Source organism: Oxalicibacterium flavum (assembly GCF_014635065.1).
Classification (GTDB): domain Bacteria; phylum Pseudomonadota; class Gammaproteobacteria; order Burkholderiales; family Burkholderiaceae_D; genus Oxalicibacterium; species Oxalicibacterium flavum.
This window is the reverse complement of record NZ_BMCG01000005.1, coordinates 114,076-170,289: the sequence shown is the minus strand read 5'-3', so window position 1 is coordinate 170,289 and position 56,214 is coordinate 114,076. Positions and strand designations below refer to the sequence as shown.

Here is a 56,214-nt window from a genome sequence, read left to right as displayed (position 1 = left end):
TGAGCCTGGCGGTCTGCATTCCCGTCAGCGGCTGGATGGCCGACCGCTTTGGCACGCGGCGCGTGTTCGGCGCGGCGGTCGGGCTGTTCACCTTCTCGTGCATCCTGTGCGGGCTCGCGTGGAACGTGCCGATGCTGGTGGCGGCGCGCATCCTGCAGGGCGTGGGCGCGGCCATGATGCTGCCGGTCGGGCGCCTCGCCATCGTGCGCACCTTTCCCAAGTCGGAACTGCTGGCGGCGATGAACTTCGTCATCATCCCGGCGCTGATCGGCCCGCTGCTGGGGCCGACCGTCGGCGGCCTGATCGTGCACTGGCTGCCGTGGCAGACCGTGTTCCTCGTGAACGTGCCGGTCGGGCTCGCGGCGCTGTGGATGATCCGGCGCCACATGCCCGACTATCGCGTGGACAATCCAAAGCCGCTGGACGTGGTCGGCCTCGCCCTGTTCGGCAGCGGCATCGCGCTGCTGTCGTGGGTGCTGGAAATCTTTGGCGAGCACTATCTCGACGCGACCTCGATCGGCATCCTGCTCGCGCTGTCGTTGTGCCTGCTGGCCGCCTATGGCTGGCACGCGCGCCATCATCTGTATCCGCTGCTGCAGCTGGCGCTGTTCCGCACGCGCACCTTCCGCGTCGCCGTCGCGGGCGGCTTCGTCACGCGCCTGGGCCTGGGCGGCCTTCCGTTCCTGCTGCCGCTGTTCTACCAGCTCGGTCTGGGCTTTCCGGCCTGGCAATCGGGCCTGCTGATGATGCCGGCGGCGGCCGCCGCGATGTTCATGAAGATCATCTCGATCCGCGTACTGCGGCAGTTCGGCTACCGCACGGTACTGATCGTCAACACCGTCATGATCGGCCTGACCATCAGCCTGTTCGCGACGGTCGATGCGGACACGGCCATCGGCTGGATCGTCGCCATCGGACTGGCGCAGGGCTTCTTCAACTCGCTGCAGTTCTCGAGCATGAATTCGATGGCATACGCCGATGTCGGCGTCGATGAAGCGAGCATGGCCAGCACCATCGCCAGTTCGATGCAGCAGTTGTCGGTCAGCTTCGGCCTCGCGTTCGCCTCCATCGTCGCCGCCTGGTACCTGGGCGACCTGCCGCAATCGGATCGCGCTGCCGTGACCGTGGCGCTGCACCATGCCTTCCTGACGCTGGGCGGCCTGACGATTTTGTCGTCGCTGTCGTTCTGGTCACTACGTCAGCATGATGGCGACAACGTCAGTCGCGGCACCACCGCAGTCTGAAAACCTCCTGACACGCGCCTTCGCTTTCACTCGAAGAACTTCTCGCTTTGCAGAAACAATTTGTAACGCCGCTTACCGGATGACACTGGACGTCATCAGCAGCGAGGAGTGTAATGCGTTCCAGTCTCGCAATTTCTTGCAGCATGACGACAGGCAATTGTGAATGCACTACCTTCAAGGAGAAGAAAATGAAGAACAGGACAGTGATCGCATCTTTTCTGGCATTGAGCGTTGCGCTCAGCGGCACATCCTTTGCACAGCCGCGGCCCGACACTCACAACGACAATCATCGGAAATCGAAGCAGGAACAGCGCCACGACAAGCGTCATGACAGTCGCAATGAACATAGAAACGATCGCCAACAACAGAACCGCAAGCCTCATGTGCAAAAAAAGCAGAACCGTGGTGCAGGCCCGCATCACGAATTTCATCGCGGCGGACACCTGCCACACGAATATCGTCACCACCAGTACGTCGTCAACGACTGGCGCAACCATCACCTGAGCGCTCCTCCGCGCGGCTATCACTGGGTACAGACCGGCACCGACTATGTGCTGATCGCCATTGCGACCGGCATCATCGCGCAAGTCGTGCTGGGCAACTGATCTGCGAGACCTTGTCGCCGCCAATATTCATGTACAAAAAGCCTTCTGACATTGCGTTCAGAAGGCTTTTTTCTGGAAGTGACTGACTGGATTGTTTGCGCTGCTTCCTGCTCAGGCCTTTCCGAACTCGTCGCCCAATTCCCTTCCCCTTGCTGCCGCAGCCTTCATTGCCTTGACGATCGCTTCCCTGACGCCGCTTTCCTCCATGCTGGTCAGCGCGGCGTAAGTGGTACCACCCTTGGATGTCACGCGCTCGCGCAGCACGGACACCGGATCGCTCGACTGTGCCGCCAGTTGCGCTGCACCGGTGAAGGTCGCGATCGCCAGCGCATTGCCCTGTTCGGCCGACAACCCCATTTCCTGCGCGGCCTGCTGCATCGCTTCGAGAAAATAGAACACGTAGGCCGGACCGCTGCCGGACACGGCGGTGACCGGATCGATCAGTGCTTCGTCGTCCAGCCATACCGTCTCGCCGACCGCATGCAGGATCGCATCGGCAACCGCGCGCTGCGCCTGGCTGACGCCGGCCGTCGCCACCATGCCGGTCACGCCCTTGCCGATCAGCGCCGGCGTATTGGGCATGGTGCGCACGATGGCCTGATGGCCGCCGAGCCAGCGCGACAGGTCGGCCGCGCGGATGCCGGCGGCAATCGACAGCACCAGCTGCGAACCGACATGCGGCGCCAGTTGCGCAGCCACTTCCTTCATCTGCTGCGGCTTGACCGCCAGCACGATCACGTCGCTGCCGGCCACCGCCGCATCGATGGCCTGTGCCGTCGACACGCCGAACTTCTGCTGCAGGCGCTGCAGCGTCTCGGCATGCAGATCGACGACGTGAATGTTGGCGCCCGCCGTCAGCTTGCCGGCGAGGCCGCCAATGAGCGCGGCCGCCATGTTGCCGCCGCCGATGAAACCGATCTTCAGATTATTGTTTTGCATAGTCTCTTGCTCCAAAAATGGCCGAGCCGATCCGGACGATGGTCGCGCCTTCCGCCACCGCCGCTTCCAGATCGCCCGACATGCCCATCGACAGGGTATCGAGCCGCAGGCCCTGTTCGTTCAGGCGATCGAACAACGCGCGCAACTGCCGGAACGGCGCGCGCTGCAAAGCGGGATCGTCCTGCGGTTCCGGGATCGCCATCAGCCCGCGCAGGCGGATGCGCGGCAGCGCGGCGATGCGCGGTGCGGCATCCAGTGCCTCGTCGGGCGTCATGCCGCTCTTGCTCTGCTCGCCGCTAATGTTGACCTGCAGGCAGATGTCGAGCGGCGGCAGCTGCGCGGGCCGCTGGTCGGACAGGCGCTGCGCGATCTTTTCGCGGTCGACCGAATGCACCCAGTCGAAATGCTCGGCGATGGGCCGCGTCTTGTTGCTCTGGATCGGTCCGATGAAATGCCAGGCAAGCGCCAGGTCGGGACGCGCCGCCTGCACCTCCGTCATCTTCGCCAGCGCTTCCTGCAGATAGTTCTCGCCGAAGGCACGCTGCCCGGTGTCGGCCGCCGCCAGCACCTCCTGCGCGCCGAAGGTCTTGGACACGGCCAGCAGCGTCACCTCGTCCGCACGCCGTTGCGCTTTGTCTGCAACCGCCGCGATTTGTTGGCGCACGGCTTGCAAGTTCTGGGAAATTACGGACATAATCAAAGTTCTTTACGGCAACATTTTTCCGATTTTGCAATTCGGCCGCCCTGCTTCATCACGGCGCCTCGTGGGTATTTTTCTCATTCAGGCAGGCTCAGGGATTATAAATGGACATTTCCGAATTACTCGCCTTCTCGGTCAAGAACAAGGCATCCGATCTGCACCTGTCCGCCGGCCTGCCGCCGATGATCCGCGTCAATGGCGATGTACGCCGCATCAATCTGCCGCCGATGGAGCACAAGGACGTGCACGGCATGATCTACGACATCATGAACGACGGTCAGCGCAAGGCGTACGAGGAGCGCCTCGAGGTTGACTTCTCCTTCTCCATTCCCGGCCTTGCCCGCTTCCGTGTCAATGCCTTCAATCAGGATCGCGGCGCCGCCGCCGTATTGCGCACCATCCCGTCCCGCATTCTCAGCCTCGAAGAACTGAACGCGCCCAAGATATTTGCGGAACTGGCGCTCAAGCCGCGCGGACTGGTGCTGGTGACCGGCCCGACCGGTTCCGGCAAGTCGACCACGCTGGCGGCAATGGTCAATCACGTCAATGACAACGAGTACGCGCACATTCTGACGATCGAGGACCCGATCGAATTCGTGCACGATTCCAAGAAATGCCTGATCAATCAGCGCGAGGTCGGCCCGCACACGCACTCGTTCGAGAACGCTCTGCGCTCGGCGCTGCGCGAAGATCCGGACGTGGTGCTGGTCGGCGAACTGCGCGATCTCGAAACCATCCGCCTCGCGCTGTCGGCGGCGGAAACCGGCCATCTCGTGTTCGGCACGCTGCACACCTCGTCGGCCGCCAAGACCATCGACCGTATCATCGATGTCTTTCCCGGCGATGAAAAGGAAATGGTGCGCGCCATGCTGTCGGAATCGCTGCAGGCCGTCATCTCGCAAACCCTGCTCAAGACCAAGGACGGCAGCGGCCGCGTCGCCGCGCACGAGATCATGCTCGGCACACCGGCTATCCGCAACCTGATTCGCGAAGCAAAGATCGCGCAGATGTATTCGGCGATCCAGACCGGCGCCAACGTTGGCATGCAGACGCTAGACAGCAACCTGACCGACCTGGTGCGCCGCAACGTGATTTCGAGTGCGACCGCGCGCTCGGCGGCAAAGACGCCGGAAAATTTCCCAGGATAATTTCTGCCGTAGTCACTCCGAAAGAGGAACAGCATGGAACGCGACCAGGCCACCAAATTCATGTACGACCTGCTGCGCCTCATGCTCAGCAAGAACGGCTCCGATCTTTTCATCACGGCCGACTTCCCGCCTGCCTTCAAGATCGACGGCAAGATGACGCAGGTGTCGAACCAGCCGCTGACCGCGCAGCACACGATCGAGCTTGCGCGCGCCATCATGAGCGACAAGCAGGCCGCCGAATTCGAAGCCACGCGCGAATGCAACTTCGCGATCAACCCCGGCAATATCGGCCGCTTCCGCGTCTCCGCCTTCGTGCAGCAGGGCAAGGTCGGCATGGTGCTGCGGACCATCACGACCACGATTCCCAAACTCGAAGACCTCGGCGTACCCGAGACGCTGAAGGACATCGTGATGACCAAGCGCGGCCTCGTCATCATGGTCGGCGCCACCGGTTCCGGCAAATCGACGACCCTGGCCGGCATGCTCGGCTACCGCAACGAAAACAGCTACGGCCACATCATCACGATCGAGGACCCGGTCGAGTACGTGCATCCGCACAAGAACTGCGTCATTACCCAGCGCGAGATCGGCGTCGATACCGAAGACTGGGGCATCGCACTGAAGAACACGCTGCGCCAGGCGCCTGACGTGATCTTCATCGGTGAAATCCGCGACCGCGAGACGATGGACTTCGCCATTGCCTTCGCCGAGACCGGCCATCTGTGCCTGGCGACCATGCACGCCAACAGTTCCAACCAGGCGCTGGACCGTATCGTCAACTTCTTCCCCGAGGAACGCCGCCAGCAACTGCTGATGGATCTGTCGCTGAACCTGAAAGCCATGATCTCTCAGCGCCTGATTCCGCTCAAGGACACCAAGGGCCGCTGCGTCGCCGTGGAGATCATGCTGAACTCGCCGCTGATCTCGGACCTGATCTTCAAGGGCGACGTGCACGAGATCAAGGAGATCATGAAGAAGTCGCGCGAGCTCGGCATGCAGACCTTCGACCAGGCGCTGTTCGACCTCTACGAGGCCGGCAAGATCAGCTACGAGGATGCGCTGCGCAATGCCGATTCGGTCAACGACCTGCGGCTTTCCATCAAGCTGCATGGCAAGGATGCGCAATCGCGCGACCTGACCAAGGGCACCGAACATCTGGGGATCGTGTGAGCGCGCTGTATGACTTTACCGCCACCGCGCTGACCGGCGCACCGGTGCCGCTGTCGCAGTATCGCGGCAAGGTTCTGCTGATCGTCAATACCGCCAGCGAATGCGGCTTCACGCCGCAATACCGGCAACTGCAGGAACTGCATCAGCAATTCCAAGCTCGGGGCTTTGAAGTACTCGGCTTTCCGTGCAACCAGTTCGGCCGGCAGGAGCCGGGCGATGCCGACGCCATCGGCACCTTTTGCGAACGCAATTACGGCGTGACGTTCCCGCTGTTCGCCAAGATCGAGGTCAACGGCAAGGACGCCGATCCCCTGTTCAAATGGCTCAAGCACGAAGCACCGGGCTTGCTTGGCAGCGAAGGAATCAAGTGGAACTTCACCAAGTTCCTCGTGGATCGAGAAGGAAAGGTCGTGAAGCGCTATGCGCCGCAGACCACGCCGCAAAGTTTGCTAGGCGATATAGAAAAATTGTTCTAATGGCTATCGCGTTGTTCTTTTACTGCGCGATTGTCGGCATTCATCTCGATGGATTATGAGCATTTCTCTCATACTTTGCCGCGTCAAACATGGACCAGAGATGGACAATCCATCCCAAGAGAAGAGTCCATGAAACCAAGGCCAATCCAATATGCCACATGGCCGTACTATTTCGCCGTTGAAGCCATTGACCGAGGCCAGGAACAAACAGGCTGCATATGGCCCGTGTAAGCACTTCGGAGTCTCCTTTAGGCTGAGCAAGCCGATGTGCGATATACATATCATCCTTAATTGAGGCGACAAGAAGCTGCAGATAGACGGCCTTCGCCTTGTCCTCATTCCCACCAGCCTCAATTACCGCCTTTCCCATAAGGCCATTCCTAACTGCGCCAGTACGAAACTCTTCTAAAGCGATTTCATGTGCTGCTTCATCAATCTTGCGCTCGAAGACCGCACGATCCTTCAAGATTTTTGTTGGGTCAACCATATCTCTTTTTTGATTGCCTATTACCATTAAACGCTGCGATGGGACTGGCTTCCTTTAACCATAGAAATAGCGTCTTCCTTGCTGCGCGCTTCTAAAGTTCTCTTTAGCTGATATCCGTTTTTCAGTAGCCGCTTTCGCTTCCATGCATTTCCAAATGCGCCAAATATTATGCGTACCGATAGTGCTGCAAGCGCCACTAGCCCGCCTATGATCCGTGTTGTCTGCGCATAGCTTCCAGACGCATCTTGCTGAACTCTCTCTGTAGCAGACATGAGCATCTGCAAAATAATCTCGACAGGCAGTAGCAGTAAACCGACAAGCCATAGCTGCATGCAAAGAGCCCAAACTGATCCAAAGAAAAATCCTGGCCAGGACCAGCCGTTCTTGATGACCCTGAATTGACTATCGCTTCCTTCATATACATTGAAAGACGTCACTCACATCTCCAATTTTCGCTATGGTTGCCCGCGGATTGCGGCCCGGCTCATTTTCTAGTAATTGGATCGGCAGTTCACGTAGATGCCATTCTGAATACATCTGGTCTGATATCCACCAGGAGGTGTAATCGGCGTGACTTGTGGCGCGGTATATTGCGGCACCTGTTGGATTTGCTGTCCAACCCGCTGCCAAGCTTCCCCCGTTTGCTGAAGCTGCTGGTTAAGTTGCTGCATCTGAATTTGCTGATTCTGGACATGCATTTGATACATCTGCAATTCCTCATACGTCATTGCATCTCTGTATCCAGTTTCCACTCCCTTCTTGTCCATACACATGACTCTCCGGTACGAAAGAGATCGAACGCGCACGCAACTGGAATCTCCAGCCATATAGTAGTGGCCATTAAAAAAATTCGGCGCAGCAGTGGTGGCACAGCCGGTAAGCAGCAGTACGCATACCAACGTGACGATATATTTCATTACTCCCCTCTTGCGTTCATGGACACCTATGACCAGCCATACTCCGCACCATTGGAATCTCCAATGTTCCCAGGCTGTTTGGACCGAAGAGTTCCTCAACAAACAATCACCCAGGAATTGCAACAACGAAACAATACTACGATATACGTAGTATCTGTACAAGACAAAAATTACGATTCTCGTAGCTCCATGTTTCGGAGCATATATGAGCAATCCAAATGCCATTCTGGCAAAGAGGTTGAAAGAAGCGAGACTTTCTGTGGGACTTTCCCAAAAACAGCTAGGAATTCAGGCCGGTCTGGACGAGTTCGTGGCAAGCACCAGGATCAATCGCTACGAACTCGGTGTGCACAAGGCGGATTACACAATTGCACAAAAACTGGCGCGTGTTCTGCAGGTTCCAACAAGCTTTTTTTACGAAGAGAATGACCAGATTGCCGAAATCGCGGTCATTGCCTATCGCCTGTCATCAAGACAGCAAAAAGATTTGCTCAAGGAGCTAAAAACCAAATTTGCAAAATAGAAGAATGGCATTCCTGGTGTTCCTGATGGCCGAACGTCATCAAATCCAGCGCCGCGTCCTGTCCTTGTATGCCACGTACGCGTCGCCGAATTTCTCGGCAAGCACGCGCTCCTCGGGAAGGATCTGGAAACGGGTCACGTAGGCCACGAAGGCGATCGGCCCAATCCAGACCGCGAACGAATCGAGCCTGATTGCATAGGCGACCAGCAGCAGGAGCAGGCTCAGATACATCGGATTGCGCGACCAGCGGAAGATGCCGCTGGTGACCAGCTGCGAAGCGCGGCGCGGATCGAGCGGATTGATGGTGGTACGCGCATGCCAGAAGCAGGCCATCGCCACCAGTGCAATCACGCCACTGATCTGAGCCAGGCCGACGCCGATCTGCATCCGGGTCGGCGTAGGGTCGATCAGGATGCTGGCCGAATACGCGTACCACTTCGTCAGTATGCCGATGATGAGGGCGACTACCGGCGCAGGGATTTTCGTATCAAGAGTTCTCATGTTCTTGAGGTTGGAGTTAATGTGGGATCCACCTGCCCTGAGTAAGTCAGACCGACGGCTTGGCAGAAGCATAACGCATCAGGCCCGCAAGATCGACTGTCATTGCTGTCGGCATGGCACAACCTTCGCCTCCGGCGCGCTGTTCAGCAAGGCAAACCCCAGGTCCTGCGCCCGCTGCAAGTCGCCGGCGTCGATCTCGGCGATGGCGATGCGTCCGTCTCCCGCGCCGCACATCGCCACACGCATCAGGCCATCCACGCCACAGGAAGCATCGATCACGCGGATGCCTGCATCCTTCAGTCCGCGCAAGGCAGACGCGAGATCGACATCGGCAGCGCTGCATTGGGTCGTTCCGAAGGACTGGAATACACGCACGACAGACTGCACGTCGGTTTTCTGTGGCACACCGCATGCACTCAGGCAGACGGCGGATGCAAACACGGCCAGGCTATTTTTCATGGCGTTCATTCGAATAGAGGAGGAAGGATTAAAAGGAACACATCGTCAGGTGCCAACACGAGACGACGGCCATGGATGAATGCGATGCGGTCATGGTCGCTGGTACCAGGCTTCCAGCCCCGGACTGTCATTACCGCCCTGGACCGTCCTGCAGCTCACACGATAATAGTTGCCGCCATCGGCCCCCAGGCTGCATGCCATGCGGATCACGGGTTCGGCATCGTAGCGGACGACGAGCGTCCTGATCCTGTCGACGCCGCAACTCTCCATCCACGCTTCTCCATGCACGGTCCTGCCTTGCACGGTGCGCGCGAGCGTATAGACTTCCCTGCCATGATCGAGGGCGAGCGTGCCGGTGTAAGCATGACCGGTGCGCACATCCCTGCCAACGATGTCGTAGCTGCCGTTCAGTCCCGCCGGAAATTCCGGGTCCATCGGCATGCGTTCACAGAAGCCCGCCGCATGCGCGCCCAACGAGTGACCGACAAGGCTCATCGCCAACAGCCATCCTGTCGCCGTCACCATACCTGCATGTCTCTGCATGCGTTCACTCCGGGATGTTTGGTTCGACGAGGTTGGCCAGCTGCACCAGAGACTCCTGCCAGCCCAGACAGCACATCTCGGCGGGAATGACCTCCGGAATTCCGCTCTGTTCGATATGCAGTTCCGTGCCGCACGATACCGCCGTCAACACCACCGTCACGTGCATTTCTCCCAGCAAGTTCGGGTCTTCGAATCTGTCCGTATAACGGATGCGCTCGTTGGCGACCAGTTCGAGATACTCGCCGCCGAAGGCATGCGCATTCCCGCTATTGAAATTGGAAAACGACATGCGGAAGGTGCCGCCGACCTTCGCCTCAAGATGATGCACCTTGCAGGTGAAACCATATGGCGGCAGCCATTTCGCCATCGCATCGGCATCCAGAAACGCTCGATACACGCGTTCCGGCGGCGCACGCAGCACCCGATGAAAACGCACAGTGCCAGCAGACATGAGTCATCCCCTCAATATGAACACGTGATGATGAAGCGGGCGCCACGCCAACTCGTGCGGCACCTGCCTGTGGGAAGGACATCATCATAGGGCGATGAAATTGTGCGCGTCAACGAAACCGCACCGTGTATCCGGGGAGCAAGAATCCAGGCTGCGCATGGAACGCAGCGCGCCTGGATGCGGAGGATGTTGAATGGAACGGTCAGCTCATCGAGCTGATCCGCTGTCATTGATGGCCGTCAGCCATCAATGCGCTAGAGGATTCAATGCACGGCCATCAGCGCATCGTCGATCAGCTCGATCCAGTGCCGCACCGGCTTTTGCGTGCCGGCCTGCAAATGCGTGAGGCAGCCGATGTTGGCCGAGACGATGGTGTCGGCACCCGTCGCTTCGAGATTGGCGATCTTGCGGTCGCGCAACTGGTGCGACAGTTCGGGCTGCAGCACCGAGTAGGTACCGGCCGAGCCGCAGCACAGGTGGCTGTCCTGACACAGCTGTACATCGACGCCGACCGCGCGCAATACACCTTCGACCTTGCCGCGAATCTGCTGGCCGTGCTGCAGCGTGCACGGCGGATGCCATGCGACGCGCTGGTCGATTTTTCCGGCCAGCCGCGCGGCGAGTTCCTGCTCGAACTCCGGCAGGATTTCGCTGAGGTCCTTGGTCAGTTCCGAGACGCGCTGCGCCTTCTCCGCGTAGGCAGGATCGTGCGCGAGCAGGTAACCGTAATCCTTGACCATGGCACCGCAACCGGAGGCGGTCATGACGATGGCTTCCGCCCCCGCCTCGATCGCTGGCCACCAGGCATCGATGTTGCGACGCATGTCGTCGAGCGCGCCATCGTGGTCGTTCAGGTGATGGCGGATCGCGCCGCAGCAACCGGCCTTCTGCGCCACCAGCAGCTGCACTTCCAGCGCATCGAACACGCGCGCGGTGGCGGCATTGATGTTGGGCGCCATTGCCGGCTGCACGCAGCCGTCGAGCAGCAGCATGGTGCGCGCATGCGTGCGCTGCGGCCATATGCCGGACTTCTGGCGCGGCGGCACTTTTTCGCGCAGCGCAGCCGGCAGCAGCGGCCGCACCAGTTGCCCGGCCTTCAGCGCCGGCGTGAACACGTGCTTGCGCGGCAGCAGCTCGCGCAGCGCGGCACGTTTGAGTTTCTGCGCCGGCGTATAGGCAACGCGGTCGGACACTACCTTGCGGCCGATGTCGATCAGGCGGCCGTACTGCACGCCGGATGGACAGGTGGTTTCGCAATTGCGGCAGGTCAGGCAACGGTCCAGGTGCTGCTGCGTCTTGGCGGTCGGCTCCTTGCCTTCCAGCACCTGCTTGATCAGATAAATGCGGCCGCGCGGACCATCGAGTTCGTCGCCGAGCAGTTGATAGGTCGGACAGGTCGCCGTGCAGAATCCGCAGTGCACGCAAGTGCGCAGGATGGCATCGGCCTCCTTGCCTTCGCGCGTGTCCCGGATGAAATCGGCCAGATTGGTTTGCATTGTTCTCTATTGATTTCCGTGAGCAATCAGAAGCCGTCGTACATGCGGCCGGGATTGAAGATACCGGCCGGGTCGAAGCTTTGCTTGAGATTACGGTGTATACGCTCGACGGCAGGCGCCAGCGGATGGAACACCTGTCCCGTGCGGTCGCCGCCACGGAACAGCGTGGCGTGGCCGCCGACGGCGCTGGCGACACTGCGGATTTCCTGCGCCGCTTCTGCCGACGCATCATGTGTGCGCAGCCAGCGCTGCGCGCCGCCCCATTCGATCAACTGCTCGCCGGCCAAGGCCAGCGGCGGCGTGGTCGACGGCACGGACAGGCGCCACAACACCGGCGCCTGCGCGAAGAAATCGTTGCTCTGCTCGCGCATGGCGATCCAGAAGGTGTCGGCATCGTGCATCTCGTCGCCGCCGATGAAGTCGCGCGCGGCCGCGATCGCCGCCTGCGCGCCCGACAGGCGCACTGCCAGCACGCCATCGCACCAGGCGCTGGCGGAAATCGGCAAGGGTTGGCCGCCCCACTCGTTGAGACGGCGAATTGCCTCCGCCTCGTTCAATGCGAGCCGCACGCTGGTTTCGGCATATGGCCTGGGCAAGACCTTGAGCGACACGTCGAGCAGCAGGCCCAGCGTGCCGAGTGAACCCGCCAGCATGCGCGAGACGTCGTAGCCGGCCACGTTCTTCATGACCTGGCCGCCGAAGTGCAGCACCTCGCCCCTGCCATTCATGAGGCTGGCGCCGAGCACGAAGTCGCGTACCGCGCCGACCGCCGCGCGGCGCGGACCGGCCAGGCCGGTTGCGACCATGCCGCCGACGGTGGCGCCCGCGCCGAAATGCGGTGGCTCGAAGGCCAGTGTCTGGTTGCGTTGCGCAAGCACCGCTTCGACTTCGGTCAGCGGCGTGCCACTGCAGACGGTGATGACCAGCTCGGTCGGATCGTAGCTGACGATGCCGCTGCAGCCGCGCGTGTCGAGCACATCACCGACCGGCTCGCGGCCGTACCAGTCCTTGCTGCCGCCGCCGCGTATGCACAACGCCTGCCCTTGGGCGGAGGCGTCGAGGATGCGCTCGCGGAACAGATCGAGTTGCTTTTCCATGTCTCTCCTCAGAAGCGCGGCAGATCGGCGAATTTGAGCGCGCCGCGCTTGACGTGCATGCGGCCGTACTCGGCGCAGCGCTGCAGCGTCGGAATCGCCTTGGTCGGATTGAGCAGCATGGGCGGATCGAAGGCCGCCTTGACGCCAAGGAAGGCATCCATCTCCTCGCGCGAGAACTGCACGCACATCTGGTTGATCTTCTCTAGGCCCACGCCGTGCTCGCCGGTGATGCTGCCGCCGAATTCCACGCACATCTCGAGAATCTCGGCGCCGAATGCCTCGGCGCGATGGAATTCGCCTTCCTGGTTCGCATCGAACAGGATCAGCGGATGCAGATTGCCGTCGCCGGCGTGGAACACGTTGGCGCAGCGCAGCCCGTACTTCTGCTCCATGTTCTGGATGCCGAGCAGCACATCGGCCAGCGCGCGGCGCGGGATGGTGCCATCGATGCAGTAATAGTCGGGCGAGATGCGGCCCGCCGCCGGAAACGCATTCTTGCGGCCGGACCAGAAGCGCAGGCGTTCGGCCTCGTCGCGCGACACCGCAATCGCGGTCGCGCCCGACTGTTCGAGCACTGCCGTCATGCGCGCGATTTCCTCATCGACCTCTTCCGGAATGCCGTCGGATTCGCACAGCAGGATCGCTTCGGCGTCGATGTCGTAGCCGGCCTTGACGAAGGGCTCGACCATGCGCGAAGACGTCTTGTCCATCATCTCGAGTCCGGCCGGAATGATGCCGGCCGCGATCACGCCGGCCACCGCGTTGCCGCCCTTGACCACGTCGTCGAACGACGCCAGGATCACGCGCGCCTGGCGCGGCTTGGGAATCAGGCGCACAGTGACTTCGGTGACCACACCGAGCATGCCTTCGGAACCGACGAACACCGCCAGCAGATCGAGTCCCGGCGCATCGAGCGCATTGCTGCCGAGCTCGACCACGTCGCCCTCGATGGTCACCATGCGCACGCGCATCACGTTGTGCACGGTCAGGCCGTATTTCAGACAGTGCACGCCGCCCGAATTCTCGGCGACGTTGCCGCCGATGCTGCAGGCGATCTGGGACGAAGGATCCGGCGCGTAGTAGAGGCCGTGCGGCGCGGCCGCTTCGGAAATCGCGAGATTGCGCACGCCCGGCTGCACCACGGCGGTCCGCGCGTAGGGATCGACGTTGACGATGCGGCTCATGCGCGCGGTGGAAAGCACCACGCCATCGGCGATCGGCAGCGCGCCGCCCGACAGGCCGGTGCCGGCACCGCGCGGCACGATGCGTACCTTGAGCGCGTTGCAGATCTTCAGGACCGCGACCACCTGCTCCTCGCTGTCCGGCAGCACCACCACCATCGGCAGCTGCGCGAATGCCGACAGGCCGTCGCATTCATAGGGACGCGTATCTTCCGCGTCGAACAGCACGGCACGTTCCGGCAACACCGCGCGCAAGGCGTTGACGACCATGCGCTGATGCTCCGCTGTATAGGCGACCGCTGTCTCCTCCACGTGACAATCTCCGATGATGAAAATGAACGGCTCGCGTTTGTCGCGAGCAAAGGGGAAGTGTAACGAAATGGCCGCGGCATCGCGAGACCGCAAGGCCGGATTTCACTGAAAGCTTTGCCATTGCCGGGTGAAAATTATTCAATCCCCGGCAATGGCTTGCTGCATCAACGTTTCAGGACAGGCGCTACTTATTGAAGCGCGCCATCATCCAGTTGAGCATGGCATCCACTTCGGGCCGGTCGCGCACGCCGCGCTCATAGACAAGATAGTAGGCATGTTGCGGCGTTGCCAGTGCGATATCGAACAGTTGCACGATATCGCCGCGGGCGATCATCTCGCTGGCGAAATGACGGCGCGTCAACGCCACGCCGTAACCGTGGCGCACCGCTTCCAGCAGCAGGCCGAGGTCGTCGATGCGCAAACCCTGCGACGGTTCGGGCCAGTCGAGACCGGCCGCCTCGAACCACGGCTGCCACGGTTCGAGCGCCGAGCGCAGCAACTGCGCCTTCTTCATGTCGGCCGGCGTGTCGATGCCGCCGATGCTGGCGAGGTAGGCCGGACTCACCACCGGAAACACCGGCTCCTCGAACAGCTTCTCGGTCACCAGGTCCGGATACTTGCCGACGCCGAAGCGCACCTCGATATCGGTCTCCGACAGGCTCATGTCGTACAGCGGCACCGACAGGAAGGTTTCGATCGTCACGTCCGGATGCTGCGACGTGAACTCGGTGATGTTCGGCAGGAACAAGTAGCGCGCAAAGGTCGGCGGCACCGTGATCTTGATGCGCGGCTGCGCCGGGTTGTGGCGATGCGGCAGCGGAAAGTCCGCCAACGAGCGCAGGGCGTCGCGCACCACGTCCAGATAACGGCGACCGAATTCGGTCAGGCTCACGCTGCGGCCGTCGCGCAGGAACAGGCGCTCGCCGACGAATTCCTCGAGCAGGCGGATGCGGTGCGAAAAGGCGGAAGGCGTGATGCACAGCTCTTCCGCAGCGACGGCAAACGAACCGTGACGCGCGGCCGCCTCGAAGGCGGAAAGCGCATGCACGGGTGGAAGTCGGATGGCCATGTACGTTATTGGAATGCGGCTGGTAGGGAATGGAGCATTCTACCGTTTTGCCGCCTTCCCTGCCGCCTTCCGCGCCCGTCCGCGACGCAAATGAGAGGTCTTCGCATCCGCCGCGGCGCTTTTGCCGTATGCTCGTGCCTTTCCACCGTTTTCGAGGACATTTTCGATGGGCAACCGGCTTTCCAAGATCGCCACCCGCACCGGCGACCAGGGCACCACCGGCCTCGGCGACGGCAGCCGCGTCGGCAAGGATGCGCTGCGCATCCACGCCATGGGCGAAGTCGATGAACTCAATTCGCATCTCGGCCTGCTGCTGTGCGAACCGCTGCCCGATGCCCTGCGCGAGGAACTCGTGACGGTCCAGCACGACCTGTTCGACCTCGGCGGCGAACTCTGCATTCCGGGCTACACGCTGATCGCCGAAGCGCACGTGCTGCGGCTGGACGAACTGCTCGGCAAATACAACGCCGAACTGCCGCCGCTCAAGGAATTCATCCTCCCCGCCGGCTCGCGCGCCGCCGCCCAGGCGCACATCTGCCGCACCGTGTGCCGCCGCGCCGAACGCAGCATCGTCGCGCTTGGCAAAGCGGAAACGATCAATGACGCGCCGCGGCAGTACATGAACCGGCTGTCGGATCTGCTGTTCGTGCTGGCGCGGGTGTTGAACCGGTTTGCGGGTGGCGGGGATGTGTTATGGGAACGGGATCGCAGCAGGAATTGAGCTGTGCGCTGTCATTTCCACGTAAAGCCAAGCGACTCTCTTCTACCTCTCCTCTTACCGCGCCCCTCCGTCATTCCCGCACAGGCGGGAATCCAGAGCGGCCCGCCGACGACTGCCAAGGCCATAAAAACGAAGGTTTGCCTTGATACTCCGTATGGATTCCCGCCTGCGCGGGAATGACGGTGAAAAAGCGTACGAATTCAGCAAAGCGTCTGCATCAATGAAAAATGCCGCTCATCGAGCGGCATTTTCTTTTTAAAGGCAAACGCCACTTACTCCGCCCGCTTGTCCTTCTCGATCAACGCATACGCCGAGTGATTGTGAATCGACTCGAAGTTCTCCGCCTCGAGCGTATAGGCCACCACTGCCGGCTCATTGTTGAGCATGACGGCCACGTCGCGCACCAGGTCTTCGACGAACTTCGGATTCTCGTAGGCGCGTTCGGTCACGTATTTCTCGTCCGGGCGCTTGAGCAGGCCCCACAGTTCGCATGATGCCTGCGCCTCGATTTTCGCGATCAGGTCGTCCACCACGACATCGCCGTCCATCACCGCCTGCACCGTGATGTGCGAGCGCTGGTTGTGCGCGCCGTAGGCGGAAATCTTCTTCGAGCACGGGCACAGACTGGTGACCGGCACCAGCACCTTCAGCGTGATCTCGGTCTTGCCGTTGCGGTGATCGGCGATCAGGCCGACCTCGTAATCCATCAGGCTCTGCACGCCGGAGACCGGCGCGGTCTTGTTGATGAAGTACGGAAAGCTGACCTCGATGCGGCCGGCATCGGCCTCGAGCAGCGCCAGCATGCGGCGCATCAGATCGCTGAACACGGCGACGTCGAACGGCGCATGGCTATCCTCGAGCAGCGCGATGAAGCGCGACATGTGCGTGCCCTTTTCCTGCTCGTTCAGATGCACGTACATGTTCCAGGTGCCGACCGAGGGCTGCGTGCCCGTAGCGGTCCTGACCGTGATCGGATAGCGCACGCCCTTGACGCCGACGCGCTGGATGGAAATGCGGCGGGTGTCCGGCGTGCTTTGCACGTCGGGAAGAGCGTTGATGCCGGGGTCGCGAGTATTCATCACTAAACCTGTAAAGTAGGCGACCCACCCTGCGGCATGTCGCGCGAACTGCTATTGCTTGTTGTTGACCACCAGACGTGGTTCACCCTTGTCGAAACGCTGACGGATGGACGCTTCGATGCCCTTGGCATCGAGACCGCACATGGCCAGCAGCTGCGCGGCGTCGCCATGATCGATAAATTGGTCCGGCAAGCCCAGATTCAACAGCGGCTTGACGATGCCTTCGGCGGCCAGCGCCTCGGCCACCGCTGCGCCGGCACCGCCCATCAGGCAGCCTTCCTCGACCGTGACCAGCGCATCGTGCGTTTCTGCCAACTTGCGCACGAGCTCCATGTCGAGCGGCTTGATGAAGCGCATGTTGACCACCGTCGCATCCAGCGCCTCGCCGGCCGCGACGCTCGGCGCCACCATGGTGCCGAACGCGAGGATCGCGACGCCCTTGCCTTCGCGGCGGACCTCGCCGGTGCCGAGCGCAATGGTGTCGAGATCGTTGCCGACCTTGGCGCCCACGCCGCCGCCGCGCGGATAACGCACCGCAGCAGGCCCATTGTATTGGAAACCGGTCGAGAGCATGCGCCGGCACTCGTTTTCGTCCGATGCGGCCATGACGATCATGTTCGGAATGCAACGCAGGAAGGCGATGTCGTAGTTGCCGGCGTGTGTGGCGCCGTCGGCGCCGACCAGGCCCGAACGGTCGAGCGCGAAGGTCACGTCGAGATTCTGCAGGGCAACGTCGTGGATCAGTTGATCGTAGGCACGCTGCAGGAAGGTCGAGTAGATCGCGACCACGGGCTTGAGTCCTTCGCAGGCCATGCCGCCGGCGAAGGTCACGGCATGCTGTTCGGCAATGCCGACGTCGTGGTAGCGGTCCGGGAAGCGGCGTTCGAACTCGACCATGCCCGAGCCTTCGCGCATGGCGGGCGTAATGCCGATCAGGCGCTGGTCGGCCGCCGCCATGTCGCACAACCAGTCGCCGAAGACGCTGGTGTAGGTGACCTTTTTCGCGGCAGCCGGCTTGATGCCTTCGGCCGGATCGAACTTGCCGGGGCCGTGGTAGAGCACGGGATCGGCTTCGGCCAGCTTGTAGCCCTGGCCCTTGCGCGTGACCACATGCAGGAATTGCGGGCCTTTCAGGTGCTTGATGTTTTCCAGCGTGGGAATCAGCGAATCGAGATCGTGGCCGTCGATCGGGCCGATGTAGTTGAAGCCGAATTCCTCGAACATGGTGGCCGGCACGATCATGCCCTTCGCATGTTCCTCGAAGCGCCGCGCGAGTTCGCGCACCGGCGCCGGCAGCACGCTCTTGCCGACGTTCTTGGCAGCCGCGTAGAACTGACCCGACATCAGACGCGCCAGGTAGCGGTTCAATGCACCGACCGGCGGCGAGATCGACATGTCGTTGTCGTTGAGCACCACCAGCAGATTGCAGTCATCGTGGATGCCGGCGTTGTTCATCGCCTCGAACGCCATGCCGGCCGTCATCGCACCGTCGCCGATCACGGCGATCGCGTGGCGGTCCTCGCCCTTGGCCTTGGCGGCAAGCGCCATGCCGAGCGCGGCCGAGATCGAGGTTGACGAGTGCGCGGTGCCGAAGGTGTCATAAATGCTTTCGGCGCGGCGCGGAAAACCCGAGATGCCGTCGAGCTGGCGCAGCGTGTGCATCTGGTCGCGGCGGCCCGTCAGGATCTTGTGCGGATAGGTCTGGTGGCCGACGTCCCACACGATGCGGTCTTCCGGCGTATTGAACACGCAGTGCAGCGCGATCGTCAGTTCCACCGTGCCGAGGTTGGACGACAGGTGACCGCCGGTCTGCGCCACGGATTCCAGCACGAAGGCGCGCAGCTCGTCGGCCAGCTGCTTGAGCTGGGCGCGCGAGAGCTGACGAATGTCGGCCGGATCGTTGATTGTCTGAAGCAAATCCATACTTATGCCTTCCGCTGCACGATCAGGTCCGCGAGTTCACGCAAGCGCCGTGCCTTGTCTCCGAATTGTTCCAGCGCGCGATGCGCGTCGCTGCGCAAGGTCTCCGCCAGCGCCTTCGACTGCTCGAGTCCGAGTATCGAAACGTAGGTCGGCTTGTTGTCTGCCGCATCCTTGCCGGCGGTCTTGCCGAGCGTGGCGGAATCCGCGGTCGCGTCGAGCACGTCGTCAACCACCTGGAACGCAAGGCCGACGGCCGCTGCATACGCATCGAGCGCGGCCAGTTCGTCCTCGCTCAGTTCCTTGCCCGCCATCGCGCCCAGCAGCACCGATGCGCGCAGCAATGCGCCGGTCTTCAGGCGATGCATCTGCTCGAGCTGTTCGAGCGACAGCGCAATGCCCACGCTCGCCAGGTCGATCGCCTGCCCGCCGCACATGCCGCGCGAGCCCGATGCCTGCGCCAGCAGGCGCACCATCGCCAGTTGCCGCTGCGGCGCCAGTGCGCCGTCGGCCAGAATCTCGAATGCCTGCGACTGCAGCGCATCGCCGACCAGCAGCGCGGTGGCTTCGTCGTATTTCACGTGCACGGTCGGCTTGCCGCGGCGCAAGGCGTCGTCGTCCATGCAGGGCATGTCGTCGTGCACCAGCGAATACGCGTGAATCATTTCGACCGCGGCGGCAGCGCGCGCCAGTTCCGCCGCATCGGCATCGAACAGCGCGCCGGCCGCATGCACCAGCAAGGGGCGCACGCGCTTGCCGCCGTCGAGCACCGCGTAATGCATGGCATCGTGCAGACCTGCCGGCAACGCATCGGCAGCCGGCAGATGCCGCAGCAGCGCCTGCTCCATCCGCGCCTGGATCGCTTTCGTCCAATCCGTGAACGACAGGGCAGCCATCATTGTTCTTCCCCGCGTGCTGCATCTGCCGCATCGCCCTCGAACGGCTTGAGCAGATCGCCTTCCAGCACCTTGACCTGGTTTTCCACTTTTTCGAGTTGGGCAGCGCAGAACTTCACGAGTTCGGAGCCGCGCTTGTAGGCGGCGACCGAAGCCTCCAGCGGCAGCTCGCCTGCTTCCATGCGCGCCACCAGTTGTTCGAGTTCTGCCATGGCTTCCTCGAAGGACGCAGGCAGTGCAACCGCGGGTAGTTTCTTGGACATAACGATGGGGAAAAGGTTTAGCCCGCTATTTTAGTGCATCCCCCCGCCCGCATGCAGCGCAAACGCAGACCGGCACAACGCCACCCGCGATTTTTGATGAAAAACGGCTTGAAAAACCCATCCCGGGCGGCACTTGCGGAACAGCGCCGTGCAAAAACCGGCGCCACGGCATTTCCTTTTTGCAAAGCCCTCGAATTTCAAGCTGCGCAAGGGTTTCCGGGCTGGTCCGCATGGAACTCTGGGTTATAATTGCCAGTTCTGTCCAAAATTGCCTCATCATTTCGTTTGATTCAAGGTTTTTGCGGATTCTTTCTCTCTTAGGTTGGTGAAAATTAATTTGGGGGTAGGGGATGTCCGATCTGGCTAATCTCGCCAAACTCGTGCGCTCGAACGCGCAGCTTCCGGTCAATGTCTATTTCGACAACGCACTGCTGAAGCAGGAAATCCAGCAGCTTTTCCGCAAGGGTCCGCAATACGCGGGCCACGAACTCATGGTGCCGAACGTTGGCGACTATGCCACGCTGGCCTGGGAGAACGACGGCCGCATGCTGGTGCGCAACGCGCAGGGCATCGAACTGCTGTCCAACGTCTGCCGCCATCGCCAGGCCAAGATGTTCATGGGCCGCGGCAATGCCAACACGCTGGTGTGCCCGCTGCACCGCTGGACCTACGATCTGAAGGGTGAACTGATCGGCGCGCCGCACTTCGGCGAAACGCCGTGCCTGAACCTGTCCAAGACCGCGCTGCAGAACTGGAACGGCCTGCTGTTCGAGCAGAACGGCGTGGATGTCGCCGGCATCCTGAACAAGCTCAGCGTGACCAAAGACCTCGACTTCAGCGGCTACATGCTCGACCACGTCGAAGTGCACGACTGCGACTACAACTGGAAGACCTTCATCGAGGTCTATCTCGAGGATTACCACGTCGAGCCCTTCCATCCGGGCCTCGGCAGCTTCGTCACCTGCGACGACCTGCGCTGGGAATTCGGCGAGCACTACAGCGTGCAGACGGTCGGCGTGAATCACGCACTGGCCAAGTACGGCACGCCCAAGTACCGCAAGTGGCAAGAACAGATCCTCAAGTTCCGCAACGGCGAGCAGCCGGAGTTCGGCGCGATCTGGCTGACCATCTATCCCAACATCATGGTCGAGTGGTATCCGCACGTGCTGGTCGTCTCGACACTGTGGCCGGACGGTCCGCAAAAGACGAAGAACGTGGTGGAGTTCTACTATCCCGAAGAGATCGTGCTGTTCGAGCGCGAGTTCGTGGACGCCGAGCGCGCCGCCTACATGGAAACCTGCGATGAGGACGACGAGATCGCACTGCGCATGGACGCTGGCCGCAAGATCCTGCTCGACCGCGGCGTCAACGAAGTCGGTCCGTACCAGTCGCCGATGGAAGACGGCATGCAGCACTTCCACGAGTGGTACCGACGCCACATCGAGGTTTGATGCATAATCGCCAGACCGGCCGGATGACCTCCGGCCGGTTTTGTTTTTGCCGTCCCGTTTGTTTTTTCTTCCCCTCTTCTTTCCTGTCTCGCCATGCAATCGCTCTGGATGCTGTTCGCCACCCTCATGTTTTCCATCATGGGCGTGTGCGTCAAGCTCGCATCCGACACCTACTCGGTGGCCGAGATCATCATGTACCGCGGCTTCATCGGCGTGCTCTTCATCTACGTGCTGATCCTGCAGCAGGGCGGCACGCTCAAGACCGCGTTCTTCTGGGCGCACCTGTGGCGCTGCGCGGTCGGCGTGACGGCGCTGTGGCTGTGGTTCATCGCGATCGGCCTGCTGCCGCTCGCCACCGCGATGACGCTCAACTACATGGCGCCGATCTGGATTTCCGGCATCCTGTTCCTCGCCGCATGGCGCAGCGGCAAGCGGCGCTTCGAATGGGGACTGGTCAGTGCCATCGTCGCCAGCTTCGTCGGCGTGACGCTGCTGCTGCGCCCGTCCATTCACCAGGATCAGTTGCTGGGCGGACTGATCGGCGTCGGCTCCGGTTTCCTGTCGGCGCTCGCCTATCTGCAGGTGCGTTCCCTGGGCCAGCGCGGGGAACCCGAGTCGCGCGTCGTGTTCTACTTTTCACTGACGGGATTTCTGGCGGGCGTCGCGGGCTGCCTGTTCGGGTCCGGCCTGCACGGCGAGCCGATTGCGCTGCTGCGGTCGCATTCGGCCTACGGCCTGTCGCTGCTGCTCGGCATCGGCGTGCTGGCCGCGGTGGCGCAGATCGCGATGACGCGCGCGTATCGCCTCGGCAACACGCTGGTGACGGCCAATCTGCAATACACGGGCATCGTGTTTTCGAGCCTGTGGGGCATCCTGATCTGGAGCGACGTGCTGGGTCTGCTCGGCTGGTCCGGCATTGCGATCATCCTCGTCAGCGGGCTGGTGGCGACGTTCTACAATATCCGCAACACGCGGCCGGGCAAGACCGTGCCGCCGGCCGATCCGATCGCCACCGAAATCTGATCCATCCATCCGATCCGCGCGTTCCATGCGAACGCGCAAGCAAAGGAGCGCCATGACTTTCAGTACACTGGTTTCCGCAGACACGCTGTCGCAACACCTCGACGATCCGAACTGGGTCGTTATCGATTGCCGCCACGACCTCGCCAATCCCGATGCCGGCCGTGCCGCCTACGACGAGGCACACATTCCGCGCGCGCGCTTCGCGCATCTCGATCACGACCTGGCCGGCCCGACCGTGGGCGAGGACGGCGCCTTCCGCGGGCGCCATCCGCTGCCCGCACAGGAAGGCTTCATCGACACGCTGCGCGGCTGGGGTATCCACGACGACACGCAGGTGGTGGTCTATGACGCGCACGGCGGCATGTTCGCCGCGCGCCTGTGGTGGATGCTGCGCTGGGTCGGTCACAAGGCGGTCGCAACGCTGGACGGCGGCTGGCAGGCATGGCTGGCAGGCAAGCATCCGGTCGCCACGGAGCCGTCCTCAGGCAGCGGCGGCACGCTGGGACTGCGCGCGCCGCTGACGAAGACGGTCGGCGTCGGCGACGTCATGCGCAACCTGCTCGACAACCGGCGCACGCTGGTTGACGCGCGCGCGCCCGACCGCTTCCGCGGCGAGAACGAAACCATCGATCCGGTCGGCGGCCACATTCCGGGCGCCATCAACCGCTTCTTCAAGGACAACCTGCAGCCCGACGGCCGCTTCAAGAGCAGCGAGCAATTGCGCGAGGAATGGCAGGCCCTGATCGGCGACCCGCAGCAGGCCATCATGCAATGCGGCTCGGGCGTGACGGCTTGTCACAATCTGCTGGCGCTGGAGATTGCCGGATTGTCGGGCGCGGCGCTGTATCCGGGGTCGTGGAGCGAGTGGTGTGCGGATGCGGAGCGGCCGGTGGCTTGAGACTCGCCGTAATCGATTTGAGCTACTGCCGCTGCATGCGCAAAACTAAAGACCGCTGTTGAAATGGAGTTTGCGCTCTGAGCATGCGCCATACTGGATTCCCGCCTGCGCGGGAATGACGGAGGGCGTTGAGCTGTATATGGAATTACAAACCGGCCTTTAACTCATCACCGTCGTTCCCGGATGGTCGGCCCCGCGCGCAGGCGGGAATCCAGAAGATCGAAGAACGCACGGCGAATGAAAGGCAAAAGCGATATAGCCACCTGCCTTGCGAACCTATCAATGCGCGTGCGAATGCCCGGTCAGGAACAACACGATCGCCACACCCAGCGCGATCAGCACGATCTGCGGAATCGTCTCGCGCAGCGTGGCGCGGCGCTGCATCTGCGGCATCAGGTCGCTGACGGCGATGTAGATGAAGCCCGATGAAGCGAACACCAGCACGTAGGGAATCCATTGCTGCGAGTTGTCGAGCATCAGGTAGCCGACCAGCCCGCCAAGCACCGCCGTCAAACCCGAAATGATGTTGTAGGCAAAGGCGCGCGCACGGCTGAAGCCGGCATTGAGCAGCACGATGAAGTCGCCGATCTCCTGCGGAATCTCGTGCGCGATGATCGCCAGGCCAGTCATGATGCCGAGGTGCGGATCGGCCAGGAAGGCGGCCGCGATCAGGATGCCGTCGGTGAAGTTGTGCAAGCTGTCGCCGACCAGGATCATCCAGCCGGAAGCGCCCGCCTCGTGCTTGTCGTGGCCGTGATGATGGCCGTGGCCATCGTGTTCGTGGTGATGCGAATGGCGCAGGATCGCGAATTTCTCGAGCAGGAAAAAGCCGAGCAGGCCGGCCAGCAGCACGGCGAACAGCGTATGCGCATCGGCCTCGGATTCGAAGGCTTCGGGCAGCGCGTGCAGCAGCGAGGTCGCGAGCAAGATGCCGACCGACAGGCTGACCATGCGATCGACGATGCGCGACAACAGCGAGAACGAAAACAGCGCCGCCGCGGAAATGCTGAACACGCCGGAAATGGCGGTGGTCAGCAGGATGGAAAGCAGGGTGGAATTAATTTGGATCTCGAATAAGATGCAACCGGGTTGCAATTAAACCACAACACACCCATTCCGGCAACGAAAAACCGCGACAGGCAAGCCAGTCGCGGTGCGGTGGAGGTTCAGTGGAAAACGGCAGGCGTCTTCGTTCAGACGCCATGCGCCTTGAACCATGCCAGGCAACGCAGCCATCCTTCCTTCGCATCCGCTTCGACGTAGCTGGGCCGGTAATCGGCATGGAAGGCGTGGCCGGCGTCCTTGAACAGCACGAACTCCGACTTGCTGCTACCCTGCGCCAGCGCCTGCTGCATTTCCGCCACGCTGGCGACCGGAATGCCGGCATCCTTGCCGCCGTACAGGCCAAGCACCGGCGTCTTGAGGCTGGCGGCGATATCGACCGGATAGCTCGGCTGCAATTCGGTTTTGTTGCCGACCAGCCGGCCGTACCACGCGACGCCGGCCTTTACCTGCGGATTGTGCGCCGCGTACAGCCACGTGATGCGACCGCCCCAGCAGAAACCGGTGATGCCGAGCCGCTTGGGATTGCCTCCATTCTTGTCTGCCCACGCCACCACCGCATCGACGTCCTTCATGACCTGCGCGTCTGGCACCTTGGAAATCAGTTCTTTCTGCAGTTCGGCAATCGAGGTGTACCTGGTCGGATCGCCCTGCCGCACGAAGAGGTCGGGCGCCAACGCCAGATAGCCCTGCTTGGCAAAGCGCCGCGCAACATCGGCGATGTATTCGTGCACGCCGAAGATTTCCGAGATAACGAGGATGACCGGCAGGTTCTTCTTGCCGGCCGGCTGCGCGCGATAGACGGGCACCGCCTGGCCGTCAACCTCGATGGTGACGGTGCCGGCGTCCAGTCCATGTGTATCGGTCTTGACCACGCTCTGCGCGCAGACCGGCAGCACGGCGGCGGCGAAACCGGTGCCGAGGGCGGTCTTCAGGAACCCGCGCCGATCGACGTCATCGGACAAGGCACTCTTCGCGACCAGGCTGTCGAAATCTTCCTTCAGGTTTTCCATTCGTCCTCCTAAAACGGAATACAGGTTGAAAATCCTTGCGTGGACGAAGCAGGCTCCGGCCTAGTGCGCCTCATCCCAGTTCATGCCGATGCCGACTTCGGCGATCAGCGGCACCTTGAGCTGCGCGATGCCTGCCATCAGTTGCGGCAGGCGTTCGCGGATCAATGCGAGTTCAGCTTCCGGCACTTCGAGCACCAGTTCGTCATGCACCTGCATGATCATCTTCGATTGCAGTTTTTCCGCTTCCAGCCAGTCCTGCACCGCGATCATCGACAGCTTGATCAGATCGGCCGCCGTGCCCTGCATCGGCGCATTGATCGCGGCGCGCTCGGCAGCCTGCCGGCGCGGGCCGTTGGGCGAATTGATCTCGGGCAGCCACAGGCGGCGGCCGAACACGGTCTGCACGTAGCCGCGCGCCTTGGCTTCCAGCCGCGTCTCGTCCATGTAGCGCTTGACGCCGGCAAAGCGCGCGAAGTAGCGCTCGATGTAGTTCTGCGCGGCGACGCGTTCGATGCCGAGGTTGCCGGCCAGGCCGAAGGCGCTCATGCCGTAGATCAGGCCGAAGTTGATGACCTTGGCATAGCGGCGCTGCTCGCTTTCGACGTCGGCCAGCGCAACGCCGAAGATTTCCGCCGCGGTCGCGCGGTGGATGTCCTCGCCGTCGGCGAAGGCGCGCAGCATGTTCTCGTCTTCCGAAATGTGCGCCATGATGCGCAGTTCGATCTGCGAATAGTCGGCCGAGACAATCACGCTGCCCGGCGGCGCGACGAAGGCTTCGCGGATGCGGCGGCCTTCGGCCGTGCGGATCGGAATGTTCTGCAGGTTGGGGTCGCTGGAGGCGAGACGGCCGGTGACCGCCACCGCCTGCGCATAGTTGGTGTGCACGCGGCCGGTGCGCGCGTTGATCATCCTGGGCAGCTTGTCGGTATAGGTCGATTTGAGTTTCGACAGGCCGCGATAGTCGAGCAGCACCTTGGGCAGCGGGTAATCCTCGGCCAGTTTCTGCAGCACTTCCTCGTCGGTCGAGGGCGAGCCGGACGGCGTCTTTTTCACCACCGGCAGTTGCAGCTTCTCGAAGAAGATGTCACCGATCTGCTTGGGCGAGTTGAGGTTGAACGGCTGGCCTGCCAGTTCGTAAGCCTGCGTCTCGATCTCCAGCATGCGGCGGCCGAGTTCGTTCGATTGCGCATTGAGGCGCTCGGGATCGATCAGCACGCCGTTGCGTTCCATCTTTTGCAGCACCACTGCGGTCGGCAGTTCGATCTCGCGATAGACGAAGGTCAATCCCTTGTCTTCCTCGACCTCGGGCAGCATGCGGCGATGCAGCTGCAGCGTGATGTCCGCATCCTCGGCCGCGTACTCGGTGGCGCGCCCCAGTTCGACCTGGTCGAAGCACAGTTGCGAGGCGCCCTTGCCGCATACGTCCTGGAAGGTAATGGTCTTGCGGTTCAGGTGACGCAGCGCGAGGTTGTCCATGTCGTGATTGCGGTGCGACTCGAACACATAGGATTGCAGCAGCGTGTCATGCGCGATGCCGCGCAGCGTGACGCCGTGATTGGCGAATATGTGGCTGTCGTACTTGAGGTTCTGTCCGACCTTGGGCTTGTCGGGCGACTCGAGCCAGGCGCGCATCTTCTCCAGCACATAGTCGCGCGACAGTTGCGGCGGCGCATCCTGGTAGTTGTGCGCGACCGGAATGTAGGCGGCCGTGCCAGGTTCGCAGCAGAGCGAGATGCCGACCAGTTGCGCCTGCATCGGATCGAGCGAAGTGGTTTCGGTATCGAGCGCGGTCAGTTCGGCGCTGTCGATCTTCGCCAGCCAGCGTTCGAATTCGGCTTCGGTGGTGATCGTCTCGTAGTGCTGTTCGGGCGCTTCCGTAATCAGGTCGAACAGTCCGCCCTGCGGCGCGCCGGCGACCGCCACCGGCGAATCGGTCGCGGCCTGCTCGGTCAGCTCGCGCAGCCAGCTCTTGAAGCCGTTGCGCTTGAAGAATTCGATCATGGCGTCGCGGTCTTCGGGCTTCTGCTCCAGCGAGCCGCAGATCGACTCCATGTGCGCCGACAGATCGCAGTCGGTCTTGACCGTGATCAGCACCTTGGCCTGCGGCAGCCAGTCGAGCGCGCGGCGCAGGTTCTCGCCGACCGCGCCTTTGATCTCGGCCGCATGCTCGACGATGCCGTCCAGCGTGCCGTATTGCGTGAGCAGCTTGAGCGCGGTCTTGGGGCCGACCTTGTCGACGCCCGGCACGTTGTCGACCGCATCGCCGATCAGCGTCAGGTAATCGACGATGCGCTCTGGCGGCACGCCGAACTTGGCGACCACGCCTTCGACGTCGAGTTTTTCGCTGGTCATGGTATTGACCAGCGTGACCTGCCGGTTGACCAGTTGCGCAAGGTCCTTGTCGCCGGTGGACACCACCACGCTCATGCCCTGCTTTTCGGCTTCCACCGCCAGCGTGCCGATCACGTCGTCGGCCTCGATGCCTTCCACCATCAGGATCGGCCAGCCCATCGCGCGCACCGCTTCGTGGATGGGCTCGATCTGCTTCGACAGGTCTTCCGGCATGCTGGCGCGCTGCGCCTTGTAGGCCGGATAGAGATCGTCGCGGAAGGTCTTGCCCTTGGCGTCGAACACGCAGGCCATGCAGGCGGCATCCGGGTAATCCTTGCGCAGACGGCGCAGCATGTTGATCATGCCGTAGATGGCGCCGGTCGGCGCGCCGTCGGCATTGCGCAGATCGGGCATCGCATGAAAGGCACGGTACAGATAGCTCGAGCCATCGACGAGAAGCAGGGTTTTGTCCATAGGGAATGTTTTCGGGGAATGCAGTACGGTGGCGGGCCCGACGCGCAGCCGGTCTGCATCGCGCGACAGGATACGGCCATGGCAGGACGGCGCCACAAAAGAGCTCCGATTATCGCAGAGTTTGGCGCCGGGTCCGGCCCGGCCCCACGCCGGCCGGCGGCATCGGCGGCAGGCCCGCCCCGCGCCGCCCTGCACCGTCGCATTCCCCCGCCGCCCGCAGGCGATTTTCCGCGGGCGAATGCCGGATTGCTGGGCTACAATGAAGCCATTGGTCTTTCTTCCATTTACTACGGTCCGACATCCATCATGCCTACACTCACACTCCGGTCCCTCCTCGCGGTTGCCGCCGCGACCCTCGCCATGCCCGTGATGGTCCACGCCCAGGCGCCGGCCAACGACGCCGCCAATACGCCGCCGCCACCGCAGACCATGAAGCTCGAGGAAGGCGAAGCGCCCGAAGTCACGATCACGCAGCCGAGCACCGAGAAAAAGATCATCGAGAAGAAACAGCAGGGCAAGGTCACCGAAGTAAAGGTACAGACCGGCCGCACCACCTATTACGCCAAGCCGAACGACACGCCGGGCTCGATGCGCGGCGACGCACAGAGCGACAGCTCGCGCCCGGCCCAGTTCCAGGTCGGCGAGTTCGGACCGCCGAAGAAACACGAGGCGCCGGAACCCGTCCAGACCCTGCAACCGGCACCGGCCAAGAAATAATCAGCGCAGCGCTTTTTTCGGATAAATAACGCACGCAGGTGCGTTATTTTTTTCGGTCGGCGACCCTCCACCTCTTCTCCCGCATTTCTCATGGCAGTCTTTACTCCGGTCAGTCTGGATGATCTTTCCGGCTGGATCACGCAGTTCGATCTCGGCCAGGCGCATGCCATCAAGGGCATTTCCTCCGGCATCGAAAACACCAACTTCTTCATCACCACCGACCGCGGCGAGTTCGTGCTGACCGTGTTCGAGAAGCTGACCTTCGCGCAGTTGCCGTTCTATCTTAACCTGATGCGCCACCTGGCCGAGCGCGGCGTCAGCGTGCCAGCGCCCATTGCCAATCGCGACGGCGCCATCATCAATGCGCTGCACGGCAAGCCGGCCGCCATCGTCACCAAACTCGAAGGCGCCTCGCAGATGTCGCCCGCGCCGCAGCATTGCGCGGCGGTCGGCGCCATGCTGGCGCGCATGCACCTGGCCGCGCTGGACTTCCCGCTGCGCCAGCCCAACCTGCGCGGACTGGCGTGGTGGAACGAAACCGCGCCGGTGGTCCTGCCCTACCTCGATACGGCGCAGAAGCTGCTGCTCAACGACGAGATCGCGCTGCAGAACGCCTATGCCGCCTCGGCCGATTACGCCGCGCTGCAGCAGGGGCCGATCCATGCCGACCTGTTCCGCAACAACGTCATGTTCGACGGCGAGCGCCTGACCGGCTTCTTCGACTTCTACTTTGCCGGCTGCGACACCTGGCTGTTCGACGTCGCCGTCACCGTCAACGACTGGTGCATCGCTCCCGACACCGGCGTGCTCGACGACGCGCGCGTGCGCGCCCTGCTCGACGCCTACCATGCGGTGCGCCCGTTCACGGCGACCGAGCAGGCCGGCTGGCAGACCATGCTGCGCGCCGGCGCCTTGCGCTTCTGGTTGTCGCGTCTGTATGATTTCCATCTGCCGCGCGAGGCCGAGATGCTGACGCCGCACGATCCCGGCCATTTCGAGCGCATCCTGCAACTGCGCATCGCCCGCCCCGCGCCGCCTCTTTTTCAGGAAAGCTGAACCATGGACAAACCTACCGCCGCCACCGGCTGGCTCTGGATCAAGCAAGGCTGGGCCATCTTCCGCAAGCAGCCGACCGAACTGCTGACGATGTTCTTCGGCTACATGTTCGTGATGCTGCTGGTCGGCATCGTGCCGGTCATCGGCCAGTTGATCCCGATGATCCTGGTGCCGGTGTTCTCGCTGGCCTTCATGCATGCCTGCGCCAGCGTCGAACGCGGCCAGCGCGTCTATCCGAACCTGCTGCTGGTCGGCTTCCGCTCGCCGCACGTGCGCAACCTGATCAAGCTCGGCACGCTCTATCTGCTGGCCGCCATCGTCGCGGTGGCGGCCTCGAGCGCGATCGACGGCGGCGTCTTCCTGCAGGCAATGTCGGGCCAGCTCCAGCTCGACGCCGAGACCGTGCAGAATTCCGACATGACGCTCGCCATGCTGTTCGCCGCCCTGCTCTACATCCCGGCCGCGATGGCGTTCTGGTATGCCGCGCCACTGATCGGCTGGCAGGGCATGGGCGTCGGCAAGGCGGTGTTCTACAGCTTCTTCGCCGTCAAGCGCGCCGGCAAGGCCTTCCTGATCTACGGCCTGGCCTGGGCCACCATCGGCGTCGTGCTGCCGGTCATCCTCAGCACGCTGATCGGCATCATCCTCGGCACGCCGGGCGCCTCGCTGTTCATCCTGCTGCCGGCCTCGCTGATCCTGACTGTCGTCATGTATTGCTCGTTCTATCCGACCTACACGCAGATGTTCGGCCCGCCGCCGGAACCGCTGCCGTCCTGACCTGCAGGAATAGCCTCACCGAACGCGCAGCCCGCAGGATGCGCGTTCTTCCTCTTCTTCCTCCCTCCCCCTCATCGGTGCAGCAGCGCACACGGCAGAGAGTTTTTTCGCACAAAAATGCACTAGGCCGCTTGTTTCGCGGAACGATCCTTTTCACTGCGCAGTCAGTGCTTGTATTGCTGTGCATTGCATCCGTGCCGGGCCCCAGCCCGGAATCGTCGAAACGATAAGGAGCCGCCATGACCGTTGCCGTCTATCGAAGCACACCCAGTCCGCTGCACGCAATCTTGCTTGCCGGAACCGTTCCCCTCTTCCTCGGCGCCCTGCTAAGCGACATCGCCTACTTCAAGACCTACGAGATTCAGTGGAGCAACTTCGCCTCCTGGCTGATGGCCGGCGGCCTGGTCTTCTGCGGGCTGGCGCTGGTGTTCGCGCTGGTCAACCTGATCCAGGCGGATCGAAAGGCGGGACGGCCGCTGCTCTACTTCCTGCTGTTGCTGGTTACCTGGATACTGGGGCTGGTCAACTCCTTCCAGCATGCGAAGGATGCGTGGGCCGTCATGCCGACCGGCCTGGTGCTGTCGGCCATCGTGACCCTGCTGATCTGCGTGACGGCGTGGATTGGCCTCACCAACCTGCGTTCGGAGGTGTGACATGAGACATTCGAGCACACTGGCTGTCCTGGGCATGGCGCTGCTGCTGAGCGCATGCGGTCGCGAAGCAGATACGCCGCAGGTATACGGCCCCGATCCCAAGCTGCCGGAACCCAAGCGCAATCTGCTGCCCAGCATGAAGATCGCCGAACCCGAGGAATGGGGCGACCAGAAACCGACGGTGCCGCAGGGTTACAGCGTCACCGCGATCGCGACCGACCTGCGCATTCCGCGCCAGACGCTGGTCCTGCCCAACGGCGACATCATCGTGGCGGAAGGCCGCGGCGGCAACGCGGCGAAGCTCAAGCCCAAGGACATCATCGCCGGCTACATCAAGGCGCAGGGCAACACCAAGGTCAAGGGCGGCAATCGCCTGACCCTGCTGCGCGATGCCGACGGCGACGGCACCTACGAAACGAAGACCGTCTTCGCGGAGAATCTCAACGCGCCGTATGGCCTCGCCTTTGCCGATGGCAAGCTGTACGTGGCCAACCAGGATGCGCTGGTCCGCTTCGACTACAAGGAAGGCCAGACCCAGGCCAGCGGTCCGCCGACCAAGGTTGCCGACCTGCCTTCCGCCATCAACCACCACTGGACCAAGGCGCTGACGATCAGCCCCGACGGCCGGTTCCTGTATGTCGGCATCGGCTCCAACAGCAACATCACCGAGCGCGGCATGGAGGTCGAGGTTGACCGCGCCATGGTCTGGCAGATCGACGCGCAAACCGGCGCGCACAAGCCGTATGCGACCGGCCTGCGCAATCCGACCGCACTGGCGATCCAGCCCGGTTCCGGACAGTTGTGGGCGGTGGTCAACGAGCGTGACGAGATCGGACCCGATCTGGTTCCCGATTACCTGACGTCGGTACAGGAAGGAAAATTCTACGGCTGGCCCTACAGCTACTGGGGCCAGAACGTCGATCCGCGCGCCCAGCCGCAGAATCCGGAAAAGGTGGCATCCGCCATCCCGCCCGACTATGCGCTGGGATCGCACGTGGCCGCGCTCGGCGTTGACTTCTCGCTGCCGGCCATGGGTGGGCAGTTCACGGACGGAGCGTTCGTCGGCGAACACGGCAGCTGGAACCGCGACAACCCGGTCGGCTACAAGGTGATCTTCGTGCCGTTCAGCAACGGCAAACCGGCTGGCGAGCCGATCGACTTCGCGACCGGCTTCCGTACCGAGGAAGGGAAAACGCGCGGGCGGCCCGTCGGGGTCACCGTCGATCCGCGCGGTGCGCTGATCATCGCGGACGACCTCGCCAACACGGTGTGGCGGGTGACGCGCAACAAGTAGCCGTCGATATCTTGCATCATCAGACGCCCGTATCGTCAGCCGATACGGGCGTCTGTTTTTACTGCCCGCGTGCCGTCACACCTTGTCCAGCTTGGCGATGCTCAGGTCGAGCAGCTTCATGCCGTGCCGGCCGAAGTTGATGTGCGCGCGCGCGTTGCTGCCGCTGCCTTCGATGTTGACGATCACGCCCTCGCCGAACTTCGCATGCGCGACCGATTCGCCGATGCGCCAGCCGATGTTCTTCTTGCCCATGCTCTGCGCGATGCGATTGGCACCGCTTTCCGGCACTTCGTCCCATGCCGCCTTCGGATTGGCGAACCAGTGGTGCTGCTGCACCTTGGGCGACAGCCACTTCAATGATTCTTCCGGCATTTCGTCGAAGAAGCGCGACTTCGTGTTGTAGCGCGTCTGGCCGTGCAACATGCGCGTCTGCGAGAAGCTCAGATACAGGCGGCGCCGCGCGCGCGTGATGGCGACATACATCAGGCGGCGCTCTTCTTCCACGCCGCCGTCTTCCTTCTGCGAATTCTCGTGCGGGAACAAACCCTCTTCGAGCCCCGTGATGAACACCGCATCGAACTCGAGGCCCTTGGCCGAATGCACGGTCATCAATTGCATCGCATCCTGGCCGGCCTGCGCCTGGTTGTCGCCGGCTTCGAGCGAGGCGTGCGAGAGGAAGGCCGACAGCGGCGACATCACGGTCACCAGCGGCGCATCGGCATCCAGGATCTCGACGCCATCCTGCGTGACGATGGCCGGCCCTGCGGTCTGCTCGCTGCGCGGTCCGAGCTGCGCCGGCGCATCGTGGCCGAAGCCTTCCTCGGAGACGAACAGCGAGGCGGCGCTGACGAGCTGCTCGAGGTTTTCGATACGGTCCGCGCCTTCCTTCTCGTTCTGGTAATGCGCGATCAATCCGCTCGCATCGAGCACGATCTGCACCATTTCCGGCAGCGGCAACTGCGCGGTCTCGAAGCGCGCGCTTTCGACCAGCTTGACGAAGGCGCCGAGCGAGGTGCCGGCCTTGCCGGTCACGTAAGGTACCGCCGCGTAGAGCGAAATGCCGTACTGCCGGGCCGCATCCTGCAACTGCTCGAGCGAGCGCGCGCCGATGCCGCGCGTCGGGAAATTCACCACGCGCAGGAAGGCCGAATCGTTGTGCGGATTGTCCATCAACTGCAGGTAGGCGATCGCATGCTTGATCTCGGCGCGCTCGAAGAAGCGCTGGCCGCCATAGACGCGATACGGAATGCCGGCCGAGAACAGCGCATGCTCGATCACGCGCGACTGCGCATTAGAGCGATACAGGATCGCGATCTCGTTGCGCGTGCTGCCTTCGGCGATCAGGCTCTTGGCTTCCTCGATGATCCACTGCGCTTCCTGCAGATCGCTGGTCGCCTCATAGATGCGGATCAGTTCGCCGTGGCCGGCATCGGTATGCAGGTTCTTGCCGAGCCGCTTGGTGTTGTTGGCGATCAGCATGTTGGCGGTGTCGAGGATGTGACCGTGCGAGCGATAGTTCTGCTCGAGCTTGATCAGGTTCTCGACCTTGAACTCGCGTTCGAAGGCGCTCATGTTGCCGACGTTGGCGCCGCGGAAGGCATAGATGCTCTGGTCGTCGTCGCCCACCGCGAACACCGCCGCCTGCGTGCCCGCCATCAGCTTGAGCCAGTTGTACTGCAGGTTGTTGGTGTCCTGGAATTCATCGACGAGGATGTGACGGAAGCGCGACTGGTAATGCTCGCGCAGCGGCTGGTTGCGGCTCAGCAGTTCGTAGGTGCGCAACAGCAGTTCGGCGAAATCGACCACGCCTTCGCGCTGGCATTGCTCGTCGTACAGGGCATAGAGCTCGACCATGCGGCGGTTGAAATCGTCGAAGGCTTCGACGTCCTGCGCGCGCAAGCCGTTTTCCTTGGCATTGTTGATGAAGTACATCAGGTTGCGCGGCGGGTATTTCTCGTCGTCGATGTTGTTGGCCTTGAGCAGGCGCTTGATCATCGACAACTGGTCCTGCGTATCCAGGATCTGGAATGCCTGCGGCAGGGCGGCGTCGCGATAGTGTGCGCGCAGCAGACGGTTGCACAGGCCGTGGAAGGTGCCGATCCACATGCCGCGCGTGTTGATCGGCATCATCGCCGACAGGCGCGTCATCATCTCCTTGGCCGCCTTGTTGGTGAAGGTCACGGCCAGGATGCCGGCCGGCGAGACCTGCCCGGTCTGGATCAGCCACGCGATGCGGGTGGTCAGCACGCGCGTCTTGCCCGAGCCGGCGCCGGCCAGGATCAGTGCCGGCTGCGCGGGCAGCGTGACGGCGGCGAGTTGTTCGGGATTGAGGTTATGGAGGAGATTCTGCATCCGTGGATTATAAGTGGTGGCACTGCGGCGGTGGTACTACGCCCGCTGTACTGCCGGCATGCCTTGGACCGCACCGGCACCGAAGGAAAGAAGGAAATGAAAAAAGCGGGAAGCGCCCTGCCGCGCTGCCCGCTTTGCAATTGCCGAAACGACGATCAGTCGAACAGCGTCGTGAACCCGCGCGCGGCGGCCTGCGGATCGCCAGCCAGATAGACGCTGCTGATGGCGGCCACCATGTCGGCGCCATTGGCGACCAGCGGTGCCGAATTCTCGCGCGACATGCCGCCGATCACCACGCTCGGCACCTTGCCCTGCTGCTTCCAGTCGGTGACGATGGTGGCCGGCGTGGTGACCGGATACTTCTTCACCTTGGATGGATAGAAGCCGCCGAAGGCGACGTAGCTGGCACCGGCTTCCTGCGCCGCGTGCGCGAGTTCCAGGCTGCCGTAGCACGAGGAACCGAGAATCTTGTCCGGGCCGATCTGGCGCCGCACTTCCGCCACCGCGGTATCGGTGCCACCGACATGGATGCCGTCCGCATCCAGGCTCAGGCACAGCTCGACATAGTCGTTGATGATGAACGGCACCTTGTAGCTGCGCGCCAGTGCCAGCAGGCATTCGGCCTGTTCCTGGCGCTGCGCGGCATCGGCCGTCTTGTGGCGGTACTGCAGCAGGCTGACGCCGCCCTTGAGCGCGAGCTCGGTGATTTCGAGCAGCTTACGCGTATCGTCCCAATCGGGCGTGACGAGGTAGAGGCCTTTCAGCGAAGTCGAATAGTGGTTGCTCATGTCTCTTCTGTTGTCCGTCGTTTTCAGGGTTACACCACACGCCCGGCCATCGGCGACGATGGCGAGGCAGCGAACTTGCGGGCGATGCGGCCGGCGAGGAAAGCGTTGCGGCCGGCATCGATGCCGAGCTTCATGGCGTGTGCCATGCGTACCGGGTCCTGTGCACCGGCAATCGCGGTGTTCATCAGCACGCCGTCGCAGCCGAGTTCCATCGCGATCGCGGCATCGCTGGCAGTACCGACACCGGCGTCAACGATGACCGGGACCTTGCTCTGTTCGATGATGAGCGAGAGGTTCCACGGATTGAGGATGCCCATGCCGGAGCCGATCAGCGAGGCCAGCGGCATGATGGCAGCGCAGCCGATGTCTTCGAGCATCCTTGCCTGGATCGGGTCGTCGCTGCAATAGACCATGACGTCGAAGCCGTCCTTGACGAGCGTCTCCGCTGCCTTGAGCGTTTCCGGCATGTTGGGGAACAGGGTCTTTTCGTCACCCAGCACTTCTAGCTTGCAGAGCTTGTGGCCGCCGAGGATTTCGCGGCCGAGCTGCAGCGTATAGACGGCGTCGGCGGCGTTGTAGCAGCCGGCGGAGTTGGGCAGCAGAGTAAATTCGGACGGCGGCAGCACGTCGAGCAGGCTCGGTGCATTGGGGTCCTGGCCGATGTTGACGCGGCGTATCGCCACCGTCACGATTTCTGCGCCGCTGGCGAGGCTTGCTTCGCGCGTCTGCGCGAGGTCCTTGTACTTGCCGCTGCCAACCAGCAGGCGCGAACGGTAGGCCTTGCCGGCAATGGTCAGTTGGGTATCTTCAAACGACGACATGTTGATTCCTGGAAGTGGTCACTAGGGCATGGTTGATTAGGATGTGTGCGCCGGGCACGGCGCGCTCGCATGCCGCACGGGGCAAGGATGTCTGGATAAACCGGAATGCTGCGGACAGTTGCGAAGCGGCTCAGCCGCCGCCGATGGCCCGCACGACATCAACGCGGTCGGCCGGCTGCAACTGGCGTTCCTGCCATTGCGCGCGCGGCACCACCTCACGATTGATGGCGACCGCCACCGCCTTGCCCGCCAGAGACAGGGAAGCGATCAGGCCTTCCACATTGAGACCGGCGTCCACGCTGTGGGCTGCACCGTTCAATTCGATTTCCATCATTGACTTCTCGTTCCAACGAAAAACAGGGACCGATCCGCATCGCGCCGCATGGATATCAGAAAAACATCGCCACGCGTCCGAACGGCCGGCAAAGACAGGAATTTTACCCGCATTTACCCGCCCAAGGCCAATTCGCCGGCCCAGCAGCGCCCCGGCCAATCCGCGTGCCGCTACGCCTTGAAGACACCGCTGCGCATCCCCGTCCACGCCTTTGTCCTCGCAGTTGTCCTCTATAATGCTCGATTCGATCCAATTCTCTCACCATCATGGAATTAGCCAAGTCTTTCGACCCCGCCGACATTGAAGCCTTCTGGCGGTCCGAATGGGAAAAACGCGGATATTTCACCGCCACCACCGACGCCGACAAGCCCGCCTTCAGCATCCAGCTGCCGCCGCCGAACGTGACCGGCACGCTGCACATGGGCCACGCCTTCAACCAGACCATCATGGACGGCCTGACGCGCTACTACCGCATGCGCGGCTACAACACGGCATGGATTCCGGGCACCGACCACGCCGGCATCGCGACCCAGATCGTGGTCGAACGCCAGCTCGACGCGCAAAAGATTTCGCGTCACGACCTCGGCCGCGAAAAATTCCTCGAGAAAATCTGGGAGTGGAAAGAAAAATCCGGTTCCACCATCACCGGCCAGATGCGCCGCCTTGGCGCCTCGGCCGACTGGAGCCGCGAATACTTCACGATGGACGCGCCGCGCTCCAAGACCGTGGCCGAAGTCTTCGTACGCCTCTACGAGCAGGGCCTCATCTACCGCGGCAAGCGCCTCGTCAACTGGGACCCGGTGCTCGGCACTGCGGTGTCCGACCTCGAGGTCGTGTCGGAAGAAGAAGACGGCCACATGTGGCACATCCGCTATCCGCTGGCGGACGGTACCAACTACAAGTTTCCGATCGCCTTCGATGAAGACGGCAAGGCCACCGAATGGGAAGAGCGCGACTTCATCGTGGTCGCCACCACGCGTCCGGAAACCATGCTGGGCGACGTCGCGGTCGCGGTCGATCCCACGGATGAGCGCTATGCAGCGCTGGTCGGCAAGCAACTGACGCTGCCGCTGTGCGGACGCACGATTCCGCTGATCACGGACGAGTACGTGGACAAGAACTTCGGCACCGGCTGCGTCAAGATCACGCCGGCGCACGACTTCAACGACTACGCGGTCGGCCAGCGCCACAAGCTCGAACAGATCAGCATCCTGACGCTGGACGCCAGGATCAACGACAACGCGCCCACCGCCTATCGCGGCATGGACCGCTACGCGGCACGCAAGCAGATCGTCGCCGACCTCGAGGCACAAGGCCTGCTGGAACAGGTCAAGCCGCACAAGCTGATGGTGCCGCGCGGCGACCGCACCAACGTCGTCATCGAACCGATGCTGACCGACCAGTGGTTCGTCGCCATGAGCAAGGCTGCGCCCGAAGGCACGTACAACCCGGGCAAGTCGATCGCCGAAGTCGCGCTCGACAAGGTCGCCAGCGGCGAGATCAAGTTCATCCCCGAGAACTGGACCACCACCTATAACCAGTGGCTCAACAACATCCAAGACTGGTGCATCTCGCGCCAGCTTTGGTGGGGCCACCAGATCCCGGCGTGGTACGACGACGCCGGCAACATCTACGTCGCGCGCAGCGAGGAAGAAGCACAGGCGCAGGCCGGCGGCAAAGCCCTGAAACGCGACGACGACGTGCTCGACACCTGGTTCTCCTCGGCGCTGGTGCCCTTCTCCACACTCGGCTGGCCGGAAGAAACGCCCGACCTCAAGACCTTCCTGCCATCGTCGGTGCTGGTCACCGGCTTTGACATCATCTTCTTCTGGGTCGCGCGCATGGTCATGATGACCGCGCACTTCACCGGCAAGGTGCCGTTCGAGACCGTCTATGTGCACGGCCTGATGCGCGATTCCAGCGGCCAGAAGATGTCCAAGTCCAAGGGCAACACGCTGGACCCGATCGACCTCATCGACGGCATCAGCGTGGATGAACTGGCTGCCAAGCGCACTGCCGGCCTCATGAATCCCAAACAGGCCGCCAGCATCGAGAAAGTCACGCGCAAGGAATTCGCCAACGGCATCGCCGCCTACGGCACCGACGCGCTGCGCTTCACGATGGCAAGCTACGCCTCGCTTGGCCGCAACATCAACTTCGACCTCGGCCGCGCCGAAGGCTACCGCAACTTCTGCAACAAGCTGTGGAATGCCACGCGCTTCGTGCTGATGAACTGCGAAGGCCAAGACTGCGGCTTCCGCGACGCGCCCTGCGGCCCCGGCGACTGCGCGCCCGACGGCTACACCGACTTCTCGCAGGCCGACTACTGGATCGTCTCGCTGCTGCAGCGTGTCGAGGCCGATGTCGCCAAGGGCTTTGCCGACTACCGTTTCGACAACATCGCCTCGTCCATTTACCAGTTCATCTGGGATGAATACTGCGACTGGTACCTCGAAGTCGCCAAGGTGCAGATCCAGACCGGCACCGAAGCACAGCAGCGCGCCACGCGCCGCACGCTGCTGCGCGTGCTGGAAACCATCCTGCGCCTCGCGCATCCGATCATCCCGTTCATCACCGAACAACTGTGGCAGACCGTCGCGCCGCTGACCGGCATCAAGCTCAACCCGGCCGGCGACACCATCATGCTGCAGAAGTACCCGGAATCGCAGCCGAAGAAGATCGACGAAAGTTCGGAGCAATGGATGGCCGAACTGAAAGCGCTGACCGACGCCTGCCGCAACCTGCGCGGCGAGATGCAACTGTCGCCAGCGCAGCGCGTGCCGCTGATCGTGGAAGCGGTCGACGCAACACGCGCACAAGGCTTCGCGCCCTACCTGCAATCGCTGGCCAAACTGTCGGAAGTGCAAATCGTCGCGCAACTGCCGGAATCGCCGGCACCGGTCTCCATCGTCGGCACCACCAAGCTGATGCTCAAGGTCGAGATCGACATCGCCGCCGAACGCGAACGCCTGACCAAGGAAATCACGCGCCTGGAAGGCGAGATCGCCAAGGCCAACACCAAGCTCTCCAATGAAAGCTTCGTCGCGCGTGCGCCGGCGCAGGTGGTGGCGCAGGAGAAGGAACGGGTGGCGAATTTCTCGGCGACGCTCGATAAGTTACGGGAGCAATTCGACAAACTGTAAATCTTTCTTACGTCAACAAAAAAGCGCAGGCTATAAAGCCTGCGCTTTGTTTTATGCGCGAGACAACAAAATCAAATCGTTTCGTTCTACCCCGTCAACATATCCTCACATGCCATATTCAACTACTTTCTGTCTGCGTCCTTAGTCAAACCTTGCAAAGTGCTAGCGCTTCCTGAGCCAAGAGCTCTGCACGGCCTCGACAAAAATCTTCATAAGATGCATTAAACGAATCCTTTGGAATCATTGCACGAGTCAAAATATCGTCTAACCCTCCTCCGGGAATATCAGAGACATATTCTGACGGTGGTCTATTCTTGATAATCCGATTATCGGTCTGTGACAAGAACGCAAAGTTAGCAAGACGAAATTGCTCATCCCGCTTAATTATTCCCAACTTATCCGCTAAGTAGCTTTTGGGATAAATATGGTGGAACTCGGTACGGTTACAAGATAACAGCACCGCGTCTAGATCAATGTTTGCTCCAGAGAGAAATGACCGAGGGAATTTAGATGCCAATAGCAAGACGAATGTCTTCGTATTAACTGCTGTAAGTGAAAACACGTTATCAAGGAAGAACTCAGGCACAATTTTGGGCGGAACCAAGTCGAAAAGACTTGAGTCCTTTTTGTCTCTCAATAATATTGCAGCTTTAATATCTGCATCTAATGACGTGTTTACACTATTGGAATACCTACGTGAAAAACAACTAATCCAGAACCACGCGCGCAGAGTTGCCTGTTGCTTTGCATCGGGATGATATCCGTTAGCGTTATCGGTAGCGAAGAACCTCACGAGAGGTATCAACATTGATTTATAGGGAAGCACTTTGAGAGAAACAACCCCGCATTGCTTCTGCAAAAACTCTACTGCCCCTTTTATACCGACAGTCAGCTTGGGAAACTGATCACGAACATCACTACCTTTCAAAGCCACTACCGCGTGCGCTGAACTATCATTGCTGATTACTCCAGCCGCACATTTCAATAGCAAATCAGGGTCATTACCGATCTCGCCATATCCTCCATCGTCTAGCTCTGCTGCGAGATCATCAAACTTGTTACGAAGGTCGAATTCGCCACTCCATGTCCATGCTGCAAGGAGCTGATAAGTGTCCAATGGCACACCACCCCGATTGACGCGCTCAAAGACAATTGCGATTTTTGAATGATCATCGGTTTCAATAGTCTCTACAGGTATCTGCGCTTCCTTGAATCGGTTCTGTAGATCGTCAATTAGTTTGGCCTCTTCTTCATTCAATTTTCGAACTCGCGCACCATATGCAGTTACATCAAACAGAACGTTCAAAGGAAAATGACGAGTTTCATCTACCTCATCAGGGCGTAAAGCTAGAAATTGCGAGTCCTGCGCATCAGCATTTGCATGTATATCAAAATAGACATCCACCCAATCTACCTTTGGGTTTTCAGCCTGTTTCAATTCTGTTTGAAAAACTGCAAATATAGAAGTCAGCCGCTGTTGTCCATCGAGTACATAGTCAATGGGATATTGTTCTTTGGGTTCTGGAAGGACGTATGGTCCAAGGTCACGATCTGATTGAAGCTTTTCACGAGTTCGCCAAAAAAGTAACGTTCCAATTGGATAGCCTTTATAGATACTATCCATCAGGAACTGCACCCTATCAGGTTCCCAAACAAATTCACGTTGGAATGCTGGGATACGAACCTCCCCTTCGGCCACTCGACCTAATAATTGACGAATGGGTATGGAATTAACTGTCATAACGCTCCCTCAATCGATATCTAGTTTTAGCGATGTTTATTGCTATATGTTCTATTCGCAACGTTGAGTTTGGCTACCCCTCATCTTGGCATATCGCAGGCAACAAACCCACACTACCGCCAAATGAGAAATTTTATAAAGCTCTCTTCAAGAGCATATCTTAATAAGTACACCTTGGCTTTCCTAATAAGCCACTCTCAACACTCGCTCAACAACTAATAAGCAGAAGCTCTCGCAGCCTTGTGGAGAATCCTTAAGGCATAGATATAAGAATTACGCTAAACGCACATTCGACCATCACCCATCAATATGCGCAATCAACGGCAAATGATCCGACGCCACCCTCGCCAGCGGCGTCGCATGCACCTGAATCCGCAATAGACGCCGACGCGGGCTGATCCAGATGCGGTCCAGCGCAAACAGCGGCCAGCGCGAGGGAAAGGTCTTGACCGCCGGTACCGCCTCGAAATGCGAGATCAACCAGCGCAGCGGCCGGCCCCAGACGAACCATTCGTTGACGTCGCCCATCAGGATCACGGGCATGGTGTCGGTATCAAAGGCCTGCAACAGGCGCCTGATCTGGTCGCGCCGTTCGGCCGGGCGCAAACCCAGGTGCGTGGCGATGACGCGCAGCGGATGGCCGGGGCAATCGAGGTCGGCATCGAGCGCGCCGCGCGGTTCGCGGCTGCCAAAGGAGAGGTCGATGGTGCGCGTGCAGAGGATCGGATAGCGGCTCAATACGGCGTTGCCGTAGCGCCGATGGTCGTGCTCTTCGGTAGGGCCTTCGACGGCGTGATAGCCTGTGGCTTGCTGCAGAATCGCGAGCACGTTTTCGCGGCGGCTGTCGCCGAGCGGGACTTCCTGCAACGCGATGACGTCGGCATTCATTTCCTGCAGTACGCCGGCGATGCGTTGCGGATCGAAGCGGCCGTCGGTACCGATCGCGCTGTGAATGTTATAGGTCGCGACCGCAAGCGGCCATGGATCGTTGTCCACGTCCTCCACCGCTGCCTTTGTCACTACCGCGCACGCATCTGCCTCGTTGCTCATGCCTTGTTGTCTCCCGTGCCGCCATGGCTGGCGGCTTACTCAGATGATCGCAGGGAAAAACGATAGGTTCCGTACGGCACCTCGCCTAAACAAAACCGCCGGGGCAGCGATGCGTCCGGCGGTCTGGGTACGGAACAGTCTGGCTTCAGACGAAGGACAGCGTCAGCCCCGGCAGCGTCAGGCCAGAGAAGGCGCTCGACCAAGTCTGTCCCGGCTTGATCGGATGCGCATCGGTCAGGGTGCCGGTGGCGATCAGTTCGCCGGCCTGCAGCGGCGCGAATTGCGGCTGCGTCTGCAGCGTCTGGTGCAGTTGCAGCACGGCGTGCACCGGGCTGTCGAGCACGTTGCTGCCAAAGCCGGCGCTGTGCAGCGTGAATTCACCGCCTTCGCTGTACGAGAGCGACACGCTGGCGGCAGTCAGAATGTCCGGCAGGTTGGCGCGCGTGGCCGACGACAGCACGTGCGGCTCGCCGATGATCAGCGCGCCGTGCAGGCCAAAGGCGGCAATCGCATCGGCTGCCTCGAACTTCCAGTCTGGGAATGGGCAGGCCACCAGTTCGTAGGCATGCGCCATCCATTCGATGCAGTCGGCGACCTCTTCCAGCGTGGCTCTGGCCGATGGCGCGCGGCCAAGTTTGAAGACGATCTCGGGTTCGATGCGCGGCTGGACGGCACCGGCCAGACTTTGCACGCCACGGTTATCTTCGGCGAAACGCACCGTATCGTCGAACATCGGCGCCCACATCGGCGCGCTGATGGGTTCGCGCTCGCCGTAGTGCGACCATATCTTGCGGTTGGTGAAGCCTATCTTGCGGCCGACCATGGTTTCGCCCTGCGCGGTGCGGATGTTCAGGATGCTGTGAGCGATGTCGTAGGCATCGGCGATCGACAGGTCGTTGGCCCTGCTCAGGCAGGGAATCTGCTGCGATTGCGCACGCGCGGCGAGTAACTGGTGTGCATAGCGGGTGGCTTGTGTGGACATCAGCATGAAGGGCTCGCGCAAGGAGAAGGGATGGGAATGGTTAAAGCCGGCATTGTTTGGGACGCAACATTTTTACACATGCTTTGAATCCTGCAAAGCAGCAAACGTTCGCCGAAAGCCGATGTTCGGATGAAATATTTTCAGGCAGGAAAGATGGCTGGAGCCGTCAGGCAATGTTTCAGACCTTGGGCCGTGCCTGCCGCGCCATGAAACGGTCGAGCTGGTTGGCGAAAGCGCGCGTATCGGCCTGGCTAAAAGCAGCCGGCCCGCCCGTTTCCACGCCGCTGCTGCGCAGTTCTTCCATGAAACTGCGCATGCGCAGCATCTGCTGGATGTTGTCTTGCGTATAAAACTCGCCGCGCGGATTCAGTGCGTGGGCGCCCTTCTCCAGCACGTCGGCCGCCAGCGGAATGTCGCCGGTTATCACCAGATCGCCGACATTTGCCAGACGAACGATCTCGTTGTCGGCCACATCGAAGCCGGCCGGTACCTGGATCGCATGGATGAAACGTGACGGCGGCGTGCGCAACAGCTTGTTGGCGACCAGCGTCACGTGAATCGGCAGCCGGTCGGCGACGCGGAACAGGACGTCCTTGATGACCGACGGACAGGCATCGGCATCCACCCAGATCTGCATGCCGGCAGCACCGGCCTGCGGAAGATCAGCCAAGACGGACGCGGCGGATCATTGCCCGCTCCACAGGTCGCCCGTCGGTTGCGACTGCGGCGCCGTGACACCGAAGTGCGCGTAGGCCTGCGGCGTGGCGATGCGCCCGCGCGGCGTGCGCTGCAGGAAGCCCTGCTGGATCAGGTAGGGTTCGAGCACGTCCTCGATGGTGTCGCGCTCCTCGCCGATGGCGGCCGCCAGGTTGTCGAGCCCGACCGGGCCGCCGTTGAACTTGAAGAGGATGGCTTCGAGCAGCTTGCGGTCCATCAGGTCGAAGCCGACCGGATCGACGTCGAGCATGACCAGCGCCGCATCGGCCATGGCCTTGGTGATGCGGCCCGAGCCCTTGACCTCGGCATAGTCGCGCACGCGGCGCAGAAGGCGGTTGGCGATGCGCGGCGTGCCGCGGCTGCGCTTGGCGACCTCGAACGCGCCTTCGTCGTCGATCGGCGCATTGAGCAGCGCCGCGCTGCGCGTGACGATGCGCGTCAGCTCCTGCGGCGTATAGAACTCGAGGCGGGCGACGATGCCGAAGCGGTCGCGCAGCGGATTGGTCAGCATGCCGGCGCGCGTGGTGGCGCCGACCAGCGTGAACGGCTGCAGATCGAGCCGCACCGAACGCGCGGCCGGTCCTTCGCCGATCATGATGTCGATCTGGTAGTCCTCGAGCGCCGGGTAGAGGATTTCCTCGACCACCGGCGACAGGCGATGGATTTCGTCGATGAACAGGACGTCGTTGGCTTCGAGATTGGTCAGCAGCGCGGCCAGATCGCCGGCGCGCTCGAGCACCGGGCCCGAGGTCTGGCGCAGGTTGACGCCCATCTCGCGCGCGATGATGTGCGCCAGCGTGGTCTTGCCCAAGCCCGGCGGGCCGAACAGCAGCGTATGGTCGAGCGCCTCGCGCCGCTGGCGCGCCGCCGCGATGAACACCTCGAGCTGGCCGCGCGCCTTTTCCTGGCCCACGTACTCGTCGAGCTGGCGCGGCCGCAAGGCGCGCTCGATCGCTTCTTCGTTGGGGGAAACGGGCGTGGCCGCAATGATGCGCTGTTCGCTGAAATCGTCGGTCTGGATGCTCATGCCTGCATTGTAGCGTGGTAGCGGCGTTGAAATTAAAGCGATGACCGCGTTGCTTCGCCTTGCCGAACTTTCATACTGTCTGCGGCTTGGCGTCTTGCGCTCGCCTCGATCTCAACTCCGCCGGAAATCATGCCTTGGACAAGGCCTTCAACGCCACCTTGATCCCGTCCGACACGCTGCTGCCGGCCGGTACCTGCTTCATCGCCAGCAGCGCTTCCTTGTCGGAATAGCCGAGCGCCAGCAGCGCGTTCAGGACGTCGGACGAGGTATCGCTGGCGGCCGCTGCGCCGGCACCGATATCGGCACCGAGCTTGCCCTTGAGTTCCAGCAGCAGGCGTTCGGCAGTCTTCTTGCCGATGCCGGGCACGCGCGTCAGGCGGCCGGCTTCCTGCAGCGTGATCGCCTGCGACAGGTCGGCCACCGACATGCCGGACAGGATCGCCAGCGCGGTACGCGCACCGATGCCGCTGATCTTGACCAGTTCGCGAAACACGTGGCGCTCTTCCTGCGAACCGAAGCCGAACAGGATGTGCGCATCCTCGCGCACCGTCAGATGCGTGAGCAGCACGACCTTTTCGTTGAGGCCCGGCAGGTTGTAGAAGGTGCTCATCGGCACGTTGACTTCGTAGCCGACGCCATTGCAGTCGATCAGCAGTTGCGGCGGATTTTTTTCGAGAAGAATGCCGGAAAGACGACCTATCATCGTGACGACCCTAAAGAAGAAAACAAGACAAGGCGCGCGCGGCTAGCCGACCAGCCGGCCGCCACGCACGCGCAAACCCTTCTTCGCCAGTTCGGGCGCCAGCGTGCCCAGCGTCGCCAGCGTATCGCCGCTGTGCGCATGGCAGATCGCGACGCCCAGGGCATCGGCGGCATCGGTGCCGGGCAGGCCGGACAATTGCAGCAGGCGCTGCACCATGTCCTGCACCTGGCTCTTCTGCGCCTTGCCGTGGCCAACCACCGCCTGCTTGACCTGCAGCGCCGTGTATTCGGCCACCAGCAGGCCGGCACCGACCAGGCCGCAAATCGCGGCACCGCGCGCCTGTCCAAGCAAAAGGGTCGATTGCGGGTTGACGTTGACGAATACCTTTTCGATCGCCGCGCAGTCGGGCCGGTAGGTGGCGACCACTTCCGACACGCTGCCGAGAATCACCTTGAGGCGCTGCGGCAGATCGGCGTCCGGCGTCTTGATGGTGCCGGAGGCGATGTAGGCGAGCTTGCTGCCCTGGCGCTCGATCACGCCGAAGCCGGTAGTGCGCAGGCCGGGATCGATGCCGAGGATTTTCATGGAAGTGCGTTCGTTGCGATCAGTGGCGGAAATGACGCACGCCGGTGAACACCATCGCCACGCCGCGCTCGTCGGCGGCATCGATGACTTCCTGGTCGCGCACGCTGCCTCCCGGCTGGATCACGGCGGTGGCGCCGCCGTCGATCACCACGTCGAGACCATCACGGAACGGGAAGAAGGCATCGCTGGCGACCACCGAACCCTGCAGCGAGAGGCCGGCATTCTGCGCCTTGATCGAGGCGATGCGCGCCGAATCGACGCGGCTCATCTGGCCGGCCCCCACGCCCAGCGTCATGCCGCCGGCGCAATAGACGATGGCATTGCTCTTGACGAACTTGGCCACATTCCAGGCGAACAGCAGGTCGTCGAGTTGCTGTTCGGTAGGCTGCTGCCTGGTCACGACCTGGAGGTCGGCACGCGTCAGCACGTGGTTGTCGGCGGTCTGCACCAGCAGGCCGGAACCGACGCGCTTGACGTCGTGGCTGTTGAGGCCGCGTTCCCATGCATTCTTGCCGTCGCGCTTGACGCCGTCGAGCGGGATTTCCAGCACGCGCACATTGGTCTTGGCCTTGAAGACTTCCAGCGCTTCGGGCGTGTAGCCGGGCGCGATCAGCACTTCGACGAACTGCCGCGCAACCTGGGCGGCGGCCGCGCCGTCGAGCACGGTGTTGAAGGCGATGATGCCGCCGAAGGCCGAGGTGGAATCGGTCTTGAACGCCTTGCTGTAGGCATCGAGCGCATCGGCTCCGACCGCCACGCCGCACGGATTGGCGTGCTTGATGATGACGCAGGCCGGCGCCTCGAAGGTCTTGACGCATTCCCACGCGGCGTCGGAATCGGCGATGTTGTTGTAGCTGAGTTCCTTGCCCTGCAATTGTGTGGCGGTGACCAGCGAACCGGGCGCCGGGTACAGGTCGCGGTAGAAGGCGGCGTCCTGGTGCGGGTTCTCGCCATAGCGCAGGTCCTGCAGCTTGACGAAGCTGCTGTTGCTCTGGCCGGGGAAGGCGCCGAGCGCGGGCGCGGCATTGCCGACAGCCAGATCGGTGCCTTCGGTCACGTTCGACAGGTAGTTACTGATGGCCGCGTCGTACTGCGCGATGCGGTTGAAGGCGGCGACCGAGAAAGCAAACTTGGTCTTGTTCGACAGCTTGCCGTCGGCCTTGAGCTCGGCCAGCGCCACGCCGTATTGCGAGGCATCGGTCAGCACGCCGACGTCCTTCCAGTTCTTGGCGGCGGAGCGCACCATGGCCGGGCCGCCGATGTCGATGTTCTCGATCGCGTCTTCCAGCGTGCAGCCGGGCTTGGCGACGGTCGCCTCGAACGGATAGAGGTTGACCACCAGCAGGTCGATGGTGGCGATCTGGTGCTGCGCAAGCGCGGCCATGTGAGCCGGCACGTCGCGGCGCGCCAGCAGGCCGCCGTGGATCTTGGGATGCAGCGTCTTGACGCGGCCGTCGAGCATTTCCGGAAAGCCGGTATGGTCGGCCACTTCCGTCACCGGCAGGCCGGCGTCGGCCAGCAGCTTGGCGGTGCCGCCGGTCGAAAGGAGTTTGATGCCCAGGGCATGCAGGCCCTGCGCGAATTCGAGGATGCCGGTCTTGTCGGAAACGGAAAGGAGAGCTTGTTGGGTCATGATGGCAAATCGGTTTGAATGAATAACGCAAGGGTACGGCGCACGACGAACAGCAACCGGCGCTTGCGTTATTCCTTTCCGCGCCGGCGGAAAGTCGCGTTCGCGGGATTACAGCAGGTCGTGCTGCTGCAGTTTCTTGCGCAGCGTGTTGCGATTGATGCCGAGCATGTCGGCCGCATGCGACTGGTTGCCCTCGGCGCGCGCCATGACTGCTTCCAGAATCGGACGCTCGACCGTGAACACCACCATTTCATACACATTCGAAGGCGTCTGTTCGCCAAGATCCCGGAAGTATTTTTCCAGGCTTTTCTTGACGACTTCTTGGATGTTGTCTTTGCTCATGGCTTTAGGCTTGCGTATTCGGTATGCCGGTTGTCGTTGTGGGGCGGCCGCGCGTCGGTCGTGATTTTCGGTCCGTGACTCAGGCCGCCAGTCTTTCTTCGGCGGGACGATATTGTAACCGCTCGCCATGCGTGAGCTGCAATTCGAAAAAGGCATCGACGGCCGCGCGCTGCGCGTCGCAATCCTCGATGCGGTTCATGCCGCGGCGGAAATCCTCGCCGCCGATCAGGTCGCGCACGTACCAGCCGATGTGCTTGCGCGCGGTGCGCACGCCCAGGTAATCGCCGTAGAACGCATAGTGCGCGCGCAGGTGTTCGTCCATCAGGGCGCGCACCTCGGCCACCGTCGGCGGCGGCAGGTGCGTGCCGGTGCGCAGGTAGTGATCGATCTCGCGGAAGATCCACGGCCGGCCCTGCGCGGCGCGGCCGATCATGACGGCATCGGCGCCGGTGACGTCGAGCACGAAGCGCGCCTTCTCGGGCGTGTCGATGTCGCCGTTGGCGACCACCGGCAGCGAGACCGCCGCCTTGACCGCCGCAATGGTGTCGTATTCGGCCTCGCCGCTGTAGCCGTCGGCACGCGTGCGGCCGTGCAGCGTCAGCATGGCAATGCCGCTGTCTTCGGCGATGCGCGCGATCTGCAAGGCGTTCTTGTGGGCGCGGTCCCAGCCGGTGCGGAACTTGAGCGTGACCGGCACATCGACGGCCGACACCACGGCCTGCAGGATCTCGGCCACCAGGCTTTCGTGCTGCAGCAGGGCCGAGCCGCACCAGGCGTTGCAGACCTTCTTGACCGGGCAGCCCATGTTGATGTCGATGATCTGCGCGCCGCGCGCGACGTTGAACTTCGCGCATTCGGCCAGCATGGCGGGATCGGCGCCGGCGATCTGCACCGCCTTGGGTTCCATCTCGCCTTCGTGATTGGTGCGGCGCGCCGATTTCTCGGTGGCCCACAGCCGCGAGTTGGAAGCCGCCATCTCGGACACCGCATAGCCCGCGCCGAGCTGCTTGCACAACTGGCGGAACGGCCGGTCCGTCACGCCGGCCATGGGCGCGACGAAGACGTTGTTGGCAAGCGTATGGGGACCTAGCTTCACGGCGGAGGGAAAATCGGGGGAAAGCGTCATTCTATCCGCTTCCGGCGGGGCTCAACACCCCGCTTGCGCCCGCGCGTACTGCAAAACCACAGCATGCCGGCATGACAATTGTTGCCGAAATGCATAGTTCTTCCAGCGCTCAGCGCACGCGGTCGATCTCGTCGCGTGCAGGCTGCGCCAGATGATCGACGTCGGCCCATTTGAGAATTGCCACCTCGTCGCCATTCCACGCGACATGGTTGAGGCTGGCGTTGAGCACCGCGAAGGAGCGCGGCAGGTTGAGCGCCATGCCGGTGGCACGGCGATAGACGGTATCGAGCACGCCGCCATGCGTGACCAGCAGCACGCGCCGATGGCCGCTCCTGGCGATGCGCGCCACGCAGTCGAGCACGCGCGCGTTGAATTCGGTCAAGGTCTCGCACTCGAACTCGCCGCGCGGATAGCGCACATCGACGTCGCGCCGCTGCAGCGCGGCATAGTCGTCGGGATAGCGTTCGGCCAGTTCCGGATGCAGGAAGCCTTCGAAGGCGCCAAAGCAGCGTTCGCGCAAACCCCGCTCCGGCAGAATCGGCATGCCGCGCACCTCGGCGATCGCCTGCGCGGTCAGGAAGGCGCGCTGCAGGTCGCTCGAATAGATGGCATCGATGGGTTCGTCCTTCAGGCGCACGCCGAGCGCGCGCGCCTGCCGCTCCCCTTCGGGATTGAGCAGAATGTCGTGAAAACCCTGCAGGCGCTTCTCGACGTTCCAGTCGGTTTCGCCATGCCGGATCAGGATCAGTTCGGTCACGCTGTCCTTCACTCTTTCTGTCACACTTTCACGGCCGGGTTGAGCGAATACCAGCCGGTCAGCGCGGCCTCGGCCAGCACGTGGCCAGCGATCGCCTCGCGCACCTGCGCGCCGGTGAAATCCCCTTCGACCGGTACGCGCGGAATGTCGAGCGCATAGAGCGTGAAGACGTAGCGATGCGCGATCGCATCGTTCCACGGCGGGCACGGGCCGTCGTAGCCGAAGTAGCTGCCGGCCATGTCCTTGTCCTGCGCGAACCAGCCGGTGTAGTCGTTGATGCCGTGGCGCGGGCGACCATCCACCGGCGCATCGGCGATCTCCGGGCCCGACTTGCCGCGCGGCGTGATGCCGTCGGCAAAGCTGCCGGCCGCGATCTGCGTCAGCGACGGCGGCAAATCGATCAGGGTCCAGTGGAAGAAATCGACACGCGGCAGATCGGCCGGCACGCTGCGGCCTTCCTGGTTGACGTCGTCGCCGCGCGACGGCACGTCCGGATCGTGCACGATCAGCGCCAGCGAACGCGTGGCCGGCGGCACGTCCTGCCACGCAAGATGGGGATTGCGGTTGGCCGACATGGCAACGTGATTGGCGGCGTCCGGCACGCAAAAGGCGAACTCGCCGGGAATGGCGGCGCCGTCCTTGAAGGAGTCACTCCAGAGCTTCATCTCGTCCTCGTTGTCTGCTGTGCGATAGCTTTCCATTTTAACGGCATCGGGCACACGAGCAAGCGACTGGACAATCCGGCAATCACGCCAAGGCCGCGGGCGCGACCTGCAGCCAGAACGTCACCGGCCCGTCGTTGACCAGCGCAACCTGCATGTCGGCGCCGAAACGACCGCAGGCAACTTCGCCGTGCAGCGTGCGCGCCTGCGACACGAAGTGGTCGAACAAGGCGCTGGCCTGGGCCGGCGCGGCAGCCGGCGTGAAGGAGGGGCGCGTGCCCGAGCGTGTATCGGCCGCCAACGTGAACTGCGGCACCAGCAACAGGCCGCCGCCAGTATCCGCCACGCTGAGGTTCATCCTGCCGGCCGCATCGGGAAACACGCGATAGCCGAGCAATTTCTTCAGCAGTGCATCGGCTTCGCGTTCGGTATCGCCGCGCTCGGCGCAGACCAGCACCATCATGCCGCGGCCGATGGCGCCCACGGTGTCGCCGCCGACCACGACGCCGGCCTGCGTCACACGCTGCAGCAATCCGATCACGATGGGTTTCTTACGAGAGCGTCACGCGCGCGAACTTGCGCTTGCCGACCTGCACCACCAGCGTGCCGGCATCCACCTTGAGCGCCTTGTCGCTGACGGTTGCACCGTCGATACGCACGCCGCCCTGCTCGACCATGCGCAGCGCCTCCGAAGTGGAGGCGCACAGATTGGCCTGCTTGAGCAGTTGGCCGATGCCGAGCGGCGCGCCGGACAGCGCGACTTCCGGAATCTCGTCCGGGATGCCGCCCTTGGAGCGGTTGACGAAATCGGCCAGCGCCTCCTCGGCCGCCTGGCGCGAGTGGAAGCGCTCGACGATCTCCTGACCCAGCAACACCTTGATGTCGCGCGGATTGCGACCGCCCTCGACCTCGCGGCGGAACTGCGCGATCTCGTCCAGCGAACGCAGCGACAGCAGTTCGTAGTAGCGCCACATCATGACGTCGGAAATGCTCATGATCTTGGCGAACATGGTGTTGGCCGGCTCGGTGATGCCGATGTAGTTGCCCTTGGACTTGGACATCTTCTCGACGCCGTCCAGGCCTTCGAGCAGCGGCATGGTCAGGATGCACTGCGGCTCCTGCCCGTATTCCTGCTGCAGATGACGGCCGACCAGCAGGTTGAACTTCTGGTCCGTGCCGCCGAGTTCGAGGTCGCTCTTGAGCGCAACCGAGTCGTAGCCCTGCATCAGCGGATAAAGAAATTCGTGCACCGAGATCGACTGGTTCGACTTGAAGCGCTTGCTGAAATCGTCACGCTCCATCATGCGGGCGACCGTATATTTGGCTGCCAGCTGGATCATGCCGCGCGCACCCAGCGGGTCGCACCACTCGGAGTTGTAGCGGACTTCGGCTCGCTCGAGGTCCAGCACCAGGCGCAACTGATCGAAGTAGGTGGCCGCATTCGCCTCGATCTGCTCGCGCGTCAGCGGCGGGCGGGTGCTGTTGCGTCCGGACGGGTCGCCGATGGTGGTCGTGAAGTCGCCGATCAGCGGGATCACCGTGTGGCCCAGATCTTGCAACTGACGCAGCTTGGTCAGGACGACCGTATGACCGAGGTGCAGATCGGGCGCCGTGGGGTCCATTCCGAACTTGATCCGCAACGGTGTGCCGGTCTGTTCGGCACGTACCAGCTTCTGGACGAACTCGGATTCGATGAGCAATTCTTCAACACCGCGTTTCGTGACCGCGAGGGCCTGCTGGACAGCGTCGGAGAGCGGCAACGAGGCGCCTGGCGGATTTGTAGGAGAAACGTCCATGTTGGGGAAAAAATTGTAAGAAAGGGGTGTAGGAAAAGCAGAAATCGGTACAATGCCCGTTGATTCTTGTTCCAACGATTTTTCAACCTTGCCGTTACCTTTATCGATAAAAGCAAAACAAGAGCACTGAACAAGCGGCTGATTTTAACTTATTGCATGTTCACATTAAATAAATTCCTGAGCGCAAGCTCGGCCAGAAAACATCTTCTCATCGGTTCCTCGCGCAAAACGCGCATTGTTTCCGCTTCCGCCCTGCTGCTGGCCTTGTGCGCCTTCGGCGCCGCCGGCGTTGCCCCGATGGCACCCGATGCCGAAGACCTGCCGGTACGGGCCATTTCCGAAGAACTCGAGCTGCCGCACCTGGCAGAACAGATTGCGGCCCTCGATGCCGCACAAACGAATTACGTCAGCGAAGAACGCGTGCGTTCGGGCGACACGCTCGCCACGCTGCTGCAGCGCCTTGGTGTTGACGACGCCAATGCCGCCTCCTTCATCAAATCCGATCCGGTCGCGCGCAGCGTGATGCAGCTCAAGCCGGGCAAGCGCGTGCAGGCGCACGTCAATGCCGACGGCGAGCTCCAGCAGTTGAGCAGCGTGGTGATCGAAGGCCGCAACGAATCGGTTTCCAATGTCGTCATCACGCGCAACGAAGACGGCTTCAAGGCCGAGCAAACCCCTGGCGTGATGGAAAAGCGTATCGAGATGCGCTCGGGCGTGATCCGCTCCTCGCTGTTCGCCGCTACCGACGTGGCGCAGATTCCCGACAACATCGCGACGCAGATCGTCGACATGTTCTCCACCAACATCGACTTCGCCTCCGACCTGCGCCGTGGCGACCGCTTCAACGTGGTCTATGAAACCTACTGGCAGAATGGCGAGTATGTGCACGCCGGACGCGTGCTGGCAGGCGAATTCATGAACGGCTCCAGCGTCTACCAATCGGTCTGGTTCGAGGATTCGGCCAAAAGCGGCGGCTATTACAGCTTCGACGGCAAGTCGCTGAAGAAGGCCTTCCTCAAGTCACCGCTCGAGTTCAGCCGCATCTCGTCCGGCTTCTCGATGCGCCGCCATCCGATCTCGGGCCAGTGGAAGGCACACAAGGGCGTCGACTTTGCGGCTGCCACCGGCACGCCGATCCGTGCCTCGGGCGATGGCGTGATCGACTTCGTCGGCACCCAGCGCGGCTACGGCAACGTGGTGACGATCAAGCACTGGAACAATTATTCGACGCTGTACGCCCACATGAGCCGCTTCGTCAGCGGCATGCGCAAGGGAACCAAGGTTTCGCAAGGCCAGGTGATCGGCTACGTCGGTTCGACCGGCTGGGCCACCGGCCCGCATCTGCATTACGAATTCCGCGTCAACAATGTCGCGCGCGATCCGATGTCGATCGACGTACCCAACGCGCAGCCGCTCAATGTCGCGCAGATGAAGAAATTCCGCGAAGTGGCGTCGTCCATGCAGCATCGCTTTGCGCTGCTGACACCGGAGAATGCCAACATGCGCGTCGCCGCGCGATAACAGGAAATATCCGCCGCGATTGAACGGCGGCGCAAACCGTTTGTCTGGAAGGAAGTACCTTACAATGCTTCCATCCACACAAACGGTTTTTTTATGTCCACTCCCGATCCCGCAACCGCTCCCGCAGCTTCCTATTACATCGGCCTGATGTCAGGCACCAGCCTCGACGGCGTTGACGGCGTCGTCGCCTCCTTCGCCAACGATACCGGCGCGCTGCAGGAAACCCTTGGCACAGCCCACATTCCGTTTCCGGCCGAACTGCGCTCCGAACTGCTGGCGCTGCAATCTAGCGGCCCCGACGAAATCCATCGCGAGGCGCTGGCCGCCAACCGGCTGGTCGAGCAGTATGCCGAATGCGTGAGCGCCGTATTGCAGCAGGCGGGCATCTCGATGCAGCAGGTGGAATCGATCGGCGTGCATGGCCAGACAGTGCGCCACCGCCCTGACGCCGGCTATTCGCGCCAGACCAACAATCCGGCATTGCTGGCCGAACTGACCGGCATCGACGTCATCGCCGACTTCCGCAGCCGCGACATCGCCGCCGGCGGCCAGGGCGCGCCGCTGGTGCCGGCCTTCCATCATGCGCTGTTCGCGCAGCAGGGCGAGGATCGCGTGGTGGTCAACATCGGCGGCATCGCCAACATCAGCATCCTGCCCGGCAACCTGAGCCGGCCGGTCACCGGCTTCGACACCGGTCCCGGCAACGTGCTGCTCGACGCCTGGATCGCACAGCACGACGGCCGCGCCTACGACGAAGGCGGCGAATGGGCCAAGACCGGCAAGGTGCATGCGGGATTGCTGGCGCGCCTGCGCGAGGAACCCTTCCTGTCGCTGCCGCCGCCCAAGAGCACCGGCCGCGACCTGTTCCATCCGGCATGGCTGGCCGAGCGGCTCGAGGAATTCCCGGGCATCGCGAGCGCCGACGTACAGGCGACGCTGACCGTCTTCACCGCCACCACCATCAGCGACGCCATCAGGCAGTACGCGCCGAACACCAGCACCGTCTATGTCTGCGGCGGCGGCGCGTTCAACAGCTACCTGATGACGCTGATCTATTTTTCACTCAAGCTGCATCGCCCGGATATCGTCGTGACCTCGACCGCCACGCTCGGCATTGCACCGAACCAAATCGAGGCCCTCGCCTTCGCCTGGCTGGCACAGCGCTTCGATACCAAGCAGCCAGCCAAC

Annotated in this window: 56 protein-coding genes (2 of these 56 cut by a window edge); 18 read left to right on the top strand and 38 right to left on the bottom strand. The window is 62.2% G+C overall.

The window, feature by feature from the left end:
* Positions 1–1,244 carry the 3' portion of an MFS transporter gene (locus IEV38_RS12985; RefSeq protein ID WP_188396729.1) on the top strand. It extends 163 nt beyond the left edge of the window, so the window shows 1,244 of its 1,407 coding nt (coding positions 164–1,407); its start codon lies off the left edge, out of view; its stop codon occupies positions 1,242–1,244.
* A 113-nt stretch (positions 1,245–1,357) separates the two neighbouring features.
* A complete protein-coding gene (locus tag IEV38_RS12980) occupies positions 1,358–1,849 on the top strand; it encodes an RcnB family protein (protein ID WP_229729041.1) in 492 nt (163 codons plus the stop codon).
* Positions 1,850–1,960: 111 nt separating this feature from the next.
* Here IEV38_RS12980 and proC read toward each other — a convergent pair whose 3' ends face one another.
* The gene (proC, locus tag IEV38_RS12975) at positions 1,961–2,788 is read right to left on the bottom strand and encodes a pyrroline-5-carboxylate reductase (protein ID WP_188396727.1); all 828 of its coding nucleotides are present in this window, start codon (positions 2,786–2,788) and stop codon (positions 1,961–1,963) included.
* Positions 2,775–3,482 carry a YggS family pyridoxal phosphate-dependent enzyme gene (locus IEV38_RS12970; RefSeq protein ID WP_188396725.1) on the bottom strand — a complete coding sequence of 236 codons (708 nt, stop codon included), beginning with the start codon at positions 3,480–3,482 and terminating at the stop codon, positions 2,775–2,777. The genes proC and IEV38_RS12970 overlap by 14 nt, the downstream gene beginning before the upstream one ends.
* Positions 3,483–3,592: 110 nt before the next feature.
* On the opposite strand from IEV38_RS12970, the gene IEV38_RS12965 reads away from it, so the two are divergent.
* From IEV38_RS12965 to IEV38_RS12955, 3 genes are read left to right on the top strand one after another with little or no spacing between them, the layout of a single operon-like run.
* The gene (locus IEV38_RS12965) at positions 3,593–4,636 is read left to right on the top strand and encodes a type IV pilus twitching motility protein PilT (RefSeq protein WP_188396723.1); all 1,044 of its coding nucleotides are present in this window, start codon (positions 3,593–3,595) and stop codon (positions 4,634–4,636) included.
* A gap of 33 nt (positions 4,637–4,669) precedes the next feature.
* Positions 4,670–5,806 (top strand): PilT/PilU family type 4a pilus ATPase, encoded by a 1,137-nt coding sequence (locus IEV38_RS12960; RefSeq protein ID WP_188396721.1) that lies wholly within the window; start codon positions 4,670–4,672, stop codon positions 5,804–5,806.
* Complete coding sequence (locus IEV38_RS12955; RefSeq protein WP_188396719.1) at positions 5,803–6,282, top strand: glutathione peroxidase; 480 nt, start codon at positions 5,803–5,805, stop codon at positions 6,280–6,282. Before IEV38_RS12960 ends, IEV38_RS12955 begins: the two co-directional genes overlap by 4 nt.
* Before the next feature lie 40 nt (positions 6,283–6,322).
* Here IEV38_RS12955 and IEV38_RS15320 read toward each other — a convergent pair whose 3' ends face one another.
* The 3 genes from IEV38_RS15320 to IEV38_RS12940 are packed head-to-tail and all read right to left on the bottom strand — an operon-like array spanning position 6,323 to position 7,686.
* The gene (locus IEV38_RS15320) at positions 6,323–6,796 is read right to left on the bottom strand and encodes a hypothetical protein (RefSeq protein ID WP_229729040.1); all 474 of its coding nucleotides are present in this window, start codon (positions 6,794–6,796) and stop codon (positions 6,323–6,325) included.
* Positions 6,796–7,206, bottom strand: coding sequence for a DUF2628 domain-containing protein (locus IEV38_RS12945; RefSeq protein WP_188396717.1), 411 nt, complete (start codon positions 7,204–7,206; stop codon positions 6,796–6,798). The genes IEV38_RS15320 and IEV38_RS12945 overlap by 1 nt, the downstream gene beginning before the upstream one ends.
* 54 nt (positions 7,207–7,260) lie before the next feature.
* Positions 7,261–7,686 carry a hypothetical protein gene (locus IEV38_RS12940; protein ID WP_188396715.1) on the bottom strand — a complete coding sequence of 142 codons (426 nt, stop codon included), beginning with the start codon at positions 7,684–7,686 and terminating at the stop codon, positions 7,261–7,263.
* A gap of 205 nt (positions 7,687–7,891) precedes the next feature.
* On the opposite strand from IEV38_RS12940, the gene IEV38_RS12935 reads away from it, so the two are divergent.
* Positions 7,892–8,209, top strand: coding sequence for a helix-turn-helix domain-containing protein (locus tag IEV38_RS12935; protein ID WP_188396713.1), 318 nt, complete (start codon positions 7,892–7,894; stop codon positions 8,207–8,209).
* Between the two features lie 39 nt (positions 8,210–8,248).
* Here IEV38_RS12935 and IEV38_RS12930 read toward each other — a convergent pair whose 3' ends face one another.
* The 8 genes from IEV38_RS12930 to IEV38_RS12895 all read right to left on the bottom strand — a co-directional run bounded on the left by IEV38_RS12930 (position 8,249) and on the right by IEV38_RS12895 (position 15,318).
* On the bottom strand, positions 8,249–8,710 hold the full coding sequence (locus IEV38_RS12930) for a methyltransferase family protein (RefSeq protein ID WP_188396711.1): 462 nt from the start codon (positions 8,708–8,710) through the stop codon (positions 8,249–8,251).
* A gap of 99 nt (positions 8,711–8,809) precedes the next feature.
* Positions 8,810–9,169, bottom strand: a complete 360-nt coding sequence (locus IEV38_RS12925) for a hypothetical protein (RefSeq protein ID WP_188396709.1) — start codon at positions 9,167–9,169, stop codon at positions 8,810–8,812.
* Between the two features lie 90 nt (positions 9,170–9,259).
* Positions 9,260–9,712, bottom strand: coding sequence for a hypothetical protein (locus tag IEV38_RS12920; protein WP_188396707.1), 453 nt, complete (start codon positions 9,710–9,712; stop codon positions 9,260–9,262).
* A 4-nt stretch (positions 9,713–9,716) separates the two neighbouring features.
* Complete coding sequence (locus IEV38_RS12915) at positions 9,717–10,163, bottom strand: SRPBCC family protein (protein WP_188396705.1); 447 nt, start codon at positions 10,161–10,163, stop codon at positions 9,717–9,719.
* Between the two features lie 263 nt (positions 10,164–10,426).
* Complete coding sequence (glcF, locus tag IEV38_RS12910) at positions 10,427–11,659, bottom strand: glycolate oxidase subunit GlcF (RefSeq protein WP_188396703.1); 1,233 nt, start codon at positions 11,657–11,659, stop codon at positions 10,427–10,429.
* A 26-nt stretch (positions 11,660–11,685) separates the two neighbouring features.
* Entirely contained in the window at positions 11,686–12,756 is a 1,071-nt protein-coding gene (glcE, locus tag IEV38_RS12905; protein WP_188396701.1) for a glycolate oxidase subunit GlcE, read from the bottom strand.
* 8 nt (positions 12,757–12,764) lie between these two features.
* A complete protein-coding gene (locus IEV38_RS12900) occupies positions 12,765–14,207 on the bottom strand; it encodes an FAD-linked oxidase C-terminal domain-containing protein (protein ID WP_188397046.1) in 1,443 nt (480 codons plus the stop codon).
* Between the two features lie 226 nt (positions 14,208–14,433).
* Complete coding sequence (locus IEV38_RS12895; protein WP_188396699.1) at positions 14,434–15,318, bottom strand: LysR substrate-binding domain-containing protein; 885 nt, start codon at positions 15,316–15,318, stop codon at positions 14,434–14,436.
* A gap of 166 nt (positions 15,319–15,484) precedes the next feature.
* Between IEV38_RS12895 and IEV38_RS12890 the strand changes: the two genes are divergently transcribed.
* Positions 15,485–16,039 carry a cob(I)yrinic acid a,c-diamide adenosyltransferase gene (locus tag IEV38_RS12890; protein ID WP_188396697.1) on the top strand — a complete coding sequence of 185 codons (555 nt, stop codon included), beginning with the start codon at positions 15,485–15,487 and terminating at the stop codon, positions 16,037–16,039.
* A 272-nt stretch (positions 16,040–16,311) separates the two neighbouring features.
* On the opposite strand, the gene folE2 is transcribed toward IEV38_RS12890, so the two are convergent.
* From folE2 to IEV38_RS12870, 4 genes are read right to left on the bottom strand one after another with little or no spacing between them, the layout of a single operon-like run.
* Positions 16,312–17,118 (bottom strand): GTP cyclohydrolase FolE2, encoded by an 807-nt coding sequence (folE2, locus tag IEV38_RS12885; RefSeq protein WP_188396695.1) that lies wholly within the window; start codon positions 17,116–17,118, stop codon positions 16,312–16,314.
* Positions 17,119–17,169: 51 nt separating this feature from the next.
* Complete coding sequence (gene dxs / locus IEV38_RS12880; RefSeq protein ID WP_188396693.1) at positions 17,170–19,041, bottom strand: 1-deoxy-D-xylulose-5-phosphate synthase; 1,872 nt, start codon at positions 19,039–19,041, stop codon at positions 17,170–17,172.
* Positions 19,042–19,043: 2 nt separating this feature from the next.
* Positions 19,044–19,937, bottom strand: a complete 894-nt coding sequence (locus IEV38_RS12875) for a polyprenyl synthetase family protein (protein ID WP_188396691.1) — start codon at positions 19,935–19,937, stop codon at positions 19,044–19,046.
* Complete coding sequence (locus IEV38_RS12870; protein ID WP_188396689.1) at positions 19,934–20,197, bottom strand: exodeoxyribonuclease VII small subunit; 264 nt, start codon at positions 20,195–20,197, stop codon at positions 19,934–19,936. The genes IEV38_RS12875 and IEV38_RS12870 overlap by 4 nt, the downstream gene beginning before the upstream one ends.
* 350 nt (positions 20,198–20,547) lie before the next feature.
* On the opposite strand from IEV38_RS12870, the gene IEV38_RS12865 reads away from it, so the two are divergent.
* From IEV38_RS12865 to IEV38_RS12855, 3 genes are all read left to right on the top strand, one after another.
* On the top strand, positions 20,548–21,648 hold the full coding sequence (locus IEV38_RS12865) for an aromatic ring-hydroxylating oxygenase subunit alpha (protein WP_188396687.1): 1,101 nt from the start codon (positions 20,548–20,550) through the stop codon (positions 21,646–21,648).
* Positions 21,649–21,741: 93 nt separating this feature from the next.
* Complete coding sequence (locus tag IEV38_RS12860) at positions 21,742–22,671, top strand: DMT family transporter (RefSeq protein ID WP_188396685.1); 930 nt, start codon at positions 21,742–21,744, stop codon at positions 22,669–22,671.
* A gap of 52 nt (positions 22,672–22,723) precedes the next feature.
* Positions 22,724–23,569 carry a sulfurtransferase gene (locus IEV38_RS12855; RefSeq protein WP_188396683.1) on the top strand — a complete coding sequence of 282 codons (846 nt, stop codon included), beginning with the start codon at positions 22,724–22,726 and terminating at the stop codon, positions 23,567–23,569.
* A gap of 279 nt (positions 23,570–23,848) precedes the next feature.
* Here IEV38_RS12855 and IEV38_RS12850 read toward each other — a convergent pair whose 3' ends face one another.
* The 3 genes from IEV38_RS12850 to polA form a co-directional block, all read right to left on the bottom strand.
* The gene (locus tag IEV38_RS12850) at positions 23,849–24,583 is read right to left on the bottom strand and encodes a ZIP family metal transporter (RefSeq protein ID WP_229729039.1); all 735 of its coding nucleotides are present in this window, start codon (positions 24,581–24,583) and stop codon (positions 23,849–23,851) included.
* A 179-nt stretch (positions 24,584–24,762) separates the two neighbouring features.
* Positions 24,763–25,644, bottom strand: a complete 882-nt coding sequence (locus IEV38_RS12845) for a dienelactone hydrolase family protein (protein WP_188396681.1) — start codon at positions 25,642–25,644, stop codon at positions 24,763–24,765.
* A gap of 60 nt (positions 25,645–25,704) precedes the next feature.
* Positions 25,705–28,449 (bottom strand): DNA polymerase I, encoded by a 2,745-nt coding sequence (gene polA, locus IEV38_RS12840; RefSeq protein ID WP_188396679.1) that lies wholly within the window; start codon positions 28,447–28,449, stop codon positions 25,705–25,707.
* A 360-nt stretch (positions 28,450–28,809) separates the two neighbouring features.
* Between polA and IEV38_RS12835 the strand changes: the two genes are divergently transcribed.
* From IEV38_RS12835 to IEV38_RS12815, 5 genes are all read left to right on the top strand, one after another.
* Positions 28,810–29,166: a DUF2782 domain-containing protein gene (locus IEV38_RS12835; protein WP_229729038.1), complete on the top strand. Its 357-nt coding sequence runs from the start codon at positions 28,810–28,812 to the stop codon at positions 29,164–29,166.
* A gap of 90 nt (positions 29,167–29,256) precedes the next feature.
* Complete coding sequence (locus tag IEV38_RS12830; protein WP_188396675.1) at positions 29,257–30,222, top strand: homoserine kinase; 966 nt, start codon at positions 29,257–29,259, stop codon at positions 30,220–30,222.
* 3 nt (positions 30,223–30,225) lie between these two features.
* Positions 30,226–30,999, top strand: coding sequence for a BPSS1780 family membrane protein (locus IEV38_RS12825; RefSeq protein ID WP_188396673.1), 774 nt, complete (start codon positions 30,226–30,228; stop codon positions 30,997–30,999).
* A gap of 239 nt (positions 31,000–31,238) precedes the next feature.
* Entirely contained in the window at positions 31,239–31,652 is a 414-nt protein-coding gene (locus IEV38_RS12820; protein WP_188396671.1) for a DUF2231 domain-containing protein, read from the top strand.
* A 1-nt stretch (position 31,653) separates the two neighbouring features.
* Positions 31,654–32,946: a PQQ-dependent sugar dehydrogenase gene (locus IEV38_RS12815; RefSeq protein WP_188396669.1), complete on the top strand. Its 1,293-nt coding sequence runs from the start codon at positions 31,654–31,656 to the stop codon at positions 32,944–32,946.
* A gap of 75 nt (positions 32,947–33,021) precedes the next feature.
* Here the strand turns inward: IEV38_RS12815 and IEV38_RS12810 are convergent, their stop codons facing one another.
* From IEV38_RS12810 to thiS, 4 genes are all read right to left on the bottom strand, one after another.
* A complete protein-coding gene (locus IEV38_RS12810; protein WP_188396666.1) occupies positions 33,022–35,298 on the bottom strand; it encodes a UvrD-helicase domain-containing protein in 2,277 nt (758 codons plus the stop codon).
* A 155-nt stretch (positions 35,299–35,453) separates the two neighbouring features.
* The gene (gene thiE / locus IEV38_RS12805) at positions 35,454–36,086 is read right to left on the bottom strand and encodes a thiamine phosphate synthase (RefSeq protein WP_188396664.1); all 633 of its coding nucleotides are present in this window, start codon (positions 36,084–36,086) and stop codon (positions 35,454–35,456) included.
* Positions 36,087–36,115: 29 nt separating this feature from the next.
* Complete coding sequence (locus IEV38_RS12800; protein WP_188396663.1) at positions 36,116–36,907, bottom strand: thiazole synthase; 792 nt, start codon at positions 36,905–36,907, stop codon at positions 36,116–36,118.
* 130 nt (positions 36,908–37,037) lie between these two features.
* Positions 37,038–37,238, bottom strand: coding sequence for a sulfur carrier protein ThiS (gene thiS, locus IEV38_RS12795; protein ID WP_188397042.1), 201 nt, complete (start codon positions 37,236–37,238; stop codon positions 37,038–37,040).
* A gap of 269 nt (positions 37,239–37,507) precedes the next feature.
* On the opposite strand from thiS, the gene IEV38_RS12790 reads away from it, so the two are divergent.
* Positions 37,508–40,384 carry a valine--tRNA ligase gene (locus tag IEV38_RS12790; protein ID WP_188396660.1) on the top strand — a complete coding sequence of 959 codons (2,877 nt, stop codon included), beginning with the start codon at positions 37,508–37,510 and terminating at the stop codon, positions 40,382–40,384.
* Positions 40,385–40,529: 145 nt separating this feature from the next.
* On the opposite strand, the gene IEV38_RS12785 is transcribed toward IEV38_RS12790, so the two are convergent.
* The 14 genes from IEV38_RS12785 to tyrS all read right to left on the bottom strand — a co-directional run bounded on the left by IEV38_RS12785 (position 40,530) and on the right by tyrS (position 53,505).
* Positions 40,530–42,125, bottom strand: coding sequence for a DUF262 domain-containing protein (locus IEV38_RS12785; RefSeq protein ID WP_188396658.1), 1,596 nt, complete (start codon positions 42,123–42,125; stop codon positions 40,530–40,532).
* A gap of 297 nt (positions 42,126–42,422) precedes the next feature.
* A complete protein-coding gene (locus IEV38_RS12780; RefSeq protein ID WP_188396656.1) occupies positions 42,423–43,175 on the bottom strand; it encodes an endonuclease/exonuclease/phosphatase family protein in 753 nt (250 codons plus the stop codon).
* Positions 43,176–43,320: 145 nt separating this feature from the next.
* Entirely contained in the window at positions 43,321–44,163 is an 843-nt protein-coding gene (locus IEV38_RS12775; protein WP_188396654.1) for a 2-keto-4-pentenoate hydratase, read from the bottom strand.
* Between the two features lie 172 nt (positions 44,164–44,335).
* Positions 44,336–44,794: a YaiI/YqxD family protein gene (locus IEV38_RS12770; RefSeq protein ID WP_188397039.1), complete on the bottom strand. Its 459-nt coding sequence runs from the start codon at positions 44,792–44,794 to the stop codon at positions 44,336–44,338.
* Between the two features lie 48 nt (positions 44,795–44,842).
* A complete protein-coding gene (gene ruvB, locus IEV38_RS12765) occupies positions 44,843–45,901 on the bottom strand; it encodes a Holliday junction branch migration DNA helicase RuvB (protein ID WP_188396652.1) in 1,059 nt (352 codons plus the stop codon).
* Positions 45,902–46,028: 127 nt separating this feature from the next.
* Entirely contained in the window at positions 46,029–46,604 is a 576-nt protein-coding gene (gene ruvA, locus IEV38_RS12760; protein WP_188396650.1) for a Holliday junction branch migration protein RuvA, read from the bottom strand.
* A 42-nt stretch (positions 46,605–46,646) separates the two neighbouring features.
* The gene (gene ruvC / locus IEV38_RS12755) at positions 46,647–47,189 is read right to left on the bottom strand and encodes a crossover junction endodeoxyribonuclease RuvC (RefSeq protein ID WP_188396648.1); all 543 of its coding nucleotides are present in this window, start codon (positions 47,187–47,189) and stop codon (positions 46,647–46,649) included.
* Positions 47,190–47,208: 19 nt separating this feature from the next.
* Positions 47,209–48,822 carry a bifunctional phosphoribosylaminoimidazolecarboxamide formyltransferase/IMP cyclohydrolase gene (gene purH / locus IEV38_RS12750; protein ID WP_188396646.1) on the bottom strand — a complete coding sequence of 538 codons (1,614 nt, stop codon included), beginning with the start codon at positions 48,820–48,822 and terminating at the stop codon, positions 47,209–47,211.
* Between the two features lie 108 nt (positions 48,823–48,930).
* Positions 48,931–49,164: a Fis family transcriptional regulator gene (locus tag IEV38_RS12745; RefSeq protein WP_188396644.1), complete on the bottom strand. Its 234-nt coding sequence runs from the start codon at positions 49,162–49,164 to the stop codon at positions 48,931–48,933.
* 79 nt (positions 49,165–49,243) lie between these two features.
* Positions 49,244–50,260: a tRNA dihydrouridine synthase DusB gene (dusB, locus tag IEV38_RS12740; RefSeq protein ID WP_188397037.1), complete on the bottom strand. Its 1,017-nt coding sequence runs from the start codon at positions 50,258–50,260 to the stop codon at positions 49,244–49,246.
* Between the two features lie 139 nt (positions 50,261–50,399).
* On the bottom strand, positions 50,400–51,047 hold the full coding sequence (locus tag IEV38_RS12735) for a histidine phosphatase family protein (RefSeq protein WP_188396642.1): 648 nt from the start codon (positions 51,045–51,047) through the stop codon (positions 50,400–50,402).
* Between the two features lie 20 nt (positions 51,048–51,067).
* Positions 51,068–51,712 (bottom strand): YbhB/YbcL family Raf kinase inhibitor-like protein, encoded by a 645-nt coding sequence (locus tag IEV38_RS12730; protein WP_188396640.1) that lies wholly within the window; start codon positions 51,710–51,712, stop codon positions 51,068–51,070.
* An 82-nt stretch (positions 51,713–51,794) separates the two neighbouring features.
* Positions 51,795–52,250: a D-aminoacyl-tRNA deacylase gene (gene dtd / locus IEV38_RS12725; RefSeq protein ID WP_188396638.1), complete on the bottom strand. Its 456-nt coding sequence runs from the start codon at positions 52,248–52,250 to the stop codon at positions 51,795–51,797.
* Positions 52,251–52,260: 10 nt separating this feature from the next.
* Positions 52,261–53,505: a tyrosine--tRNA ligase gene (gene tyrS / locus IEV38_RS12720; protein ID WP_188396636.1), complete on the bottom strand. Its 1,245-nt coding sequence runs from the start codon at positions 53,503–53,505 to the stop codon at positions 52,261–52,263.
* Positions 53,506–53,661: 156 nt separating this feature from the next.
* Between tyrS and IEV38_RS12715 the strand changes: the two genes are divergently transcribed.
* Together IEV38_RS12715 and IEV38_RS12710 are read left to right on the top strand one after the other, a co-directional pair.
* The gene (locus tag IEV38_RS12715; RefSeq protein WP_188396634.1) at positions 53,662–55,026 is read left to right on the top strand and encodes a M23 family metallopeptidase; all 1,365 of its coding nucleotides are present in this window, start codon (positions 53,662–53,664) and stop codon (positions 55,024–55,026) included.
* 93 nt (positions 55,027–55,119) lie between these two features.
* On the top strand, positions 55,120–56,214 hold the 5' portion of the coding sequence (locus IEV38_RS12710; RefSeq protein WP_188396632.1) for an anhydro-N-acetylmuramic acid kinase. The gene runs 60 nt beyond the window's last position; only the first 1,095 of its 1,155 coding nucleotides appear in the window; its start codon is at positions 55,120–55,122; its stop codon lies off the right edge, out of view.

Coding starts and splice junctions, on each gene's coding strand:
- IEV38_RS12790 (WP_188396660.1), top strand. CDS start 37,508: ATGGAATTAGCCAAGTCTTTCGACCCCGCCGACATTGAAGCCTTCTGG.
- ruvA (WP_188396650.1), bottom strand. CDS start 46,604: ATGATAGGTCGTCTTTCCGGCATTCTTCTCGAAAAAAATCCGCCGCAA.
- glcF (WP_188396703.1), bottom strand. CDS start 11,659: ATGCAAACCAATCTGGCCGATTTCATCCGGGACACGCGCGAAGGCAAG.
- glcE (WP_188396701.1), bottom strand. CDS start 12,756: ATGGAAAAGCAACTCGATCTGTTCCGCGAGCGCATCCTCGACGCCTCC.
- IEV38_RS12715 (WP_188396634.1), top strand. CDS start 53,662: ATGTTCACATTAAATAAATTCCTGAGCGCAAGCTCGGCCAGAAAACAT.
- IEV38_RS12825 (WP_188396673.1), top strand. CDS start 30,226: ATGGACAAACCTACCGCCGCCACCGGCTGGCTCTGGATCAAGCAAGGC.
- IEV38_RS12770 (WP_188397039.1), bottom strand. CDS start 44,794: ATGCAGATCTGGGTGGATGCCGATGCCTGTCCGTCGGTCATCAAGGAC.
- IEV38_RS12780 (WP_188396656.1), bottom strand. CDS start 43,175: ATGAGCAACGAGGCAGATGCGTGCGCGGTAGTGACAAAGGCAGCGGTG.
- IEV38_RS12800 (WP_188396663.1), bottom strand. CDS start 36,907: ATGTCGTCGTTTGAAGATACCCAACTGACCATTGCCGGCAAGGCCTAC.
- thiE (WP_188396664.1), bottom strand. CDS start 36,086: ATGAGCAACCACTATTCGACTTCGCTGAAAGGCCTCTACCTCGTCACG.
- IEV38_RS12865 (WP_188396687.1), top strand. CDS start 20,548: ATGTCCGATCTGGCTAATCTCGCCAAACTCGTGCGCTCGAACGCGCAG.
- IEV38_RS12810 (WP_188396666.1), bottom strand. CDS start 35,298: ATGCAGAATCTCCTCCATAACCTCAATCCCGAACAACTCGCCGCCGTC.
- IEV38_RS12775 (WP_188396654.1), bottom strand. CDS start 44,163: ATGCTGATGTCCACACAAGCCACCCGCTATGCACACCAGTTACTCGCC.
- ruvB (WP_188396652.1), bottom strand. CDS start 45,901: ATGAGCATCCAGACCGACGATTTCAGCGAACAGCGCATCATTGCGGCC.
- IEV38_RS12980 (WP_229729041.1), top strand. CDS start 1,358: ATGCGTTCCAGTCTCGCAATTTCTTGCAGCATGACGACAGGCAATTGT.
- IEV38_RS12785 (WP_188396658.1), bottom strand. CDS start 42,125: ATGACAGTTAATTCCATACCCATTCGTCAATTATTAGGTCGAGTGGCC.
- thiS (WP_188397042.1), bottom strand. CDS start 37,238: ATGGAAATCGAATTGAACGGTGCAGCCCACAGCGTGGACGCCGGTCTC.
- IEV38_RS12930 (WP_188396711.1), bottom strand. CDS start 8,710: ATGAGAACTCTTGATACGAAAATCCCTGCGCCGGTAGTCGCCCTCATC.
- IEV38_RS12875 (WP_188396691.1), bottom strand. CDS start 19,937: ATGATGGCTGCCCTGTCGTTCACGGATTGGACGAAAGCGATCCAGGCG.
- IEV38_RS12870 (WP_188396689.1), bottom strand. CDS start 20,197: ATGTCCAAGAAACTACCCGCGGTTGCACTGCCTGCGTCCTTCGAGGAA.
- IEV38_RS12845 (WP_188396681.1), bottom strand. CDS start 25,644: ATGGAAAACCTGAAGGAAGATTTCGACAGCCTGGTCGCGAAGAGTGCC.
- proC (WP_188396727.1), bottom strand. CDS start 2,788: ATGCAAAACAATAATCTGAAGATCGGTTTCATCGGCGGCGGCAACATG.
- IEV38_RS15320 (WP_229729040.1), bottom strand. CDS start 6,796: ATGGTAATAGGCAATCAAAAAAGAGATATGGTTGACCCAACAAAAATC.
- IEV38_RS12820 (WP_188396671.1), top strand. CDS start 31,239: ATGACCGTTGCCGTCTATCGAAGCACACCCAGTCCGCTGCACGCAATC.
- polA (WP_188396679.1), bottom strand. CDS start 28,449: ATGGACAAAACCCTGCTTCTCGTCGATGGCTCGAGCTATCTGTACCGT.
- IEV38_RS12860 (WP_188396685.1), top strand. CDS start 21,742: ATGCAATCGCTCTGGATGCTGTTCGCCACCCTCATGTTTTCCATCATG.
- IEV38_RS12895 (WP_188396699.1), bottom strand. CDS start 15,318: ATGGCCATCCGACTTCCACCCGTGCATGCGCTTTCCGCCTTCGAGGCG.
- IEV38_RS12835 (WP_229729038.1), top strand. CDS start 28,810: ATGCCCGTGATGGTCCACGCCCAGGCGCCGGCCAACGACGCCGCCAAT.
- IEV38_RS12940 (WP_188396715.1), bottom strand. CDS start 7,686: ATGAAATATATCGTCACGTTGGTATGCGTACTGCTGCTTACCGGCTGT.
- dxs (WP_188396693.1), bottom strand. CDS start 19,041: ATGGATTTGCTTCAGACAATCAACGATCCGGCCGACATTCGTCAGCTC.
- IEV38_RS12830 (WP_188396675.1), top strand. CDS start 29,257: ATGGCAGTCTTTACTCCGGTCAGTCTGGATGATCTTTCCGGCTGGATC.
- tyrS (WP_188396636.1), bottom strand. CDS start 53,505: ATGGACGTTTCTCCTACAAATCCGCCAGGCGCCTCGTTGCCGCTCTCC.
- IEV38_RS12855 (WP_188396683.1), top strand. CDS start 22,724: ATGACTTTCAGTACACTGGTTTCCGCAGACACGCTGTCGCAACACCTC.
- IEV38_RS12915 (WP_188396705.1), bottom strand. CDS start 10,163: ATGTCTGCTGGCACTGTGCGTTTTCATCGGGTGCTGCGTGCGCCGCCG.
- folE2 (WP_188396695.1), bottom strand. CDS start 17,118: ATGAATACTCGCGACCCCGGCATCAACGCTCTTCCCGACGTGCAAAGC.
- IEV38_RS12965 (WP_188396723.1), top strand. CDS start 3,593: ATGGACATTTCCGAATTACTCGCCTTCTCGGTCAAGAACAAGGCATCC.
- IEV38_RS12935 (WP_188396713.1), top strand. CDS start 7,892: ATGAGCAATCCAAATGCCATTCTGGCAAAGAGGTTGAAAGAAGCGAGA.
- IEV38_RS12970 (WP_188396725.1), bottom strand. CDS start 3,482: ATGTCCGTAATTTCCCAGAACTTGCAAGCCGTGCGCCAACAAATCGCG.
- IEV38_RS12730 (WP_188396640.1), bottom strand. CDS start 51,712: ATGAAGCTCTGGAGTGACTCCTTCAAGGACGGCGCCGCCATTCCCGGC.
- IEV38_RS12890 (WP_188396697.1), top strand. CDS start 15,485: ATGGGCAACCGGCTTTCCAAGATCGCCACCCGCACCGGCGACCAGGGC.
- IEV38_RS12815 (WP_188396669.1), top strand. CDS start 31,654: ATGAGACATTCGAGCACACTGGCTGTCCTGGGCATGGCGCTGCTGCTG.
- IEV38_RS12925 (WP_188396709.1), bottom strand. CDS start 9,169: ATGAAAAATAGCCTGGCCGTGTTTGCATCCGCCGTCTGCCTGAGTGCA.
- IEV38_RS12900 (WP_188397046.1), bottom strand. CDS start 14,207: ATGGTCGTCAACGCCTTGCGCGCGGTGTTGCCGGAACGTGCCGTGCTG.
- IEV38_RS12960 (WP_188396721.1), top strand. CDS start 4,670: ATGGAACGCGACCAGGCCACCAAATTCATGTACGACCTGCTGCGCCTC.
- purH (WP_188396646.1), bottom strand. CDS start 48,822: ATGACCCAACAAGCTCTCCTTTCCGTTTCCGACAAGACCGGCATCCTC.
- ruvC (WP_188396648.1), bottom strand. CDS start 47,189: ATGAAAATCCTCGGCATCGATCCCGGCCTGCGCACTACCGGCTTCGGC.
- IEV38_RS12920 (WP_188396707.1), bottom strand. CDS start 9,712: ATGCAGAGACATGCAGGTATGGTGACGGCGACAGGATGGCTGTTGGCG.
- IEV38_RS12745 (WP_188396644.1), bottom strand. CDS start 49,164: ATGAGCAAAGACAACATCCAAGAAGTCGTCAAGAAAAGCCTGGAAAAA.